The following is a 57,671-nucleotide window of genomic DNA, read 5'->3' on the forward strand; positions in this document are numbered from 1 at the left end:
ATCTGGACAACCGGGTGGACCTGGTGGTGGGCGACATCCAGACCCAGTATGCGGTGAGTGCGCCGACGGGTGAACCGCTGGCGCTGTTTGACCCGGCAGGCAAACGGGTGTGGCGGCAGCCGAGACAATCGCTGTACGGTCTGCCGCTGACAGAGCAGGGTGAGAACCCGCAACTGGATCCGGGCCTGCGATTTGCCGGGCAAATTTTTGATGAGGAAAGTGGTTTATTCTATAACCGGTTCAGGTATTATTTGCCGGAAGGGTGTTGTTATCTTAGTACTGACCCGATCGGGTTAGCTGGCGGACTAAATCCTTACAGTTACGTGCATAATCCGACTGGATGGGTTGACCCTTTAGGCTTAACTGGCTTTGATGCTACTGGTAGACCTTTATCCAGTCCAAATTATAGTGTGTGGTATCAAACAGATATTCCCACAGATTTACATTCAAGTAGCAGACCTAAGCATTTTAATAATGCAAATAAACAACTGTATGAAGCAATACAAAAAGATCCACGTTTAGCTAAATCGTTACCACCTGAAGTTGTAGCGCATGTGCAGCCAGGTCCAAAAGGTGGATTTGAACGTACTAGCCCGCCTAATCATTCATGGCACCATAATGCTCAAAATCCAACTAAGATAGAACTTATTCCAAGATCTCAACATCAAGCGCCAGGCGCTGTACAGAAAAGCCTTCATCCAAATCAGGAAGGAGGATTTAAAAAGTTAGGTAGTGGAAAATGTGGTGGACTATAAATAATGAGGTAGTTTATGAAGTTAGTTTCTATTGCTGATGTATTATCGACCCCAGAAAATAATTCCAGCGAGTGGTTTTGCTTACCTCCAGATCAAAATAGTTGGACGTTAGAAACAGAAGGAGTTTTTTCTCTGAGTAGTGCTGATTTTCCACCTGATTCTGATGATTATTTACCTAAACAGGTAAAAGAAAACGGGTGGATTGAAGTTTTAGATGGAGGAACAATTGAAGAAGTAGTAGCTAATACTAAGGCCCAGTTAGACAATCCATCTCTTAATGATCTATTGAAGGCATTTATTTTTTATTTTGAAAATGATGCTTTTATGGAGTTTTAATTATATGAGATATGAGCCGGAAAGATCCCCCGTGATCTTCCGGCTTTCTGATGATCTACCGTGGCGCATACCCACAGTAAGCCAACGCAGATTGGAGCTTAGAGATCGCATCTTTGATCTGATACGCTTCCTCGTCATTCACCGCGCACGCCCGTATCTCTGACCAGTTCAGCCGCTTCACCAGTTGGGCCAAGGCCAGCGCCTCAATGTGGGTTAACTGAATATCCTGCAAATGTTCAATGGCTATCGTCATCTTATGGGTGGTCGCGGTAGGAATAGCCGTTACCGGCTCCCCCCCGCACAGATCCGGACGTGCGCTACTAACGCATCCGGCTCCTACCTCGGGTGTTTGGCGTAAAAGCGCTGCAAAGGATAAGGATGCACAATTCGGGGGAACGGTATCCATTTATTCACCAGTGACGGGCCGGTGCTGACTCTGGGCTATAACCTGAGCGGACAGCTGACGGAAATTACCCGTACCGATTAAGATGTACGTAAAAGAATATTATCCACAGATGGGTATCAAACGTTTTATCGTTGGTTATTTAACAACGTCAGGAAAGATAAAAAGTGAATATAATCCACGTTCGTTAAACATAAAACACGATATCTGATGATGATTAAACTTAACAAAAATCAGGTGTATAAAAGGGGTAAAAACAACGGTTAAAACTTTATACCCATTAAATCCATCGAGTAAAAAAACGACTTCCGATAACAGGTTAACTGTCATCATCATTTAAAAGTGCGAATACCAAAGCATTAAACCTTTTATATCAAAAGCGGATTTAACGCAATAAATGCCACTTTTAAAAATAACCATTAATAGCATTTAATCGAAAATCATTAACCATTAATAAAAAGTTGAAAAGAAATCGCACGTAAAATAACATTACCCGAATAAACGGATATTAAAGCGCTTTCTCGCCAGTTATTTAACAGCATCAGAAAAGATAAAAAATGAATATAATCCACGTTCGTTAAACATAAAACACGATATCTGATGATGATTAAACTTAATAAAAAGTAAGTGTTAAAAGGAGTAAAAAAACGGTTAAAACTTTATACTCATTAAATCAAAAATTGAAAATAAATCGAACGTAAAATAACATCACCCGAATAAACGGATATTAAATCGCTTTTCCATTAGTTATTTAACAGCATCAGAAAAGATAAAAAGTGAATATACTCAAAACACTTCAAGGCGCATGTTTGAAAAACAATTATACTGTTGAATTTAAATGATTTTATGTCTGGAGGTTCAAGCATCTTGAAGTTCATTCTGTATATAATCCGCATTCGTTAAACATAAAACACGATATCCGATGATGATTAAACTTAACAAAAAGCAGGTGTTAAAAGGGATAAAAACAACGATTAAAGCTTTATGTTCATTAAATCCATCAAGTAAAAAAACGATTTCCGATAACAGGTTAACTGTTATAATCATTTAAAAACGCGAATGCCAAAGCATTAAACCTTTTATATCAAAAGCGGATTTAACGCAATAAATGTAACTTTTAAAAATAACCATTAATGGCATTTAATCTAAAATCATTAACCATTAATCCAAAGTTGAAAAGAAATCGCACGTAAAATAACATTACCCGAATAAATGGATATTAAAGTGCTTTCTCGCCAGTTATTTAACAGCATCAGAAAAGATAAAAAGTGAATATAATCCACGTTCGTTAAACATAAAACACGATATCCGATGATGATTAAACTTAACAAAAAGCAGGTGTTAAAAGGGATAAAAATAACGGTTAAAACTTTATACTCATTAAATCCATAGAGTAAAAAAACGACTTCCGATAACAGGTTAACTGTCATCATCATTTAAAAATGCGAATGCCGCCGTATTAAATCTTTTATATCAAAAACGGATTTAACGCAATAAATACCATTTTTAAAAATAACCATTAATAGCATTTAATCGAAAATCATTAACCATTAATCCAAAATTGAAAAGAAATCGCACGCAAAATAACATCACCCGAATAAACGGATATTAAAGCGCTTTCCCAGCAGTTATTTAACAGCATCAGAAAAGATAAAAAGTGAATATAATCCACGTTCGTTAAACATAAAACACGATATCTAATGATGATTAAACTTAAAAAAAAGCAGGTGTTAAAAGGGATAAAAAACGGTTAAAACTTTATGCTAATTAAATCCAAAATTGAAAAGAAATCACACGTAAAATAATATTACCAGAATAAATGGATATTAAAGCGCTTTCTCGCCAGTTATTTAACAGCATCAGAAAAGATAAAAAATGAATATGATCCGCATTCATTAAACATAAAACACGATATCCGATGATGATTAAATTTAACAAAAAGCAGGTGTTAAAAGGGGTAAAAACAACGGTTAAAACTTTATACTAATTAAATCCATCGAGTAAAAAAACGACTTTCGATAACAGGTTAACTGTCATCATCATTTAAAAACGCGAATACCAAAGCATTAAACCTTTTATATCAAAAGCGGATTTAACTTAATAAATGCCACCTTTAAAAACAACAATTAATAGCATTTAATCGAAAATCATTAACCGTTAATAGCGAGTTGAAAAGAAACCCGTACATAAAAGGATATTATCCGAATAAATGAGTATTAAAGCATTTTCTCGCCGGTTATTTAACAGCGCCAATAAAGATAAAAAGTGGATATGATTAACGTTCATTAAACGTAATCCGATGATGATTAAACCTGATAAAAATCAGGTGTTAAAAAGGATAAAAACAACGATTAAAACTTTATACCCATTAAATCCATCGAGTAAAAAAACAACTTCCGATAGCAGGTTAACGGTCATCATCATTTAAAAGCGCGAATACTAAAGCATTAAACTTTTTATATCAAAAACGGATTTAACTTAATAAATGCAACCTTTCAAAATAACCATTAATAGTATTTAATCGAAAATCATTAACCGTTAATCCAAAGTTGAAAAGAAATCGCATGTAAAATAACATTACCTGAATAAACGGATATTAAAGCGCTTTCTCTCCAGTTATTTAACAGCATCAAAAAAGATAAAAAGCGAATATAATCCGCGTTCGTTAAACATAAAGCACGATATCCGATTATGATTAAACTTAACAAAAAGCAGATGTTAAAATGGGTAAAAACGACGGTTAAAACTTTATACCCATTAAATCCATCGAATAAAAAAACGACTTCCGATAACAGGTTAACTGTCATAATCATTTAAAAACACGAATACAAAAGCATTAAAACTTTTATATCAAAAACGGATTTAACGCAATAAATGCCACCTTTCAAAATAACCATTAATAGCATTTAATCGAAAATCATTAACTATTAATCCAAAGTTGAAAAGAAATCGCACGTAAAATAACATTACCCGAATAAACGGATATTAAAGCGTTTTACCATCAGTTATTTAACCGCATCAGAAAAGATAAAAAATGAATATAATCCACGTTCGTTAAACATAAAACACGATATCCGATTATGATTAAACTTAACAAAAAGCAGATGTTAAAAGGGATAAAAACGACGGTTAAAACTTTATACTCATTAAATCCATCGAGTAAAAAAATGGCTTCCGATAACAGGTTAACTGTTATCATCATTTAAAAACGCGAATGCCAAAGCATTAAACCTTTTATATCAAAATCGGATTTAACGCAATAAATACCATTTTTAAAAATAACCATTAATAGCATTTAATCGAAAATCATTAACCATTAATCCAAAGTTGAAAAGAAATCGCACGTAAAATAATATTACCCGAATAAACGGATATTAAAGCTCTTTCCCAGCAGTTATTTAAATAAGATTTCAAAAGAGTAGATCACTGGAGGGAACTCAGTCCGATTTTGACGATCTGATCAATCGTCAAAAATCACAAATCACCAAACGGACTGAGTTATGCCTATCATAGCATCGATACCCCGAAATGAACGACACCAGATGAAAAAAATTATCCAGAAAACACAGGATAAAAATTATGCCCGCAGGTTAATGGCCATATTGATGCTGGATGAAGGCAAATCCGTCACCCAAACCGCTAAATGGCTTTGTGCCTCACGTTCCTCGGTTAATCGTTGGGTCAATTGGTTTACATTATATGGGCTGGAAGGGTTGAAAAGTTTACCGGCGGGAAGGCCTGCTATCTGGGATTTAACCCCGCTTCTCGCTGTCGTTTCTTTCTTATTACAGCACTCTCCCCAACATTTGGGGTATCTTCGCTCACGCTGGAGTCTTGAGATTATTACTTGTAATATCAATGAATTACTCAATTCATCTCTCTCTCGAAGTACACGCTATCGCTATTTTTGCCGAACAGGCATTGTCTGGCGCAGAGCCGCTCCCACCGTCAAGTTACCTGATCCGGAGCACAATGAAAAAATGGCAAAAATCGCTGAAGCCTTGTCCAATGCCTCAGAGCAACATCCTGTTTTTTATGAGGATGAAGTGGATATCAATCTTAACCCAAAAATCGGGGCAGACTGGTGTTTCAAGGGGCAGCAAAAGCGTGTTGTGACCCCCGGAAAAAATGAAAAACACTCCCTAGCGGGCTGCCTGAATGCGCAAACGAAAGAAATCACTTATGTCAGTGGCTTGAGAAAGAACTCTGACTTATTTATCAAAATGTTAGATGAACTTAATCGTCAACATCATCGTGCTAAGACAATCACTTTGATTTTAGATAACTATAGTATTCATAAAAGCGGGAAAGTCATGGCTTGGCTGGCGAAAAATCCTAAAGTTAACCTTTTGTTTTTACCCGTTTATTCCCCTGGTTGAATAAAATTGAACGCTTATGGCAATCATTGCATGAAACAGTGACACGGAACCACTGTTGTCGATTTATGTGGCAATGGCTCCAACATGTAAAGGTATTCATGGAAGCAGCATCATTACAACAGCAAAAATCGGGAAGGGTAAAAATGGGTGTATCACTATTATGAAAACCTATTTATATACTTACCACCTTCCTTTATTCCTACTGTGCAACGATACCTAATAACGCCATCGGCGCGAGGACGTTTCATTATGTTATAATAGGCCGTTCTTCACCTCTCATGCGTCAGTACACCATTGTATAGATGTACTGGATGGTGTACCGGTAAATCGAAAATAATCTAAAATGTCTTAAAATGTACGAAAATAAAGAAACTGAAAAACACATAGAAAACATAGTAATACAGGAATCTCCACATAGATTTTTCCAAGGCCGCTTCTCCATTGCCCCGATGCTCGACTGGACAGATCGTCATTGCCGTTATTTTCATCGTCTGTTGACTAAGCAAACGCTGTTGTATACAGAAATGGTGACAACCGGAGCAATTATTCATGGTAAAGGCGATTATCTGGCATACAACAAAGAAGAAAACCCAGTAGCATTACAACTGGGTGGAAGTGATCCACAAGCATTAGCACATTGTGCTCAAATCGCTCAGGAACGTGGCTATAATGAAATTAACCTGAATGTAGGTTGTCCTTCGGACCGGGTGCAAAATGGTCGTTTTGGCGCTTGCCTGATGAGAGATGCCGAACTGGTAGCAGATTGTGTTAAAGCAATGCAAGATGTGGTCAGTGTGCCGGTCACGGTTAAAACTCGTATTGGTATTGATGAGCAGGATAGTTACGAATTCCTGTGCGATTTTATTGATACTGTTGTGCAACGCAGTGGCTGCAATATATTTACCATTCATGCACGCAAAGCCTGGCTTTCTGGTTTAAGCCCAAAAGAAAACCGTGAGATCCCACCATTGGATTATCTGCGGGTTTATCAACTGAAAAAAGATTTTCCTCAACTGACAATTGCTATCAATGGCGGTATAAAATCACTGGAAGAAGCAAAACAGCATCTGCAACATGTGGATGGGGTTATGGTCGGGCGTGAAGCGTACCAGAATCCGTCTATTCTGGCACATGTCGATCATGAATTATTTGATTCTTCGCTTCCGGTAGTCAATTCCGTTGAAGTCGTCAGAGCGCTCTATCCTTATATAGAGCAAGAGCTTTCAAAAGGGACATATCTGGGGCACATCACCCGCCATATTTTAGGCATTTTTCAGGGGATTCCGGGCGCACGTCAGTGGCGTCGTCATCTGAGTGAAAATGCTCATAAACCGGGTGCAGATATTTCCGTTGTGGAACAGGCGTTGGCAATGGTCACTGAGCGGATGTAATATCCGCTCGTTTTACCGTTAAGGGATCAGTAAACTTGATCCTTGAGTAGCTCGACTTTCCAACGTTTGGTGCGCTCTTATCGCTTCACTTAGTGGGAATTTCTGGCTTTCTGGGACATCTACATTAATTTTGCCGCTGGTAATCAGATCGAATAGCTCTTTGCTGGCCTGATCTAACTCTTCGCGGGTCGAAATATAGCCGGCGATAGAAGGGCGGGTAACAAACAGTGAGCCTTTCTGATTTAAAATCCCCAAATCGACACCCGTAACTGGCCCAGATGCATTACCAAAACTAACCATCAAACCGTGGCGTTTCAGGCAATCCAGTGAGTTTATCCAGGTGGATTTACCTACGGAGTCATAAACTACCCCCACTTTTTCGCCGTTGGTTATTTCATAAACTCGCTCAACAATATTTTCACGATTATAGTTAATAACTTGCCATGCACCAGCATCTTTAGCGCGTTGTGCTTTCTCATCAGAGCCAACCGTTCCGATAAGTTTTGCACCCAAAGCTTTTGCCCATTGGCAAGCAATCAGTCCAACGCCACCAGCTGCGGCATGAAACAAAAAGGGTTCGCCTGGTTGAATCTTGTAGGTGCGGCGCAGAAGATAGTAAACCGTCAACCCTTTCAAAAAAGAAGCGGCAGCTTGCTCAAAAGAGATGGAATCCGGCAGAACAGCAATTTTACTTTCCGGGACATTATGCACTTCACTGTAAGCGCCCAAAGTTGATTGCGCATAAACCACACGGTCACCCACTTTTATGGAGGTTACAGCGGAACCCACTTTGCTAACTACGCCTGCGGCCTCCGTACCCAAGCCGCTTGGCAGGTGTGCCGGTGGATATAGCCCGCTACGGATATAAGTATCAATATAGTTGATCCCAATAGCTCTGTTTTCTACTTGTACTTCATCTTTAGCAAGTGCTGCGGGTATGAATTCACAATATTTCAGGACTTCAGGGCCGCCAGTTGCGGAGAATTCGATATGCGTTGCCATGACTCAACCTCGTAAATGTAGGAATGAATGTTTGCACGTAGTAGTTGAACTGATTGTAAACGGGCTTTAATGTGTCAGGAATAATTACAAACTATATGTAATTACTCAAGGCACTTCATAGCGTATACTCGTGCGTCGTTACAGGTTTATCAGTAGATTATTGCGGGATTCATGGCGGGAAAAAAATCAACTTACAACAAAATGGCTGAACCAAAAGATCGCCAAATGGAAGGCCTGAAGCTTCCGCCACACTCTTTAGAAGCGGAGCAATCCGTGTTAGGTGGTTTAATGCTGGATAACGAGCGTTGGGACAATGTTTCCGAACGAGTCACCAGCAATGATTTTTTCAGCCGTCCACACCGACGTATTTTTTCTGAAATGCAGCGATTGCTGGAGATGGGTAATCCCATCGACCTGATTACGTTATCTGAATCTCTTGAGCAGAGTGGTGATCTGAGCAATGTAGGCGGTTTCGCTTATCTGGCCGAATTATCCAAAAATACGCCAAGTGCGGCTAACATTAATGCTTATGCGGATATTGTCCGCGAACGTGCCGTTGTCCGCGATATGATCGCCGTAGCAAATGAAATTGCGGATGCGGGTTACGATCCTCAGGGAAGGAGCAGCGAAGAATTATTGGATCTTGCTGAATCGCGGGTATTCCAGATCGCAGAAAACCGTGCCAGCAAAGATGAAGGGCCGAAAGGAATAGAACGGATCCTTGAGGAAACCGTCGAGCGTATTGAGCAACTCTATCAGCGTCCTCATGATGGCGTAACCGGTGTTTCTACCGGTTATCAGGATCTGGATAAGAAAACCGCAGGGTTACAAAAATCAGATCTGATCATCGTAGCCGCTCGTCCTTCTATGGGTAAAACCACTTTCGCCATGAACCTGTGTGAAAACGCCGCCATGATGCAGGACAAACCTGTTCTGATCTTCAGTCTTGAGATGCCTGGCAACCAGATCATGATGCGTATGCTGGCATCTCTTTCACGGGTGGATCAAACCCGTATCCGTACAGGTCAACTTGATGATGAGGATTGGGCGCGGATCTCCAGTACGATGGGGATATTGCTGGAAAAACGCAATATGTATATTGATGACTCTTCCGGCCTGACGCCAACCGAAGTGCGTTCCCGTGCCCGGCGTGTTTTCCGTGAAAATGGCGGATTGAGCCTCATTATGATCGACTACTTGCAATTAATGCGGGTTCCGTCTTTATCTGATAACCGTACTTTGGAAATTGCAGAAATTTCCCGTTCACTCAAAGCGTTGGCTAAAGAACTTCAGGTGCCGGTAGTTGCACTTTCTCAGCTCAACCGTAGCCTTGAACAACGGGCAGATAAGCGCCCGGTTAACTCTGATTTACGTGAATCCGGCTCTATTGAGCAGGATGCCGACCTGATTATGTTTATCTATCGTGACGAGGTTTACCATGAGAGCAGCGACATGAAAGGTGTGGCTGAAATCATTCTTGGTAAGCAGCGTAACGGTCCAATCGGTACAGTTCGCTTGACGTTTAATGGTCAATGGTCGCGGTTCGATAACTATGCCGGGCCAAGTTATGACGACGAATAAGTATTAACTACCAAAGAATCAATAAATTTAAGGAATAGAATGAAAGCGGCAACCGCAGTTATTGACCGCCGCGCTCTGCGACATAACCTGCAACGGGTAAGGGCGCTCGCCCCTAAAAGCAATCTGATTGCAGTTGTGAAAGCAAACGCTTATGGCCACGGTTTACTGGAAACAGCACATACGCTGGACGCCGCCGATTGTTTCGGTGTAGCGCGAATTGGTGAAGCATTGACGTTGCGTCATGGTGGTATCGTCAAACCGATTCTGTTATTGGAAGGATGCTTTGGTGCGGCTGACCTACCAATACTGGTTGCTAACCATATTGAAACTGTGGTTCACAGCATTGAACAGTTGGAAGCACTGGAACAGGCTAAGTTATCTCATCCGGTAAAAGTATGGATGAAACTGGATAGCGGGATGCATCGTTTAGGTGTACGGCCGGAAGATGCCGAGGAATTTTATCAACGGTTAAGTTGTTGCCAAAACGTACAGCAGCCCGTCAATATTGTCAGCCATTTTGGCAGAGCTGATGAACCAACTGTAGACACAACTTGCCAGCAGATAGCCTGTTTTCAGGCTTTCTGTGCTGACAAACCGGGGGAAAAATCTATTGATGCATCGGGAGGCATCCTGTTGTGGCCGGAAGTCCATCAGGATTGGGTGCGTCCTGGGCTGATAATGTATGGTGTATCGCCATTGTCTGATAAAACGGCCGTGGATTTTAACCTGATCCCAGCGATGACCTTAAAGTCGAGCTTAATTGCCGTTCGTAAGCATAAAGCTGGCGAATCGGTTGGTTATGGTGGAACCTGGGTCAGTGAACGTGATACTTATCTTGGCGTTGTGGCTATCGGTTATGGTGATGGCTATCCGCGCAGCGCTCCCTCAGGAACGCCAATATTTGTTAATGGCCGTGAAGTGCCGATTGTTGGTCGTGTTTCGATGGATATGATATCTATTGATTTGGGGCCGGATGCGACAGATAAAGTGGGTGATGAAGTGGTGCTCTGGGGAGATGTGCTACCAGTGGAACGGATCGCTGAATGCACTGGTATCATTACTTATGAGCTGGTAACCAAACTCACTTCCAGAGTGGTAATGGAATACCTGGACGAATAATGTTGTAGGTTATATTGTTTATTAAATAACTAACTGATAAGGAGTAGAGCCTGATGTTCCAGAATGTTGATGCTTATGCTGGTGATCCTATTCTTTCGCTGGCTGAAGAATTTAAAAAAGATCCTCGTGCGGAAAAAATTAATCTGAGCATTGGGCTGTATTACGATGAACAGGGTGTGACTCCGCAATTGCAAGCAGTGTCTACCGCCGAAGAACAACTTAGAGCGTTGTCACAGACTGCTTCTCTTTACTTGCCAATGGAGGGATTGGAATCCTATCGTCTTGCGGTTCAGGAACTGTTATTTGGTAAAGATCATCCGGTGTTGAAACAGCGGATAGTGGCAACAATTCAATCATTAGGCGGTTCTGGTGCCCTTAAAATTGGTGCTGATTTTTTGCATCGCTATTTCCCTGATTCAGAAGTGTGGTGCAGTGATCCAACTTGGGAAAACCACGCAGCTATTTTTGCGGGGGCTGGTATTAAGGTGAACTATTACCCTTATTTTGATACACAGACTAAAGGGGTAAAATTCAATGAAATGCTGGAAACATTCAGGAAATTACCGGCAAAAAGCATTATTGTGATGCACCCTTGCTGCCATAACCCAACAGGATCAGATCTGACTTATGATCAATGGGATCAGGTTGTTCAGATTGTTAAAGAGAGGGAATTATTGCCATTCCTTGATCTTGCTTATCAGGGGCTTGCAGATGGTATAGAAAAAGATGCTTATGCCATTCGTGCTATGGCGACAGCCGGTTTGCCTTGTTTGGTGAGCAACTCTTTCTCCAAGATATTTTCTATGTATGGTGAGCGAGTGGGTGGCTTATCTGTCATTTGTGATGATGAACAGACCAAAGAGCGGGTCTTGGGGCAGCTAAAAGCGGGTGTGCGTCGCGTCTACTCTAGCCCACCGAATTTTGGTGCACAGGTTGTGGCGAAAGTACTGACTGATCCTGCTTTGAAGACACAATGGTTGACAGAAGTTGAACATATGCGCTTGCGTATTTTGGAAATGCGTACGGTGCTGGTGGATGCTCTGAAAACCGTATTACCAGAGAAAAACTTTGAATATTTTCTGAAACAGCGAGGGATGTTCAGCTATACCGGTTTTAGCCAGAAACAGGTGGATCGCTTGCGCCAAGAATTTGCTGTTTATTTGGTCGGTAATGGCCGAGTCTGTATGGCGGGTGTCAACCATCATAATGTTGAACGTATTGCGGAAACATTTGCGGCGGTAAATAAGTAATAAATTTTAATGTAAATGATCTGTTATTGATGATAATGATTGGCAGGTTCGTAAAATAGCAGTAGATCCCTCTTTAGAAGCGCACTATGTATGTTGCGCTTTTTCCTTTCTCTGACTTTAATTATTCTATTGATTTTTAATGTTTTTATCGTAGTATTTTTTCGGCCTGCAATTATTAGCCAAACTAGTAACCAGTATCACCAATCTTAAATGGTGTTTATTATTACATAAATAATGATAATCATTATTACTTGAGATAAATCTGTTTTTATTCTACTTTTCTGTCTGCATATACAGTAATTCTGTGTGCTTTTTATTTGATGAAAGAGGAGAAAGAGATGAATGAGGGAGATAGAAAGGGCCATGATCGTGATATGCAGACGATAGAGAGCGTAGGCAGTAAAGGAGGAGATGGAGAGGCTCTAGCCAATCATGACACAATGACTGTGACATCAGGTCGCAAGTCTGATCGAGGATGGGGAGGTGGCAGTGGAAACTCAGGAGATCATGAACGGATTGACCGCACGGGAAAAAAAGATGGGGGAGTAAATTTATCCTTGTTTCCAGAGGCGCAGGCATCAGCAGCTATTGGCGCTCAACCGATGAACATTTCTGTCATTGATGGACTGTGGGGATTTACATTATTTCGAAAACAAATAGCCAGTGCTGTGAGTTCGACATTAACCCGATTGGGCAGTGTTGCATTAGACGCCGCACCTTATGTGGGACGTTTTGCTGGTGTGGCAGTAGGAGCTATGTGGCCTGGTGACTTGAAAATACCTGAAGATGAAAAGTTTAAAGCAGAACGGCAGAGGATGATTATTCAGTCAATACAAGCCAGTCAGGTCACAAAAACGCCTGTATCCCAGTTAGCCACAATGTCTAGCGTGGTTACTGATATTCAAGTACAGGATGTTATTGAGAAAGATAAGCAGACATTGGCAATTGTTAGAACACCAGCTAAAACTGTGAGTGTTCCTGTGGTTAAAGCGGTAAAAACTAAACGGCAGAATGTCTTCACCGCAAAAGTGGTTCCGAGTATGCCTCCAGTGCATATCAGAATAAGTGATCCCCCAAGAAAAAATATTTTTAGCAAAAAAGAGGTGACACCAGTAGCTGATGTACCGGTTAAGCCATATACACCAGCACCGGTTAAAAATACAGTGGATGCTATCGTCTATTTTCCTGCTGGGTCAAATGCCGAGCCGGTGTATGTTTCGGTGACGACAGTATTGAGTACGGTGGAAGCTAAAAAACAGGCGGCAGAGGCGAAGCAACGACAAGAAAAGTGGGAGAAAGCGCATCCTATTGAAGCAGCGGAGCGGCGGCTTTATGAAGCAGAACAAGTATTCAAACCGCTTGATAAAATTTATCAGGAAAAGCTAAAGGTATTAAATCAAGTAAAAAATACGCCGGAAGGTAAAGCACTGGCAGATCCTGTAAAAAATCCACTTGTTTATACAAAGGATATTGAAATAGATGGGAAGAAACTTAAAGTAGAGATAAAAACGGATAACAAAAAAGGTTTGGATATTCTTTTAAAAGAAGGAATAAAAGCATACATATCTGCTATGACGCTTTCAGATTTTCAGAAATTGCAGGGTATTAAAGATCCTAAAGAAGCTCAAATACAAACGAGTGCAGCACTTTTAAAAGCGATATACTATGAACGTTTTGGTCGTCGGTTGTTAGACGCTTGGAAGAAAATAAATCCAGCGCAAAATGAATTTAACATTGCAATGGAAAATCGTAAAAAAGCGGAACAGGCAAAAGTTGAAGCAGAAAAGAATCGGGATAAGGTAAAAGAAGAAAACAGGAAAAAACGTAAAGGTGTTAAAGAGGCCGGTCATGATTATTATCCAGCTCCAAAGACTGAAGAAATTAAGGGGCTAGGTGAATTAAAAAGAGGTCCCCAAAAAACACCAAAACAGAATGGAGGTGGAAAACGTAAACGATGGATTGGTGAAAAAGGCCGTAAAATTTATGAGTGGGATTCTCGGCATGGTGAACTTGAGGGTTACAGGGCTAGTGATGGCCAACATATAGGTGTTTTTGATCATGAAACAGGTAAGCAATTAGCAGCGGCTGATCCAGAACGTAGTATTAAAAAATTTTTATGAGGTAAGTTATGGGATTAAAATTAAACATTGCATGGTTTGATAGAAAAACGGAAGAGTTTATTGGTGAGGAATATTCTGGAGATCTGGGCGATGATGGTTCAGTAATAGAAAAATTAGGGCTTCCTATTGAAGATAATATTAATAATGGTGGGTTCGATGTAAAAAAAGAGTGGGTACCAACACTTGAATCATATTTTAAAAATAAAATTGAAACAGATAAATATTGGTATCAGGTATCTTTTGACTACCGAGATAAATGGTAATGAGGCCGTAATTTAAATTTAGTTATTCACTTAAACCTCGCTGCGGCGAGGTTTAAGGTTATTCTATCGTGATGTTTAAATGGCAATAAGTTCCAGATGCTTGCCTAAGGCATTTAACGCATTCGCTATAGTGTCAATTTTAGTACTATGACCTAATGACACTATACGTTGGATTTCTTGCGGTCGGGTGCCTAGTAACCGTGCAAGCTCCGCATTGCTTGTTCTTGTTTGAAGCATCGTATTCAACAGCAAAACTTTAGCCACTATACTAGCCGGTACTTCGACAAAAGCTTCTCCTTCAAGCGACGGTGCTGGTATTTTGCGCCGGTCTTCAAAGTAGAAATCAAATGCAGTAACCAGAGCATCCCGCGCCATAGCTAACGCTTCTTCTCTGGTATCTCCACCTGTTAAGGCTTCAGGGATATCTGGGAACATCACAGCCCAACCTGTTTCGTCATGTTCGAATTTTACTGGGTATCGCATATTTTTACTCAGTGAAGTTATGCGAGTAACCAGCCCCTTAGGGCCGGTTTGTCATTTGATGCCTAGCTGTTTTAATATTGCTTTCCTTAGTGGTTCTGGAATTTCTTTACTAGGGTGCCTTGGCATCGTGGTTTGCTTACCATTCAAGAAAACTTTCAGATGATTAGTCCCATCTTTAAATTCTGCTCCTTGAGCTTTAAGCCACCGGCGAAACTCGCTTTGCTTCACTGCCTCCTCCGTTTGTTTAACTTGAAAACAAATATAAACATTTTTGTTTATAGACGCAAGGGTTTTATAAACATTTTTGTTTATAGGTGTAATAGAGTTATACGTATTTTTATTTTTTCTTTAATAGGATGAAGTTTAACGTGGGAATTGTTCTAGTCGCAGAGTGTATAGCTTGTTCGCGGATAATTCCGGCTATGGAATATGTTTTTTAATGTGAAACAAATCAAATTTTCATGAAATGTGTTTCAAATGGTAAAAAATTATCCTGACTATTTCAAGGTATACCCAAACATTTGTTGGGTTTAGATAAGATTTTGCTTATTATTTTGTTTTATTAAACTTATTTCCAGAATGAGAGTCTGATTCATTATCAATGTACTGGGATAAATTTTTTTCAGTGGGGTTTTATTTGATGGCGATCACATAAAACAGGGTTAAAACTCGGCAATCCATTCTTACGATCGCTATCCCAACTTCATCATAAAGATAAAAAATTCCTCTTTACTGTTTTACATTTCGCACATAAAAAACGTATGTTTAAAAACAAACAAGTGGTCAAAAATGACGAATCGGGAAAAACAAATATTGCACCTTCTGAGACGAGATCCATTGATCCCACAGCAGGAAATTGCCGATATTTTAGGTATAAGTCGCTCTGGTGTCGCTGGTCATATTATGAATTTAATGAATAAGGGATATATAAAGGGGAAAGGTTATATTTTATCTGATCACAATTATGTGGTGACTATTGGCTCCATTAATATGGACATTTGTGGTTATGCATCTGCTAAATTAATCTATGAAGATTCTAACCCAGGAAAAGTGAAATGCACACCTGGTGGTGTAGGCAGAAACATTGCCCAAAATATCGCGCTATTGGGTAAAGAATGTCATCTTATTTCTGTTGTTGGCGATGATTTCTATGGTGGTACTTTATTGGATCAGGCCAGATGCGCAGGTGTTAATGTCGACTATTGCTATAAGCTTTATGGTGAAAATACCTCGACATATATCTCTTTATTAGATGACGGTGGTGAGATGTTGGTTGCCATCAACGACATGCATATTTTGGAAAAACTGACGCCATTGTTGTTAGCAAGTCATTATGATCTTATTCAGCACGCCAGCGTACTGGTTATTGATTGCAATTTATCTGAAGAAGCTTTGGTTTGGTTGTTGACTAATGCCGGAACAGTACCGGTATTTGTGGATACAGTATCCGCATTTAAAGCACCTAAGATTAAAAACTGGCTTTCCTATATCCACACTTTAAAACCTAATTGTCTGGAGGCGGAAGCACTGAGTGGAATGAAAATCAACCAACCTACCGATGTTCCGGCAGTGGCGCGGTGGTTTCACGATCAAGGTGTACAGAGGTTAGTACTGAGCATGGGCGTAGAAGGGGTCTACTTTAGTGAAAGTAATGGTGTGGCGGGGTGGTCACTTCCCATCAGCATTAAGATTGTCAATGTAACAGGTGCCGGCGATGCCATGATGGCCGGACTGGTGAACTGCTGGCTGGAAGATATGACGCTGGCAGAAAGTGTTCGTTTTGCTCAAGGGTGTTCCGCTCTTACATTATCTTGTGAATTTACCAATAATCCAAACCTGTCAAATGGCAGCGTCCGAAAACTATTGGAATTACGATCATGAAAAATCACGCTATTGGAAATGAATATCTGGATGTTTCCCCGGAAGTTGCAGAAGCTTTAGCAGATAACCAACCCGTTGTAGCGTTGGAATCTACGATTATTGCTCAAGGGATGCCTTATCCGCAAAATGTAGAAATTGCGTTACAGGTTGAGCAAAAAATCAGGGAAAATGGCGCTATTCCTGCAACGATAGCTGTTATCAATGGGCACATGAAAGCCGGTTTGTCCCATGAAGAAATAGAACTTTTGGGCAGTGAAGGCTATAAGGTGACTAAAGTCAGCCGCCGTGATTTACCCTTTGTGGTCGCTGCCGGAAAAAATGGTGCGACCACCGTTGCCTCTACCATGATTATTGCAGAAATGGTGGGGATTAAAATTTTCGCTACCGGTGGCATTGGTGGTGTGCATCGTGGAGCAGAACATACTTTTGATATTTCAGCCGACTTGCAGGAGTTGGCGAAAACCAGTGTTGCGGTAGTCTGTGCGGGTGCTAAATCCATTCTGGACCTTGGTCTGACAACAGAATACCTTGAGACTCACGGTGTACCATTAATTGGCTATCAGACCCACTCTTTACCGGCATTTTTCTGCCGTACCAGTCCATTTTCTGTCAATATTCGCCTGGATTCTCCAGAACAGATAGCCCAGGCAATGGTGATAAAATGGGATACCGGATTACAGGGGGGATTAGTGATTGCTAACCCGATCCCTGAGCAATATGCCATGCCGGAAGCGGAGATCAATGCCGCAATTGAACAGGCGGTGCACGAATCCATTGAGCAAGGAATGAGTGGAAAGGAATGTACGCCGTTTTTGTTGGCTCGAGTGGTTGAGTTGACCGGAGGCGATAGTCTATCTGCCAATATTCAGTTGATACTCAATAACGCTGAACTGGCGGCGAAAATTGCTTGTTGTTATTGGGCAAATCGTACATGAAGTCAGTTTCGGAAATTTACTGGCAGAAAACAGCGGGGCTCAACTGAGCCCCTATTTGCAAATTAGGCTTTTTTCTTCAATATCGGTTTCAGGAAACGAGCAGTATGTGATTTCTCACATTCAGCGATTTCTTCTGGCGTACCAGAAATCAAAATTTCACCGCCACCGCTTCCTCCTTCAGGACCAAGATCCACGATCCAGTCAGCGGTTTTAATCACATCAAGATTATGCTCAATAACCACAATGGTATTTCCTTGATCGCGTAACTGATGCAAAACCGCCAATAATTGCTGAATATCAGCAAAATGCAGACCGGTTGTTGGTTCATCAAGAATATATAACGTCTGTCCAGTTCCACGTTTAGATAGCTCACGCGCCAATTTTACCCGTTGTGCTTCACCACCTGACAACGTCGTTGCTGATTGCCCCAGACGGATATAAGAAAGACCGACATCTATCAGTGTTTGCAGTTTGCGGGCCAGAGCAGGAACAGCATCAAAGAATTCACGGGCTTCTTCGATCGTCATATTCAGGACTTCATTGATATTCTTGCCTTTATATTTTACTTCCAGTGTTTCGCGGTTATAACGCTTACCTTTACACTGATCGCAAGGGACATAAATATCAGGCAAAAAGTGCATTTCTACCTTAATAACGCCATCACCCTGACAAGCTTCACAGCGTCCACCTTTAACGTTAAAACTGAATCGTCCGGGTGTATACCCACGGGTGCGGGATTCAGGTACGCCTGCAAACAACTCACGGACTGGCGTGAATACACCGGTGTAAGTTGCAGGGTTAGAGCGGGGAGTTCGGCCGATCGGACTCTGGTCAATATCAATCACTTTATCGAAATGCTCCAATCCTTGAATATCAATATAAGGAGCAGGATTAATATTGGTTGCGCCATTCAATTGGCGTTGTGCAATGGGGAACAGCGTGTCATTTATTAGCGTCGACTTACCGGAGCCGGAGACCCCGGTAATACAAGTGAATAATCCGACCGGTAGGCTGAACGTCACATTTTTCAGGTTATTACCTTTCGCGCCAATCAGCTTCAGTACCTTTTTGGGATCCGCCGCAATACGCTGCTCTGGGATTGAAATTTCCCGTTCACCACTCAGGAATTTACCTGTCAGTGAATCTTTGCTAATCATGATATCTTTAACTGTACCTTCCGCGACGATTTCGCCACCATGTACACCCGCTCCAGGGCCGATATCAATAATATGGTCGGCAGCACGGATTGCATCCTCATCATGCTCAACCACAATCACCGTATTCCCCAGATTACGCAAGTGAATCAGCGTTTCCAGCAGGCGTTCATTATCCCGCTGATGTAAGCCAATAGACGGTTCATCAAGTACATACATTACTCCCACCAAACCTGCACCAATCTGGCTGGCAAGACGGATACGTTGAGCTTCGCCACCAGAGAGTGTTTCGGCAGAACGGGAGAGCGTTAAATAATTCAGACCAACATTAACCAGAAATTTCAGGCGGTCACGGATCTCTTTCAGTACTTTTTCGGCAATTTGTGCACGCTGACCACTGAGCTTGATATTTTGGAAGAAATCCATTGCATGGCCGATACTGAAATCCGAGATTTCCGGTAAAGTTGTATTCTCAATAAATACATAACGGGCTTCTTTGCGTAAACGGGTTCCGCGACAGGAAATACATGAGCGGTTGCTGATATATTTCGCCAATTCCTCACGAACGGCTGTAGATTCTGTCTCTTTATAACGACGTTCCATATTATGCAGTACACCCTCAAATGGGTGGTTGCGTACTGTGATATCGCCACGGTCATTGGTATATTTAAATTCAATGGATTGTTTACCGGAACCGTATAACACCACGTTCTGGATACTGGCGCTCAGGGAATTGAAAGGTGCTTCAATATCAAATTTATAATGGTTTGCCAATGAACACAGCATCTGGAAATAGTAGAAATTACGGCGATCCCAGCCCCGAATTGCCCCTCCTGCCAGAGAGATATCACCATTCTGGATGACTCTGTCAGGATCAAAAAATTGCTGAATGCCTAAACCATCGCAAGTTGGGCAGGCACCGGCTGGGTTGTTAAAAGAAAACAGGCGAGGTTCCTGCTCACTCATACTATAGCCACATGCAGGACATGCGAAATTAGCGGAGAAAATCAGTTCTTCAACTTTATTGTCATCCATATCGGCGACAATGGCTGTGCCACCTGAAAGCTCCAGCGCTGTTTCAAAAGATTCAGCCAAGCGTTGAGCCAGATCGGGGCGAACTTTAAAGCGATCAATGACCACCTCAATGGTATGTTTCTTCTGTAATTCCAGTTTTGGGGGATCGGACAGATCACAGACTTCACCATCAATACGTGCGCGGATATACCCTTGTGTTGCCAGATTATCCAGCAGCTTAGAGTGTTCCCCTTTGCGTTCTTTGACGATCGGAGCCAGCAACATCAGGCGATGACCTTCTGGCAGTGCCAGAACATTATCTACCATCTGGCTGACAGTCTGTGCTGCGAGTGGAACATCGTGATCAGGACAACGAGGTTCACCTACACGGGCAAACAGCAAACGCAGATAATCATGAATTTCGGTAATTGTTCCCACAGTTGAACGTGGGTTATGGGAAGTGGATTTTTGTTCAATGGAAATCGCCGGGGATAGCCCTTCGATATGATCAACATCGGGTTTCTCCATCAGTGACAGAAACTGGCGCGCATAAGCTGAAAGCGATTCAACATAACGACGCTGCCCTTCTGCATAAAGCGTATCAAATGCCAGAGAAGACTTACCTGAGCCGGACAAACCCGTGATAACTATCAGTTTGTCTCGGGGAATTATCAGATTGATATTTTTGAGATTATGGGTGCGTGCGCCCCGAACTTCGATGTTATCCATGAACCATTTCCCAGATTATTCGTACGTGCATAACTAATAATAAGTGCGTTATTATTACACAGAGTTGACTGATTAGATATACAGTAGTCAAGTGAAATAATGCAATAAGTACATATAAAGTACGGTGAGCTTCGCAAAGTCCGTTCTAATGTGGCTCTGTTTCATTTTTAGCATCGCATGTTAAACTGCATTGCTTATAATTGTAGAAATTCATTTCATCAGGAGTATTCCCAATGGCCAGCAGAGGCGTAAACAAAGTTATTTTAATCGGCAACCTGGGGCAGGACCCAGAAGTCCGCTATATGCCAAACGGTGGCGCAGTTACTAATATTACTCTGGCGACTTCTGAAAGCTGGCGCGATAAACAGACCGGTGAGATGAAAGAGAAGACTGAATGGCATCGGGTTGTTTTATTCGGCAAACTGGCGGAAGTCGCGGGTGAATACCTGCGTAAAGGTTCACAAGTTTATATCGAAGGCGCACTGCAAACCCGTAAATGGCAGGATCAGAACGGCCAGGATCGTTACACCACTGAAGTGGTAGTAAACATAGGCGGTACCATGCAAATGCTGGGTGGGCGTGCGAGCGGCTTCCAGGATAACCAATCGCAAGGCGGTAGCTGGGGACAACCACAGCAGCCACAATCACAACAATCACAACAATCACAACAATCTCAGCAGTTCAGCGGCGGTAGTGCTCCTTCCCGTCCGGCTCAGTCCTTTGCTCCACAAAACAATGAGCCACCGATGGATTTTGATGATGACATTCCGTTTTAGGTGCGCCATTTTGCTTTGTAAATCAAGTGGTTAACTAATGATTTTGAGTTAATCATAGGCTGTTGGAGCGCCTATTGCAAGCCTGACTTATCCTTACCCAGTAATGGGTTTGAACCTTGAAAGAGGGAGGGGAGTGTAGCATGTCAGGAAAAGGCTGGTTGCGGGGAAATAACCTACTTTGCGCCAGCCATTGCAAGTCCCATAGGGTTAAGCCTGATTGGTTGAATCTGTAGTAGACCACTACAACCAGTGTATTGAGGCTGACCTCTTCTCTCAGCGCATACACACATAAGTAAGCCCGTTCCTGCTTGTCATCTAAGCTGTGGCGGACCAGCAAATAATGCCCGGCAATGAAGGCATATCCTTCATTGCCGGGCATAATAGAGAAAAACACCAATCTGGCTGTTTTCAACCCATCATTTTGCTAAGAAATCCGTGAAAATAACGCCGGAAGTAAAAGGTAAGAAACACAAATTTAATTTACTCACCCTTACTCGCCTTGGGAAAAAAGGATCAATGAGAATATCAATGGGTTAATCAGATAATACTTTCCAAGGGGAACTTGTACTTATTATGTGAATCTACCATATATTTTGTAATTGCTTTAATAAATAAAAAGAGAACTGTTTATTTTTTGGCGTTCTATAATTTTATTAAGCCTCAAAAAAATATTTTTCATCATAACGAATAACTGGAAAAATAATTAATATTTTTGACTATTAATTAAATTGATTAAAATTTTTATATAATGCATATATAACTTCATAAAAGTATTTAAGGAGCTAATAATGGCTAGCGTAATTTTATATGGTGATAAGATTCATATTAAAAACAACTATGCTAATGGAAATGGTGGCTATCTGGATGCTAATGGTTATGCAAACATACCAGGAGCAAAATACGATGTATACACGGCGGCTTCGCCAACTCGTGATCCAGGTACGGGTTCATGGCAAATTTTGTCTGCGAGTGGGAAAGGTATAGGGACAGAGGTTTACAGTAGCGATATCGTGTTTCTTGTTAATCTTTACCAGAATAATGGGGGATATCTTAGCACTAATGGTTATGCGCCGTTCCCTGAACTCTATAATGTTTATACGGCGGATAAATCAGCACATCCGGTTGAGACCCTGACATGGTATATTTTTTCAGATGCAACGAATGGATATGATGGTAAAGTTCGTGAAGGCGATATTATCCGTTTTCTGAATGGTTATAATAGCGTACGAGGGGGATTCCTCGATACGTGTTCCACTGCTAGTGTTCCTGGTGCCATATATAATGTATATACTTCAATTCTTTCTGATCGAGACAACGGAACAGGCACTTGGAATTTATCAAAAGCAACTTCATGAGAATAATGTTGATCTGTTAATTATCTATTAATCAATCTTTCTATGATGTAAAAATCCAGAGGCATTATTGCTTCTGGATTCTTTATATAATTCCCCATTGATATTGTTTATAAATTCGTTAAATTAATTCATTTTTATTAAGAGAGCATAATCGGAATGTAAATTAAAGCAATATATTTGGTGATTACTTTGAGGAATAAAAATAGAACTGTTTATTTTTTGGCATTCTATAATTTTGTGGAATTTCGAAAACATGTTTTTTGTCATGGCTAATGACTGGAAAAATAATGAATGTTTTTGACTCTTGATTAAATAAATTAAAATTTTCACATAACACATATATAACCTCATAAAAATATTTAAGGAACTAATAATGGCTAGTGTAATTTTATATGGCGATAGAATTCATATTAGAAATAACTATCTTGGAAATGGTGGCTATCTGGATACTAATGGTTATGCAAATGTACCGGGAGCAAAATATAACGTATTCACAGCTACTTCACCGGAACGTGCTCCGGGTTCTGGCACGGGTTCATGGCAAATTTTGTCTGCGGGCGGAAAGGGGATAGGAACCGAGGTTTACAGTGGTGATACGGTGTTTCTGGTGAATCTTTATCAGAATAATGGAGGATATCTTAATGCTAATGGTTATGCTCCGTCACCTGAGCTCTATAATGTTTATACGGCAGATAAAACAGCACGCCCAGTTGATACACTAACATGGTATATTTTTTCCGATACAACGAGTGGGTACGATAATAAAGTTCGTGAGGGTGATATCATCCGTTTCCTTAATGGTTATAATAATGTGCATGGAGGATTTCTCGATACTTGTTTCAATGCTAATGTTCCTGGTGAAGTATATAAAGTATATACTTCACTGCTTTCTAACCGAGGTAACGGAACAGGTACTTGGACTTTATCAAAGGCCACTGTATAAGAATAATGTTGGTCAGTTAATTGTCTATTAACGATTTTTTCTATTATGTAAGAATTCGGAGGCATTATTGTTTCTGAATTCTCAATATGTTTTCACGGTTATTCTTTTATTTACCGATAATATTTTTATGACTGTATGAATTGAATCAAACTTATTGGTCTGAAAAGATAGGGCACGATAGAATCAATGCCCGTGTGAAATATGTAATTATCAGGAAAAAGAATTAACGAACCCCGCCATATTCTTTACTGATCTCTTTTGCAGCACGGATCACCAAAGCACCAAGTTCAGTGACACGATCATCAGTGATCCGTGAGACTGGGCCAGAAATAGAAATAGCGGCAAAGGCTTGGTGATGCTCATCATAAATACAGGCAGCAATACAGCGCAGACCCAAAGCATGTTCTTCATCATCAAATGAATACCCTTGTTTGCGTGCTTGTTCCAGATTTTCTTTTAAACCTGTAGGGGTTGTCTTGGTATGTTGCGTGTAAGCATGAAGCCCTTTTTTATGCAGTAACTGAACCCGTTGGTTATCTGATAGCGTAGAAAGAAATGCTTTACCCGCACCGGAAGCGTGCATAGGTAACTTGCCACCGATAGGTGCGGACATTCTCATTAGGGCATTACACTGCACTTGATCGACAATAACCGCCTCATATTCACTGTGATCAAGAATGGCCAGATTGACGGTTTCACCGGAATCGTCCATCAAACGGCGAAGAATAGGGTGAATAAGTGCCAATAGATTGCGGCTCTGTAAGAAACTGCTGCCGACAATAAACGTGTGTGAACCGATAACCCACAACCCTAAATCACCAATCTGACGGACAAAACCATGTTGTTGTAAGGTGGTCAAAAGGCGGTGAGTGGTGGAGTTGGGTAATCCGGCTTGTTGTGCTAAATCAGTCAGCGCGATACCGCCAGGTGATTCGGAAATAGATTCCAAAAGATTAAGCCCACGACTTAATGACTGTACCTGCCCGTTAGTAGCAGCATTATTCGGCGTAATTTTAGTTCGTTTTGTTTTTTTACTGGTAACGGCAGTGCTCATTGAAATGCCCTCTGAATCATAAGATGGAATTCATTTTCATTTCTAATTATGAACGATAAACCTGAAAAACACTCATCCGATGTGTGGGGAATGTTATCCGTTACTCCTTACGTACTATGTGTAGATCTGATTTTTGTGCGCTGTCTGTGTTCACTCTTTATTTACAATAACAGCCTGCAACAATAACGCCGAATAAGATAGTTTTTAATCCCGTAAAATTGATGGTTGTCATTAAAACCAGTCAAAAAATAAGATATCAGAATGACTGATTAATTTAATGAATTAAATAGTAGATAAATAATAATTTTATTGCGTAAGTGTTATTAAGAGATAATGTAAGCAATTAATAGTTTGTTTTGGTGAAAATATTAAATTGATTTGGTAAAGATAATATAATGAAATAATTTACAAATATATTATTTAATTTTTATATGAATAAAGTTAATTTTCCTTTATGTATTTCTGCAATTAACGTTATCTATCTCCATTATTAATCGATTGTTTTTATATATAACCATATTGCTCTGTGAGAGTTATTTTATATATATTTAATATATTCAGGATTGATATTATTACTGTTTGGAAATTAATTTTGTTAATATATTTACGATATAATTCATTTTTGTAATTAAGTCATGTATGAAGTGTAAAATAATTCTTCCAGCAAATAATTTGGAAAATAATATATGTTTCTTGATTTATCGATAGCCTGTAACTAATAAAATATAAGGGGCTTTTTATTGGTTAATAATAAATTTAAAAACCACCAATAGCCCGAAAAGGTAAACATAGATAACTAATTGATATTTATAGCCTTTAAAACACGAACTTTTTTGGCTGCTTTATCGCCGATATCAGTCACCGGAGTGTGATGTAGTTAATGGGAGCACTGTAGATATGAAAAATAATAATTTTAAAGTGGCTGGCAACTTTCTCTGTAATTATAAGGTTTATCAGGGAGATAGTAATGGCAGGGTTATTGTATTGTTACCGGCTATTGGTGTGGAAATCAGGAAATATGAAACTCTGATACAACAACTGGTAAAAGAGGGGTTTCAGGTTGTAACTGCTGATATGCCAGGTTATGGAGACAACCACCCCAAACCCAGCCGGAAAAATGATTATAACTATTCCGATCTGCTGCGGGATTATCTTCCCACAATGTTGGATAAGGCTATTCAATTAAATAATAAGGAAATTCCTATTGTATTTGGTCACAGCCTTGGGGGGCATATTGCAACGCTTTTTGCCTGCTCAACTGACCGGCCTTTTTCTCTGTTTTGTGTGGCAACCGGGAGCGTGTGGTATAAGAATTGGCAGGGAATGAGGCGGATACAGATGATAAAGGCCGCTGTTATTTTTAACATTCTGACGGCGCTATATGGTTATCTCCCTGGGAAAAAGGTTGGTTTTGGTATAAGGGAAGCTAAGGGGTTGATGCGGGACTGGTCCAGAACTGTTTGGACAGGGAATTATAATCATATCAGTGCTTATAAAGGTAAAAGGAATAAAAATTTATCCAAAGCGGTTTATATTTGTTTTAAAGAAGATAATTGGGCACCATTAAAATCCGCCAAATCATTAGCAAGCCTTATATCTAACGCAAAAGTTAGTGAAATAACCTTGTCTCTTAAGGGGAATCCTCATAGTGTCTGGATTAAACAACCAAAAGAGATAATTGCGATCATGAAAAGAGAAATGATGGAGAATAGAAAATGATTAATACATTGAAAATTCTGCGTTGGGAATTTCTGGGGTTGTTTTTCATCAGTTTATTTCTGACCTGGCAGCTTGAGAGTTATATCAATTGGTGGCAATTTATTGTGTTATTCTTTATGATTGATATTATTGGCTATTACCCAGGACGGATCTGGAGTTTGCTGAATAAGAAAGAGGTTCCGCCCCCTATTTTTTATACTGTTTATAATATTTGCCACAATTTACTCACGCTTAGTCTGATTACTTTGCTCTGGCTCTGGTTATTTCAGGATAATTATAGTGTTATTGCGTTATTTGTCCATATTTGCCTGGATCGAGGTGTATTGGGAAATTTTCCTAAATTATTTATTAATGTATTTAAGCAGCCAACCGTTCATTAAAATGAAGCATTACAGAGAGATAACTCTATCTAAACAGGAATTTATATCATGGGCTTAATTAAACAGGCATCGGAAATAGAAATGCAGGCAAAGGATTGGGGATTGGATGAATGGTTTACTAAACAGGTAGAGGTTGAACAAAGAAAAAAATCCAATTATGAAAATGATCCTAAATTAACCTATTTTCCAGGTGATTTACGGGAGTCTCTGATTAGGGAGCTTTCTTTTAAATCGATTTCAGAATATGAAGCGACTAAAGCATTACTGCTACTTGCAGATAAAGCACCTGACAATATCAACTTTGATTATATGCTAACCCAGATATTTGACGAAGGCAGACATGCCAAATTATTTAGGGAACATCTGGTTAGAATAGGTTTCGCGAATATCGACAATGTGGCCGGAAAAATGGAAAACCTTTTACAGGGAAAAATGACCCATATGCTGGAAACATTGAGAACCTATTTTGACAAGTGGGTGGTATTGAAAAATGACTATATCGCAGGTGTGCTGATCATTACTGTTGTTCTGGAAGGGGTGCTGGCACCAACTTCAGAACTCAGTGAGATCAAATGGCGTCCTTTTGATATTGCAGCCGCCGAGACTCAGGCCAGAGCTAACGCTGATGAATTAAGGCATCTGACCGTGTGTGCAAACATTGTCAAAATGGCGCTCGAAAGTGACAGCTCTCTAAAGCAACCCGCTCTTGAGTGTATAGAAGAAGGATTGGCGTTATGGAATCAGGTCTCTGTTGATGACCTGTTTGTGGAGCGTGAAATGTTCTATCAACGGGGTATGCAGAATAATTTGCGCTTTATTGAAGGCTATGAGTTGGTGCCTGGGATGTTGTTGTCCGATTCTACCGTGGAATCTCGCCTTGAGCTGTCTCATTCTTTGGTTGAACAGATGCAACAGTCCCGCCTTGAGTACATGGGTTTAGTGTAGATATCAGGCTTATTCAATGGGCTGTTTGAATAAGCAAAGGAGAGTTGAAAATGACAGATATTGTTGAAGAGCTCAGGAAAAACAGCGGGAAATATCAGCATTTGACGCCTGATAGGTTGAAGCGATTGTTATTAGATTCTGAAGCCGCTTCACAATGCCTACGCTTGGTGGCTCAATCCAGCATCGAGGGGCTTAATCAGGTGGGTAAGACTGTTCGTGAAGTCTCTTCATGGCTTCCCGCTGTCGGTATTGCCTTAACCATGCATAATCATATTGTACTGGCTTGCAGTAAGTTTCCCGATTTATTCGAAGATAACAACACATTATTGAATGAAGTGATGGCTTCAAAAGCGTTGGTTGCTTCTGCTTTTGCTGAGGGGCTGCCTGGAGCGAATATTTTTATGCCGTCACTTAAAATGCATTCTAAAGGAGGAAAACTATTAGTTAATGGTTCGAAAAAACCCTGTTCTCTGTCTTCGATTGCGGATTATTACGTATTATCGGTCTGCGACACAGATAATGGCAATGAAATGAGAGTCGTGTTGGTTTCTAAATCGGCGCAGAGTATTAAGGTTATTCCTTTCTGGCGGCTGGGGATTTTTACTGAAAGTGATAATCAAGAAGTCAAATTTTCAGATACTGAAATTTCATCAAAACGTCTTTCTCATTATAAAGGATTTGAGCAGCAATCAATTCTTTCCTACGGCTTATCACTATTTAATTATTTTGCCGCTAATACTTACTCTGGTGTTTTGAGTGGGCTTGCCCGTTTTATTCCGGAGAAAGTGGCAGAACAGCAGTCCATTAAATATACCCTGACCCAAGCTGATTATAAGATTAATGTTATTCTCGATCAGATGCTGACGATAGCTTTCTATGCTAGTCAGGATGAAAACGCCGTCTATAAGATCCTCGCGTTACGTTATACCTTGGAAAAAATTCTTGAAGAAGCCGCCAATTTCATATTCCGATGTTGCGGTGGAATTAAGGTGATGACAACACCAGAAATTATGAGTTTCTATTCCGCTGTACAGTTATTCAAATTTCATCCTGTAGGAGAATTCCAGATGATTAACCAAATAATGCAGCCAGCTTAATGATTTTTTAGATCACCTATTTATAACTCAAGAATTTTCCTATGCTGTTTACAGCATGACTTTGTGCACCTAAAAAAAGAGAGAGAGAACTATGTTTGTTAATCAATATCGTGAGAGTTTATTAAACTCTGTGGGCCTTGAGCTGGATATTAAGTCTGCTGAAAATAACCGGCTTACATTATCGGATGGCCGGGTTGTTAAAGACTTTTTGGCTCAATATGGTGCATTGCCATTTGGGCATAATCCTGATTTCGCTATCGCCGAAGTCAGCAAGTTCATTGAAAATAAAGAACCTATCTTCTTTCAGCCCAATATTCACAAAAAGGTACGGTTATTGGCTGAAATGCTGGCAGAACAGATAGACAAGGAAAAATACACCCACTGTACTTTCACTAACAGTGGTGCCGAGACGGTAGAAGCGGCGATTAAGTTTGCACGCCTGGTGACCGGCAGAAAAAGTATTTTGAGTCTGCATCGTAGTTTCCACGGTAAAACCTACTCAGCATTATCGGCTACAGGCTCAAATCGGTTTAAAGCTGATTTCATTTACGATGATAAGCTGTATGAACATGTTGATAGCGAAAACCTGGATGAAATAAAAATAAAGCTGGCAAGCCGGGAATTTGCCGCATTTATCATTGAACCGGTACAGGGAGAAGGTGGAATGAAAGTGATTCCATCGGATACGCTCTCCAGTATTTTGCAACTGTGTAAGGCTAATGGCACGTTGTCAGTATTTGATGAAGTTCAGACTGGCATCGGCAGGTTGGGGGCATTCTGTGCGGCCACGCTCTACTCGCTGAAACCGGATGTGATCCTGTTTTCTAAAGCGTTGGGTGCGGGTATCTCGCCTATTGGTGCGATGTTGTATTCAGATGAACTTTATGTTTCCGAGTTCGATAAGAAACACAGCTCCACGTTTGCTAATAATGTTCTGGCGGCGACCATGGGGATTGCTGTTATCCAGCATCTGACGAAAGATAATGGTAAGGCGTTAACGCATGTTCAGGAAGTCAGCAATTATGTTGATGAATGTCTTGAACAATTGTCGGCTAAATACCCGGCGCTTTTTTACTGGCAAGGTGCTGGCTTGATGCGGGGTCTTGAAATACAGGACAGTAAAGCCGCTTCCAACATATTTATCAATTTTAGCCAACGAAGCGGTGGTCTGGCTTACATTATTTGTAGTTTCTTATTGAAACACTATGGCATTTTCACCATGCCATTGATGTCCCGCCCTTGTTCTGTACGTTTTGAACCGCCGCTTAACGTTGCCAAAGAGGATATTAAGGCGTTTTTCACGGCTTTTGATGAGGTCTGTAAACTGGTCCAGAATGGACGGTATGACATTCTGTTTTCACACTTGATAGACCTATCTGTTGCGGATCTCCCGCCACCGTCGGTCAGTTATCCAATTTCAAGAAACAGCAATGTTGCCCAGATTAAAGCGCCTGCGTCGCAATTGATTGAAGGTAAGAAATTCGCTTTCCTGATCCATACCACTTCGGTCGGTGAGCTTGCGCATTCCTATTGTCTGTCAATAAAGGAGAATTACACACCGGAGCAACAGAAACAGCTCGGTAACTGGATCACAGAAGTTTCTGCGATTGATTTCAATCCTGATATCGCGGTTGAGTTTGGTGTCGAAAGCTCAACGGCATACGCTAACGGCATGCTTCTTTTTTCACCTATCAGTCCCGAAGATATGATGGCATTGTCGGTGAAAGAACGGACAGTGTTGATGAAGGAGTATTTTGATATAGCAGAGAAAAATGGTGCTGAAATAGTCGGATTAGGCGCTTATACATCGGTGATTACTGATGGTGGTAACAGCTTAGTGAATAATCGGCAAGGCCGGATAGTGACTAACGGCAATTCTCTGACGGCGATGGCAGTGGTTGAGGGTATTCGTTCAATGTTGGCTGAAAATGCGTCCCGGCAAACATTGGCGGTCGTGGGAGCCAGAGGTTCTGTAGGTAGGCTTTCTGTTACCGGTTTAGCCCACAACTTTGGCCGGATTATCTTGGTTAGCCGACCCAATAAAGCACGCATTTTGCTTTCTGAACTGACCAAGGCGCTTCTCTCCTCGGTGTTAAAAACTCACGATATTATCCAGCCAGATTCTGTCATGGATAAGATGAGAAAATGGATTTTCAAACAAAATCCTGGTGTCACCGATGCCCGTCTGTTGCATCAGCAAGTTCTTGAAGTCATTGGCACCTTTGGTTTAGAAGCGATAGAGAGTTATGAACAATCGTTGAGTCAGGCTGACTTTATCGTCTCAGCAACCAGTGAAGGCAAGCCTTTCTTGAATACGCATTACTTGAAAGATTCCGCCATTGTTTTTGATGCAGCCAGACCATTCGATTTCATTCGTGACGATAACCATCACGTTTATGAAGGTGGTTTGGTCTATCAGCCTGAGAAAGTCACTTACAGCGATTGCAATCTGATCGATGTCCCGGCGGGGGTCAATCTGGCTTGCTTGTCGGAAACCATTGCAGTGGCGCTTGAGCAGGTGAGTGTTCATCAAAGCATCGGTAAATCTATTGATTACAATGACGCATTAGCCATCCGGGATATCGCCAGGAAGCATGGGTTCATCCCGGTCCAGTATGCCCCGAAGAATCAAGGTGAACGTTATGAGTATGTTGCCTGATGTTCCCCAGGTTATTACCACCGGGAACGCTCAGGATGTTCTTGGCAACAGTCATCTTAGAAAGGTGCTCTGCTATGCAAAGCATCCGTTGAGTAGCCTGTTGTTCAATAGTGAAACACTGTGGTTTACGAATCAGAAGGGAGCGATTGGTTTCTTCCAGGACAAAAACCTGCATATGTGTGTGGGTGGCATTTTGGCACCTGACGAAGAACGCGCTGCACTTTTGCAGTTATTTCTCAATTTCACCAGAGAAAAACGGGCTTTCCCAGTTTTTTTGCACGGTGATGAGAGTGACTTTGTGTTGTTGAAGAATAATGGCTTTTCTGTGAACCAGCTTGGGGCCAGTTATTCACTGAGCCTTAATGGATATAGCATGACAGGCAAGCGGTTTCAGCAACTTAGAAATAAAATCAGCAAATCCAGAAGGGCAGGAATTTCTGTTCGAGAGATAAGCTCGCAAGAGGAATATTATCGGCTTAAACCACAATTAGAACAGATTAATCAACTTTGGTTGAAAGAAAAACATGCGAAAGCCCTGAAAAAACTGGTGATTGATTTCAACACCGTGGAAGTGAATTCAGGTGAGCACAGAGTCTATATTGCAACTCGGGGAGAACAGATTCAGGCATATATCGTCTATAGTTACACTTGGGGGGAGACATCGGGGTGGTTTCATAGTCTATCCCGAAAGAAACCGGATATACCCGACGGCACTATGCAGTTTATTAATGAAACCGCGATTAATGACTTCCTGGAAGAGGGGACAGTTTCCTACCTTCATTTAGGTTTCACCCCATTGGTGGAGTTTGGTGAGGAGAAGAACTTCAATGATTCGGCAATCTTTAATAAAGTTGCCAAATGGTTGTCATCAAAAGGCGGCATTGTTTACCCTGCCGCTTCGCAACGTCAATATAAAATGAGCTGGCGCCCGTCGTTAATTGAACCGGAATATATCGCTTTCCCCAAGGGAAAGGCCATGAAAGCATTATGGTCAACATTGCGGACGACCAACAGCATTTGATGCTGTAAAAAAGTCTTCTTTCTAACGTTGATCAACAGGTGATCAGAACGGTGCTGCAAATGCCGGAATGATCACCTGTTTATTGATAGGCTTTATTCAAACAAACACTGATGAAGTGTTTGAACAATTTGCTCCGCGTCGTTGCCTTGGACAAGCAGGCACAGGTTATGGTTGCTGGCGCCATGACTGATCATACGGAGATTGAATCTTTCCAGCCCACTAAAAACTTGTTTTCCTAATCCATTGGTTTGAGAAAGCTGATTACCAATAATCGCCACCAGCGCCAGATCGTCTTCCACGTCAACCCGGCATAGCGTTGAAAGTTCAGTCAGCAGTGCATTGGTCAGCAAACTGCCATTCGTGCTGGTGGAGCCGGTAGTGTCAAGTGTTAATGCCACATTCACTTCAGACGTGGTAATCAAATCCACTGAGATGCTATGACGTGACAGGATGGTAAATATTTCAGCTAAAAATCCCTGTGCATGTAGCATTTTCAGGCTATGCAATGTCAGTAATGTTTGTTGCCGGCGCAGGGTGATAGCACGGAACCGGGGCGGCGCTTCCGTCGTATCGCAAACCAGCGTACCGCCGGACTGGGGATTTTTACTGGAGCCAACAAATACCGGAATACCACAGCGAATAGCCGGAAACAGTGTTGCCGGGTGCAGGATTTTAGCGCCAAATGTTGCCATCTCCGCCGCTTCATCAAAAGCAATTTTATCAATTCGTTGGGCAGCCGGAACTATTCGTGGGTCAGTGGTGTAAATCCCCGGAACATCTGTCCAGATATCAACACGCTCCAGGTTGAGGGCTTCTCCCAACAGTGCCGCCGTATAGTCACTGCCACCACGTCCAAGTGTGGTAGTACGGCCTTTCTCTTCACGGCCAATAAAACCTTGAGTGACAATCAGGGTATTTTTCAGATGAGGTAAAAGATGTTCAGTTGCCAGTATTCGCAGCTGTGTGTTGTTTGGTTCTGCACAACCAAAATGATCATCGGTACGCATAATTTTGCGAATATCAAACCATTCGGCATCCGTACCACGCTGGCGAAGCAACTCGGTAAACAACAACGTGGACATCAGCTCTCCGTGGCTGACTATTTCATCTGTCAGTACATCCGAAGTTGCCAGCGATGCTGTTTCAGCAAGCGTTTTAATATTTTCCAGCAAACAATTGATTTCCTGACGAATAACATCAGATATGTGCAAACGATCAGCAATCGCATATTGAATGGTTTGGATCTGTTTCAGATAGTCAGCCAGTTTATCTGCATCGCAACCTTCCGCCAGCGCGATTAATAGGTTAGTTATACCAGCAGAAGCAGACAGTACAACGACACGAACTTCTTTATTTGCCAGTACGATATCTGCACTGCTATTCATGGCATCGAAATTTGCCACGCTGGTACCACCAAATTTTGCGACGACATACCCGCCGGTTTCCGGGAAAAGGGATGAAACAGAACTCATTGCGATAACCTTATGTTGACTGGATGGAATTTTAGAAATATCGGGTTAACCGGTTTGAGTCAACATAGTGAAGAGCTATATCAATATCTTTCATGATGATATGAGGATCATAAAAGAAAGTGAGGATAGTAGAGAAGAATAACTATTTTTTATACACCTTAGCAAATAGAGCTAGAAAAACTTAATTGTTTTGACCAATATCAGCGATTAAAGGAAAGGGGGCTTTAATCACAGAATTACGGGTTACAATCTTTCTTTACCTCCAATTATTTACAGTCAGTTGATAGAGAGCATAGCTATGAAAAATATTAATCCTAGTCAAACCTCAGCCTGGAAGGCATTAGAACAGCATTTTGCGCAAATAAAAAGTATTCACATACGTGAGTTGTTTGAACAGGACAAAGATCGTTTTGCTAAGTTTTCTGCGACGTTTGATGACCAGATGCTGGTGGATTTTTCAAAAAACCGCATCACAACCGAGACATTAGAAAAGTTACAGGTGCTGGCGAAAGAGACGGATGTTGCCAGCGCTATTCGTAGCATGTTCTCCGGTGAGAAAATTAACCGTACTGAAGAGCGCGCCGTACTGCATATTGCTTTGCGTAACCGTAGCAATGCCCCAATTCTTGTTGATGGGGAAGATGTTATGCAACAGATTAATGCTGTGTTGGCAAAAATGAAAAACTTCAGTCAGCGTGTGGTTAACGGTGAGTGGAAAGGCTATACCGGTAAGGCGATGACTGATGTTGTGAATATCGGTATCGGTGGATCAGATCTCGGCCCTTATATGGTCACTGAGGCATTGAAGCCCTATAAAAATCATTTGAATATGCATTTCGTTTCTAATGTTGATGGAACCCATATTGCAGAGACCCTGAAAGCGCTTAACCCGGAAACGACACTCTTTCTGATTGCTTCCAAGACGTTCACTACTCAGGAAACAATGACCAATGCTCACTCTGCCCGTGACTGGTTTCTGAAAACTGCCGGTGATGAAGCACATGTTGCGAAGCATTTTGCCGCGCTCTCCACCAATGAGCAGGAAGTTAAGAAATTCGGTATTGATACCCAAAATATGTTTGAGTTCTGGGATTGGGTGGGGGGCCGTTATTCATTATGGTCAGCAATTGGTTTGTCTATTGCTCTCGCTATTGGGTTTGATAATTTTGAACAACTGCTCAGTGGTGCACACGCAATGGATCAGCATTTTTCCCATACCCCTCTTGAGCAAAATATCCCCGTATTACTGGCGCTGATTGGCATCTGGTACAACAATTTCTTTGGCGCGGAAACTGAAGCGATTCTGCCATATGATCAATACCTGCATCGTTTTGCCGCATACTTTCAGCAGGGCAATATGGAATCCAACGGTAAATATATTGATCGCAATGGTCATCCGGTGGATTACCAAACCGGTCCGATCATCTGGGGAGAGCCTGGAACCAATGGTCAGCACGCTTTCTATCAACTAATTCATCAGGGCACTAAACTGATCCCTTGCGATTTTATTGCTCCGGCGATCAGCCATAACCCATTGAGTGACCATCACAACAAATTGTTATCCAACTTCTTCGCTCAGACAGAAGCGTTGGCATTCGGTAAAACCCGTGGGCAAGTGGACGCTGAATTTGTCGCCAGTGGTAAAACTGCGGTTGAAGTCGGGCATGTTGCACCATTTAAAGTGTTTGAAGGAAACCGTCCGACGAATTCCATTTTGTTGCGTGAAATTACCCCATTCAGTTTGGGCGCGTTGATTGCCATGTATGAGCACAAAATATTTGTACAAGGGGCGATTCTCAACATTTTCACTTTTGACCAATGGGGAGTTGAGCTAGGTAAGCAACTGGCTAATCGTATTTTGCCCGAGCTTGAGGATGGTGAAGCGGTTGTCGATCACGATAGCTCGACAAATGGATTGATTAACCGCTTTAAAGCATGGCGTTAATCACTTATTCTAAATCAGGGACTTAATTTGTATGAGCGAATTATGGTGATCATAATTCGCTTATTTTTGGCAAGTATTATTTACAGAATTTGTCATAACTTTTTATTCTGTATACCTACAACGTGGTATTCTCAGTGCCCATCAATTGTACGACCGGATAAAAGAAATTTGTCCTAATGGAAAATCGCATGTTAACTGACTCGATCTTAACAACGGCGCCTATTCAGTGGGTCTCGGTGGATTCATCCGGCTTGCCTGATGAGATTTCAGACTGGCTGATGGAGTTGGGGTCAATGACCCGCCGTTTTGAACAATACTGTGACCATGTTCGTGTTGTACCATTCAGAGAGTCTTTTATCACAGTGGAAGAACTTTTCGATGAAAGTGAGCATTTGCTAACTTGCCAGAGGTACTGGCTGCGTGAGGTTGTGTTATACGGTGATAATATCCCCTGGTTATTGGGAAGAACGTTAATTCCTGAAGCAACATTAACCGGCCCTGATGAAAGTCTGGTTGATTTAGGAACAGTCCCACTTGGACGATATCTTTTTAGTAGCAATAAATTAACACGGGATTATATTCATGTAGGGCAACAGGGGAAACGTTGGGCAAGGCGATCATTGCTGAGGTTATCAAGCAAACCATTATTATTAACGGAAGTCTTCTTGCCTGAATCACCTGTATACAAAAAATAAAATTTAAACAAGGGGGAAACAGAAGTGGCGGGAAGTATGACGCAAAATAAATGGCAGGCCTATTGCCGTTTAGTGCGTATTGACAGACCCATAGGTTCGTTATTGTTGTTATGGCCAACATTTTGGGCTTTATGGATTGCCGGGAAAGGTATTCCGGATATGCACATATTGTTGGTCTTTACTGCCGGTGTGTTTCTGATGCGTGCAGCAGGATGTGTCATTAATGATTTTGCTGACAGAAAATTTGATGGTTATGTCGAACGTACAAAAGCACGTCCCCTGCCCAGTGGTGCTATCAGTGAGAAAGAGAGTAAGATCCTGTTTGTTGTACTGGTGCTGATTTCTTTCGGGTTGGTTCTGGCGCTGAATAAGATGGCTATCTGGTTGTCAGTCGCTGGGTTGGCTTTGGCCTGGTTTTATCCCTTTGTTAAACGGTTCAGCCATCTTCCTCAGTTTGTATTGGGAGCGGCTTATGGCTGGTCTATCCCAATGGGATTCGCTGCGGTTAGTGAGTCCTTACCACTAGAATGCTGGCTATTATTTCTGGTTAATATCTTGTGGTCAGTTATTTATGATACACAGTATGCCATGGTCGATCGTAACGATGATCTGAAAATTGGTGTTAAGTCTACTGCTATCCTGTTTGGTCGTTTCGATAAGCTGATTATTGGTTTACTACAACTTGCTATGTTACTGGTTTTGCTGTTGGTGGGTTATATGATGAATCTGGGCGGCATCTACTATTGGTCATTGTTGCTTGCCGGTGCCTTATTTATTTATCAGCAGAAACTGATTGCAGGTCGGGAAAGAGAGCTTTGTTTCCAGGCATTTCTCAATAATAACTATGTTGGTGTGGTGTTATTTTTGGGTATCTTCTTTAGTTACGTTTGATATATCGGGTGATAATGGGGAAAACCCATTATCACCCGGATGTTAAAAATTATGCTTCTTTCGCTGTCTCTTCTGCATCGTTGTGTTCAGCCGGTAAACTGACACTCTCAATAGTCAGACGGATTTCAGGTGACATCAGCTCACTCAATACCTGATACAGCTCCTGAGTATTTGCTGTAATCACATCACCACTATCACTGATATAACCTTCTTCACGCAGTGTATTTACTGATGTGGTGAATACCGCCTTATCGAAGAATTCAGGTGCGTTAATGCCATGCAATACCGACAGACGTTGTGCCAGCATTCGGCTCTCTTTTTCCAGCGCACCCCGGCTGATTTCCGGGTTGGCATTCAGTAAAGAGAGGGTGATGGCATAACGTTGCAATGTTTCGCGGACACCGGCTGCCAGCAATTGCAATGGGCGAATACGCGCTGGATTCAACACCAGCATACCTTGCTCTTTGTTGCAGATAAGGCTCTGGCGGGTAAGCTCATTAACCAGGATATTAACCACTTCCCGCAGATCTGCTTTGCTGTAACGTATAAACAGCTCTGCTTTGAGCAGGGGATAAATAATTTCTACCTGGCTTAGTAACGCTTCACGGCTGATACGGCGATGATCAATAACGATGCAGGCAATTAGTGATGGCAGTACCAATAAATGCTGGATATTGTTGCGGTAGTAGGTCATCAAAACCGCACGCTCACGCGGTAGGATAATGATGTCGCCCATACTGTCCTTGTCTACCTCGAACTTATCCATTTGCAGAGCGTGTTCCAACAACTCTTCTGCGGTTTTCTTGGGCACAGTCACATCGTCAGTATAAGGCGCGTTGCGCATAAGTTGTATATAACAATCCAACTGCTCAAGCAGTTGCTCACGAGTAAGTGCTCGCTGACGTGATGACAGCAGGGCGGTTGAACACAGGTTGATTGCGTTAGCTGCCGCAGCATTGTTGATATTCACCATGATGTTCCCGGCTAGCTTACTGACTGTCGGGTTAACCCATTCGGGACGGTGGAATTCTATTGGGTCAATAGAGTCCCGCCAGTCAGGAACATGGTGATTAAGATATTGGATCAACGGGATAGGTTCACCAAAGTTTACATAACCTTGACCTAGATTACGAAGTTTACGCAAACCGCGCAGCATCTGGAAAAGGCTCTCTTTCTCTTTGGTTGCCCCCCGCAGCTCTTTGGCATAGGTGGCAACTTCCATCACATGTTCGTAACCGATATAAATTGGCACGATAGTGATTGGGCGTGATTCGCCTCTCAACATTGCTTGTAACGTCATGGTCAGGGTGCCCGTTTTGGGATCGAGCAAACGACCTGTCCGGGAACGACCGCCTTCCATAAAGTATTCAACAGAATAACCGCGGGCAAATAACTCACCCAGATATTCACGGAATATCGTGGCGTAGAGTTTATTACCTTTAAACGTACGGCGAATGAAAAATGCACCAAGGCGGCGGAATATCGGGCCTGCCGGCCAGAAATTCAGGTTGATGCCCGCAGCGATATGGGGCGGCACCAAACCCTGATGATAAATCACATAGGAGAGCAGCAGATAATCCATATGACTACGGTGGCAGGGCGCATAAACCAGTTCGTGACCATCCTGTGCCAGACGACGGATGCGTTCAGCGTTGTGAACATTGATCCCCTGATACAGACGGTTCCAAGTCCAACCAAGCACACGATCTGACAGCCGTACTGTTTCATAAGAGAAATTCGCAGCAATCTCTTCCATCATGTTAACGGCATTCTGTTGCGCTTTCTCATGGGAGATTTTCTTGCTGCGGGCCTCATCAGTGACGGCCTTTTCTATCGCTTTTGAAGCCAGCAGCTTATTAAACAACTCTTGACGAACAGGCAGACGCGGACCCACCGCCGCCAGGCGTTGGCGTGCATAGTGCATTCGTGCCACACGAGCCAACTTATGAGCAATTGTCTTGTCTGTGCCATGCTCCGTTGCCATATAACGCAGAGACACTGTGTTTGAAAAACGCACAAAACTGTCCCGGCCCAGCCAGAGAATGGCGAAGAATTTTTGGATACCATTAAGTAGCCGCAGATGTGGGGTGCTGTGCCCTTCACGTCCGGGGGAACGACCAAACATGACAGAAACTGGCAGCAGTTGAATATCCAGGTTTGGATTATTACGGTGCAGATCCAGATAAGCATGGAAAATTTTTACCGATTCCTGCTTTGGTGCGCAATAGCGGAATACGCGTGGGCCATTATCGATAAATACATAGCCCGGAAGCTCAGTATCACCAAGCTCCAGTGAGTTTAAAGGGTCCGGCAGATCCTGCTCAAGACATTGCTGACGTAATGTCAGTAAGTCTGCTTTGGAGTGATACGGCAAGACGTACAAAATAGGACGTGTCGTATCGAGCCGTAATTCGGTAATGGGATCTGTAGGGATAAGTTTGCTCTTTACCAGTATTTTTAGTGGTAAATTCAATAATTTATAATATATTTTACGCCAACCTGACATAAATAACTTGAAGCCTCCTGTTAGCAATAATGTCGCAAGCATACCAGAAACAAGTGTTGAGATCTGTTATGTTAAGACGATAATAAAAGATAAAAGTGGCAAATAACCTCACATTTGGTGTGAATAACTTATGGCAAATCAATCCAAGGGACTGACCCGTATCATCAAAGCAACCGTATATTCGATGAAAGGTCTCAAGGCTGCGTGGCAAAATGAAGCGGCTTTCCAACAGGAAATAATCGTATCTATATTGGCGGTAATTGTTGCATTTTATCTGGATATCAGCGCAATTGAACGCATTTTACTGATTGGTTCAGTGATGCTGGTGGTGATTGTGGAGATCCTAAACAGTGCTATTGAAGCTGTTGTTGATCGTATTGGCAGCGAATTCCATGAATTGTCTGGCCGGGCAAAAGATATGGGATCAGCGGCGGTCTTTCTGACGATGATGCTGTCGTTAATTGTCTGGAGTACCATTCTCTGGCGCTATTTTGTGACCTGATTTAGTTTAATAATGAGTCATTATACTATATTGGGCTGATTTTCTGCCCTGGCAGGTTCCCAATCGCTATTTACCTGTATATACTCACAGTTTGACTGTATAAACACACAGGGGGCGAAATGAAAGCACTTACCGTAAGGCAGCAACAAGTTTATGACTTGGTGCGTGACCACATTTCGCAAACGGGTATGCCACCAACGCGTGCTGAAATTGCATCACGTCTTGGTTTCCGTTCACCTAATGCGGCTGAAGAGCATTTAAAAGCATTGGCTCGCAAAGGGGTGATAGAGATTGTTGCCGGGGCATCCAGGGGTATCCGTTTGCTGCTAGAAGAATCTGGTTTACCGTTGATTGGTCGTGTAGCCGCAGGTGAACCACTGTTGGCACAGGAGCACATTGAAAGTCATTATCGGATTGATCCGGCACTGTTTAAGCCAAGTGCGGATTTCCTGTTGAGAGTCAGCGGTATGTCCATGAAAAATATTGGGATTATGGATGGTGATCTGTTGGCTGTGCATAAAACACAGGATGTTCGTAATGGGCAGGTTATTGTTGCCCGTATTGAAGATGAAGTAACTGTAAAACGTTTTAAACAGACGGGAAATAAAGTTGAATTGTTGGCAGAAAACCCTGATTTTAAGCCAATCGTGGTGGATCTGCACGAACGGAGCCTGACAATTGAAGGATTAGCCGTCGGGGTGATTCGTAACGGTGATGGGTTTTGATAGTAAAATATCGAATCGTTGTTTTTTAGTGATTGTCAAAGAGTTGCAATATTCCGGCAGAATCATGTTATTGGTTTATCAATATGATTATCTTGAACGTGATTCTGCGGTTGCCTGCCGCTATTTACAGGTTCTCTATTTCTTTTTTACCTCAATACTGTGGTCGTGCTGGCATCCATCCCGCTCAGTACAGGATTCAATCTCTGCACAAGAGGAACATAAACCATGCGCTTCAATGACTGTATGGCGTAAACTGAATCCGGCAGTTTTTGCTAACTGTTGAATAGCAGATTCAACGACGCCACCATCCCGTTCTGTAACAGAACCACAGCGGTCACAAATAAACATTGCTGAGGTGTGGCTTGGTTGTTCGATATGGTGGCACAGCACATAACTGTTGGTGGATTCTATTTTATGAATAAATCCCTGTTCCAGCAGAAATTCCAGTGCCCGGTATATGGTTGGTGGTTTAGCCTGTGGTTCTGCTTCCCGCAATAAATCCAGTAAATCATAAGCACTGATTGCGCCAGGTTGCTCTGAAATCAGACGCAAAACTTCAAACCGCTGCGGAGTAAAGCGAACGCCCCGTGCCAGGCAAATAGCTTCGGCTTGTTCCAGTAACTTTTTTTGGTTAATCAGTTTCATTGCGCCCCTTACAGCCAGCATGATAACAATATTAGGATGTTATCATGTTTCTACGATAGAAAATATTCTCCGGAAAAGTTCACTATGCTTGTCCCCTGATGGGGTTAATTTGGTTAAATTGATACTTAGCAGCAAAAATAATGTTTTCCTGAGGTTTGTGATAATACAGATAAGAATTATCATATAGGGTAGATAATTTTCGAAAAGGAATCATTTGTGATGAAAGAACTTTTACAAAATCAGCCTCATTATAGGCAGTTTCCTGCTAAAGGCTATCAGGTAATAAAGAATATTATCTGCGAAAAAAGAAAGTTACCTTTTCTGAGTTCATTATACGCATTGATTAATATTTTATTTGTAATTGCAATCTGTACGGGAATTATATTATCTGTAGCAATTGTATTATTTATAATAGATAATGTATCCGTCCCTGTCACAGACTATTTACTTCTGGCACAAGTCGTCAGTATAGCATTATTTTCAGTAATGTTACTTTCAGTTATTATTTATCGTATTGTTAAACGTCCTGAATGGGAACAACGGCGTTATTATCAACAAGCAGGTTTATCTTTTTTACCGGAAGAAAAGCGCCAGGTATTGCGGTTAAATATTGTGAGTGACTATTGGCTGGGTTTTTGGAGTGAAACTCTGGAGCATTATCCTTTGCAGTCACGGGTTGCTCATGATAACTATCGTTACTGCCTGCTCCCATTATCACCTACTCAGGAACATCAATCCCAACTATACAGTGACTGGGGAATTATTGATGAAGAAGGTTATATGAAAATGCTAACCAGTTTGTGGGGTGGGGTACATTCAAAGCATTTTGCTGTTGATGCTGCGCTTAGTGATGGCAAAATGTTTAAAGTTCTTGCCAAATTAGTTGAAGTAACACCTGACTCTATTCGTAAATGTTCTCAAACTGCTAATGGGCGCCCACCTGCATTAGTGTGGGGATTTGATTTGTGGCTTGCAATTGTTTTAAGCCGTAATTGTTTTTGCGCTGGTTATATCAGTGAAGAAGTGGCATGGAAAAATATGCTGAAAACCGCTGATTATATTTATGAAATCTTTGGCCGCTTTGATGAATTCTATACAAACTTCCGGTTGGGTAATGCCTACTGGAGTAATGATTTTGACAAGAGTAAAGAGCGGCTGGATCAGTTTAATTATTATAAACTGTATTGTGACTGGCCAATTGCCAGCCTGCCGTGGCCTGAGCCAAAAGGCGTTATTATGGAACGACAAATGATGACAGGTTTTTCTGCATTAGTAGAAGATGTTTTACGCAATAGAATGGAAGAGCAACAAAGGTATGAAATTGATCTCACGGAGCTGTCAGCGTCTCGTATACTTCATTAATATTTATATTAAACATTTCCCCTTGAAGAATATTTCAGGGGGAAAGTGAGAATTCTATTTCTCCGGTTAAATGATAAAAATCAATGAGATTTAGTGTTCTAGTGTTACTGCATTTGTACTAAAATTTAATATATATCAAATGATTAGGTTAAGTTTAATACTGTGTATTGTTCCAGTATTTATTGACGTTTTTCCACTTTTGCACCGCACTGTGGGGTAATCGGTGGGGTAACAAATATCTTGAATTAGAGATCCAAATGACTACTGGAATAAATCGATTATCAGATAAGAAGCTAAAATCGCTAATGGGAACTCGCTCTGACAAGGTGCGAAAGATAGCTCCTAGTGTTGCAGGTGCGCTCTTACAAATATCTCAACAAGCGTTGAAATTTTGTCGAGTCCATAGATTCTATATCCCATGTTTTAGAAGGAATTTCAAAACAAGATATAGGTGTTAAGCAAAATAAAAGAAAAAGGCTTTTAACATAAAAAGAATTATCAGATTTTTTATCAGGAGGTAAGCCATGTTTAAGATCATCACCACCACAAATCAGCGTACAGGCAAGGTAAAAAAAGCAGTTTTATCCCCGTATCTGAGATTACCGGAATGCCGGACACTTTGGTCATCACCGAAGGTTACGCCACCGCGTTAACGGTTAGGCAGTTACATAAAAGCGTTGTGCTGGCGGCGATTGATGAAAGTAATTTACTGACTGTTGCCGAACAAGTCAGAGTGCAATGACCAAATGCGAAAATTATCCTCGCTCTTATCTTTCTTTTATGGAAGCGCATGGCTTTGAACGCCCGCTAACGCTGACCCAGTTTGGCGAATCCATTCCCAAGATTATGCAGGAGTACCGGAAAGTGCGAACCAAGAAAAGCTATTCCTATAATGTTGAGTTGTCGGAAGAAGCCGAAGAGTGGCTCCCCTCTGTGCCTGAATGCAGGAGCTTTAAATCCCCTGTATAAACTTCTTGGGTTTAAGTCTGCACTCCATGCACTATTTTAACTATCTGACTGTATTTAAAAGAAAATAATAGATGTATAGTCATTTTTTAACTATACATTAACTCTGCATTCTCTTCATGAGTATAAAAAAGGGGTGAACAGGGGACGCAGTCAGTGAATATCCTATTAATGACGACCAACCCAGCGGTAGCAAGGCGTTCAGGAAATTGTGCAGAGGGTGCATAGTGAAAGGAGCGAAAAAGATTTTCAGGGGTATCTTCTGGCAGGTAAATAAAAGCCAGACAAACCAGAAAAGGAAAACTATCACGTCAGCATGATTTTTATTTAGGGTATTACCTGAAATTTAAAATAGGTCATTATCTGATTTTGTTTAAGAAGAGACATTAATCACAAATTAACTGATGTTCTTTTATACATGCTAGAATCGATAAGCATAGCTGTTATATCCTGCCTCATGAAATGTATTATTGAGCATTGATTGGATATCATGTTACAGGAGAGACAAGCATGTCATACCTCATTTACCTGTCGTTAAAAGGCAAGAAGCAAGGTCTTATTTCTGCGGGCTGTTCAACGCCCGAATCTATTGGCAACCGGTATCAGGCGGGACGGGAAGATCAGATACAGGTATTAAGCCTCAGTCACGCGATGAGCCGCGACCAGAACGTCAATCATCACCCTGTCAGCTTTGTGAAACCCCTTGATAAATCCTCTCCCTTGTTGGCGATGGCGATAGATGGTAACGAGTTGTTGGATGCCAAATTTATGTGTTACCGGACAAATCCAATGGGGCAGTTAGAATTTTTTTATGAAATCAAACTGACCGGCGCGACGATGGTTGATGTTTCCTATCATTACCCACATTCCATCGACAACAACGGAGCTATACCGCATGAAGTGGTGATGCTGGATTACAAGTCTATCTCATGTAGCCATCTCGCCGCCGGAACGTCGGGTTACAGTATTTCGCAATTAGTTGGACGTGAAGAAGAAAGACCGCTTTTATCTGGGTTTAATCATATTCAGCCATTGATTGAAAAAGCTATTTCTGCTCTATTTAGCCATAAGTTCACTCTGAAACATCAAGGAAATATTTGCCAAGATATTGCGTATGGTGTGGAAACGGACAAAGGACTGATTGAGGGAGTATGTCAAACATCTGGAATGACAAAACAGTTTGATGCCAAAAAAGAAGAGAATATTGAAGTTAAATATTTATTTCAGACAAAAATAGGGATTTAATTATGTCGATTTTTAAAACAAAAACCGTTAAAGGCGGCAAAAATACAGAAATTGAAATGGATATTTTTTATTTAAACCAAATCCCAGATGCAATGGAAAAAATGGGCTGGGAAATGGCACCAAAATTGATGCGCCATTGGTTTAATACAAAACCTGCTTATTCTTTTACAGAAAAAACAAAAACAGAATATTTTCGAGGTTGCGCAATAGATATACCAAGTGAACTGGTTAATGATTCCATAATAAAAATGGAATGGGCAATGAAATATAAACAACCTCAAGACGTGATGTCTGTATTAATTAATGGATGGGCAAGTAATGCGGGTATCGTGCAATTAAAAGAACAGCTAGAAAAAGAAGGTGGAAAAAAAGAATTAGGATATGAAAAGGATATACGGGAAATAGACACGTTTTCAGTAGTCAATGTTAGGCAGTTTGGTTCTAAGTTGGATACGGTTGATGATTGGTATGGGGCTATGGGTAATTCCAATATGAAGGTGGCTGTTAAGGGACATGTGGATAAATTAAACAGTAAAGATGTTTTTGTCACTGAACAAATTGGCATGTATTTAAAAGACACCTATGATTTTGTTGGCGCTAATGAACCTTTAGGCATTTGGAGTAAAAACGGGATATTAGACAAAATGAGTTCCGTTGATTATGCCGCTCTTTATGCGACTGGAAGTTGGCTGGCCTTATGGATTAAATACAATGGATATGTTCCTGTAATTAATGATAGCTTTAGAAAATGGCAGAAAAAACATAATGAAGGTGGTGATTTTATTGTTTTTTCTGATATTTTATGGATGAACCCGTTACCACAACATAAAATTATTTACCTATGAAAAATAAATGTAAATTCCTTTTTAGAAAGCCATGGCTGGTTTTATTTTTTATCATTATTTTTATAATATGGATGTTATTTCCATCAACATTGTTCTTCGGTAATTGGAATAAATATTTTGAGGAAAGGGGTGAAGATGGTAAATATACCGCAGTGGTATATAAGAAGTTGCCAATATCTCCATATGCAATGTGGAAATATGTCATTTTTGGAGACAAATATTTTATTGTTTTATATGATAATAAAAACAGAGATATCTGGAAGAGTTCTCCTTTTACGTCAATATCATATGGGGCATTTTCTGCCTCATTTAGCCTTCCAACCGCTAATAAAGACGCTTTTATCTATCCAACAAATGACGGATATGAAGTCATCTATGTAAATAAATTAAAATAATATTTGTAAATATTATGTCTTCATGTTTTCTCTTGTTTAGCCTCTGAATTCCAGAGGCTTCTTTATTATTTTTCATCGTGTTAAATAGTATTTAAATAAACAAATAACGCAAAAACACCATGAAGAAATTACTCGAATTACGCCAGCAAAAAGCCGCTTTAACCCAGCAAATGCGCTCGCTGCTGACCAAAGCCGAAACTGAAAAGCGTTCACTCACCGAAGATGAAGCCAAACAATTCGACGAACTGCGCAACCAGTCCGATACGCTTAACGCCGAAATTGCCCGTTATGAGGCGCTGTCTGATGAAGAACGCAGTCCGGCGAAGACTCAGCCAACCAGTGAAACACTCAGTAATGACGAACTGCGCCATTATCTTCTGACCGGAGAAACCCGCGCCTTGTCTACAGGTGTCCCCTCAGAGGGTGGCTATACCGTTATCCCGGAACTGAACAAACAAATCATGCAGCAATTGGCTGATGAGTCGGTTATGCGCCGGATCTGCACCATCAAGATCACACGCAGCAACGAATATAAGCAATTGGTTTCAGTCGGTGGCACAGTGGTCGCCCACGGGGAAGAAGGCAAGGCACGCGGTGAGACGCCCACACCGAAGATGGAAGAAGTCAGCATTAAGCTGTTCCCGATTTACGCCTATCCCAAGACCACCCAAGAAATCATCGACTTTAGCGATGTGGATATCTTGGGCTGGTTGACGTCTGAGATTGCAGATACGTTTATCGATACCGAAGAAACGGATCTGGTGAGCGGTGATGGCAGCAAAAAAGCCAAGGGCTTCCTGTCTTATCCCCGTGATCCCCAAGCTGATAAGGTACGCGCTTTCGGCACGCTGCAAAAGCTGGAAGTCAGCACCCTTGAAGCCGATAGCCTGATTGACCTGAAATTCCTGCTCAGGAACAAATACCGCAAGAACGCCGTGTGGATGATGAACTCCACGACCGCCGCCAAAGTACAGAAGCTGAAAAATGGCAACGGGGATTATATCTGGCGCGAGCGTTTACAGGCGGGTGATCCTGACATGTTGCTGGGCTTGCCGGTTCATTACCTCGAATTTATGCCGGAAGGTGTGATCGGGCTGGGTGATTTCAAACGCGGCTACTTCATCGTTGACCATCAAACAGGCACCCGTACCCATCCCGACAATATCACCAAACCGGGATTTTATAAGGTACACACCGATAAATATTTGGGCGGCGGTCTGGTGGACTCCAACGCCATCAAGGTGCTGGAAGTGAAAACAACCAGTAAATAAGCAAGAGGGGCACAGTGCCCCTTTTCTGTCTTGGAGTCCATAGATGAATAAAGATTTTGAAATCCGCACTGCGTCCTTGTCAGCGTCAGATAGAAAACTGACCGGTTACGTGATTAAGTGGAACAGTCGATCCCAAATCCTGTGGGATGAGTTTGTGGAGCAGTTCGCCGCGAATGCCTTTAGCGCCAGCTTAACGGCGGGTACTGATGTCAGGGCACTTGATGAACATGATCATATGAACCTGTTAGGCCGCACCACGTCCGGTACGTTACAACTTGCCGAAGATGCCACCGGATTACGTTTCGAGTTAACCCCGCCTGATACGCAATTGGGGCGCGATGTGCTGACCCTCGTTGAGCGTGGCGATATACAAGGCATGTCCTTTGGCTTTCGTGCCATTAAAGATCAGTGGGATACGGGTCAATCACCCTACGTCAGAACCGTCTTAGAAGCCGAACTGCGGGAAATCACCATCACCAGCTTGCCCGCTTATCCTGAAAGTGGCGTAGAGATTGCCAGACGTTCGCTGAATGCGGTTAACCCCTGCGATGTGGATTTGCGCCATTACTGGCTGCAACTGTCCGAGGTGTGATTATGTGGCCTTTTAAGCGAAAACCGCCTGAGATTCGCAACATGACGATGGATGAGTTCCTTTCTCTAGCGGGCATGGCTAACACCCAATCGGGTGAACATGTCTCACCCTCCACGGCGGAGGGCTTGCCTGCGGTGATGAATGCCGTCACGGTCATTAGTGAGGCTATCGCCAGTATGCCTTGTTACCTCTATCGGGTGCAGCACCAGAACAGTAAAGAATCCCGCGAATGGCTCAGTGATCACCCCGTTGATTATTTGCTGAATGAAGGCCCGAATGACTGCCAGACCCCGTTTCAGTTCAAGCGTACCCTGTGATGCGTCATTGCCTGTTAAATGGTAATGCCTATGCCGTGATTGTCTGGGGAAAAAATGGACAGCCACAATCCTTACACCCTTATCCGCCGTCAGCCGTTATCCCACAACGGTTATCCGATCACCGGTTTGCTTACACCATCACCGAGCCTTATAGCGGCAAGGTAAAAACCTACCTGCAAAAAGAAGTGTTGCATTTGCATTACCACCGTCTGGACGAAAGTAAGATTTATCAGTGGCCGGGAATTGGTGGCTTCCGGTGCGGTACTTTCCGAAGCCACGGTACGTATCTGGCTGCGTTACCGTGATGACATCACCGTAGTTAACAGAATTTACCCCGCTTCCTTAAATCACCTATTTTAAATGAAACGGGGCTGATATTTACGTTATCAGTTAATGAGTTAAATTAAACTGATAAACTTTCTCTCAATGTCTTTAATAGCTGCGCATCCCGCCAGCTTCATGCTAAGTTTCAGCTCATACTTAAGCAGGTTTAAAACGGAAGTCACGCCTGGTGCTCCGCCCAATGCCAGTCCATATAAAATTGGTCTGCCGATAGCGACAGCTTTAGCACCTAATGCGAGAGCTTTAAACACATGAATACCGCGACGGATACCGCCATCTAAATAGACCGGAATGTGACGCCCAACGGCCTCAACAATGCCAGGTAATGACTTGATTGCTGCCGGGACAGTGTCTAATTGCCGGCCACCGTGGTTAGAGACTTGAATGGCTGTGGCTCCGTGGTCAACACATTCTTTAGCATTTTCGGCAGATTGAATACCTTTGACAATGATTGGAAGACCTGATTCTTTGGCAAGAAATTCCAGATCCTTAAAATCAAGATCACGTTTAAATAGCGCTGTAATCTCTGATAATGTTGCACCAACGGGAGCGCCAGGAATATTAGGAAATAGAAGTGAACTTGGGTAGGTAAATTTATTACGTCTATCAGCTTCCCTATTACCGCTCCACTCTAAATCAACCGTAAATACGATGGCGGTTGCGCCCATAGCTTTAGCCCGGCGTATTAGTTCACGGTTAATACCCATATCTTTGGTAAAATAAATTTGGAACCATTTGGGGCCGTTACTCACTTTTGCTATATCTTCGAGAGATGAATTAGACAGAGTTTGTGCAGTAAACAGGGTACCGGCAGCAGCAGCGCCTCTTGCTGTTCCCACTTCAGCGGAGATATGAGCCAGTCCGTGTGCCGCCATCGGTGGAATGAAAATAGGTATATCCACTTTACTGCCAAGTAATTCGGTTGTTGTGTCAGGTTCTTTTATCCCCGCGAGATAGCGGGGAATAATTTGGTAATCGTCAAAGGCTCTAGTATTTTCTCGTAGCGTCCATTCATCACCTGAACCACTGCTAATATAGCCAAATTGAGGGGCAGGAATCAGTTCACGTGCTTCGTCTTCCAAATCATAAAGACTAATAATATCAAGGGCTTTTTCTACACTACCTGTTTTATAAGCTCCTTGCAGTTTTATGTTAGCAGTTGCAGCATTAGCTGAAGATACCGTAGATAGAATACCGGCAGCAGCAAGACTTAATCCTCCAACCATGACGTCTCTTCTTGATGGCATACAATTCCCCCTTACTTAAAGTAGGCTTATAAATATTGACAATAGAATTTGTCCACATATATAAGAATAGACAAATTCTGGATAATTCAAGCTAATAAATACTTAAGCATGTTTTTATGAGCTTACAAAGCTTATTGGACCCGGTGATTTTTTGTTGTGAGAGGCTCATCTAAAAATTCAAAAATTAGTTTCAGGTGTTGATCTATTACCTAAATTAACTATAAGAAAATAGTTAATTGCTACAAGTTATAAAAAATTTTCATCGTTCTTTATCAGAAAGAAACTATTATTGAAATGCAATATCAAAATGATATTCGATGATAGGACAGATGTTTTTATTCTAATATCTATTAATGGTAGATTCACATAATCATATCAACTACTGATGAAAATGGCAGTTGCCAACGGCAACGGCCAATTCCCCGTCAACATCAAGCTGAAACGTTAGAAATAGAATAGGCTCCTATCTCAGTGCGTTGGCTAAACCGCTGTTTGCGGCGATATGCAAACACATCTTCCACATGACCACCTTTAATCCGTTCCTGTAGCGCTCGCCAATAATCTGCTTTGAACAAATCACTATGCATCTCTTCAAAATAGCGGCGAATGCGACTGTCAGTGCAAAGAAAGTGCCGGAATTCCTCAGGAAAAACATCATTTGGTGCCACGCTGTACCAAGGTTCACTGGCCAATTCATCTTCTGGATAACGTGGCGGTGGTATATCGCGGAAGTTAACTTCCGTCATATAACAGATTTCATCATAGTCGTAGAACACCACACGCCCATGCCGTGTCACACCAAAGTTTTTGAACAACATATCTCCGGGGAAAATATTCGCCGCAGCAAGTTGTTTAATCGCATTGCCGTATTCTTCAATCGCATCTTTCAGTTTCTGTTCATCCACCTGTTCCATATAGATATTCAACGGTGTCATCCGGCGTTCCATATACAAATGCTTGATAAGGATCTTATCCCCCAAATCTTCTAACTTTTCCGGTATTTCTTTCTGCAACTCTTCCATTAGCTCAGGACTGATACGAACCTTATCAACAACGAAATTTTCGAATTCCTGTGTGTCAGCCATTCTCCCCACACGGTCATGTTCTTTGACCAACCGGTAACACTCTTGTACCCGCTCCTGAGTTACCTCTTTCTGTGGCGCAAATTTATCTTTAATAACCTTGAATACTCTATCAAGTAAAGGGGAAGTAAACACTAACATCACCATCCCCTTAACACCGGGAGCGATCATAAATTGTTCTTTGGAAAAGGTAATGAATGCCAGATATTCCCGGTAATATTCTGTCTTACCATGCTTCTGACAGCCAATTGCCATATAAAGCTCAGAGGTCGATTTAGCCGGCAGAATTTCTCTCAACCACTCAACCAAAGCCGCAGGTAAAGGCGCATAAACCATAAAATAGGAACGAGCAAAACCGAATACAATGCTGGCATCAGCCTGATCGGTCAGACAGGTATCAATAAAAATCCCACCAGATTCGTTATGATGGATCGGCAATAAGAAAGGGTAAACCTGATTTTCAATGCGGATTTTACCCACTAGCCAGGCGGCTTTATTACGATAAAACAGTTCATTCACTATCTGAAAAGTCGCCTGTAATAATTCCTCAACTGGAAATGTTCGTTGCAGATAATCCGTGATGTAACGAATATCCCTCTCCAGATCTTCCCAGTACAAACGCAGCGGCAGGTCATTAAGCATTGTCCGTAGCATTGAGGCAAGATTGCCATCAGGGAAAAAGTCACGGGATAAAGGACGGGGAATATCCCGAAATCTTCGAGCAGGCTGGGAGGTAAAAATAAATAACTTATCCGGCGTCAGGTTACGATGCTCAAACAGACGGCAATAAACAGAATTAAAAAAACTCTCGGCAATTTCAAATCGGGGATAATCCGGTAATAAACTGGTATAAACTACCTTCACTTCGGCAATGTACTCTTCATCATACCCGAAAGCACCATGTATGCATTTAAGCTGCTCAACGACCAGCCCAACGTGATGATCATAAAGATTGATACGCTTTTTCATGGCTTGCTGAACGGCGCGCCAATCAGCCTGTTCAAAGCGCTGCTGTGCACCTGAAGTCACCTCCAAAAAGCGACCATACTGTGCATCGAATCCTTGTAAAATAGTTTGTGCTATCAGATGTGCTGAATTTATCCCCATCGCAACTCCTCAATATATTCAGCCTGCAATAAGCAGGCTGAATAGAATAAGAAACACAACAATTAGAACTGCTGCTCTTCCGTAGAACCCGTCAATGCAGTGACAGATGATGTCCCACCCTGAATAATCGTGGTCACTTTATCGAAATAGCCTGTACCCACTTCCTGCTGATGGGAAGAGAAGGTATAACCACGTTCAATGGATTCGAATTCTTTTTCCTGAACTTTCTCCACATAATGTTTCATGCCTTCTCCCTGCGCGTAAGCGTGTGCCAGGTCAAACATGTTGAACCACATACTGTGGATACCCGCCAGAGTAATAAATTGGAATTTATAACCCATTGCTGACAGTTCAGCCTGGAAACGCGCAATGGTCTTATCATCCAAATTCTTTTTCCAATTGAACGATGGCGAACAGTTGTAAGCCAGTAATTTACCGGGATATTTAGCGTGAATCGCCTCAGCAAAACTGCGAGCCATTTCGATATCAGGCGTTGACGTCTCACACCACACCAAGTCAGCATACGGCGCATAAGCCAAACCACGACTAATCGCCTGATCGATACCTGCTCTGGTACGGAAAAATCCTTCATAAGTCCGCTCGCCAGTAATAAATTCACCGTCATAAGCGTCACAATCAGAAGTCAACAAATCAGCTGCATCGGCATCTGTACGGGCAATCAGCAATGTCGGCACGCCAGAAACATCTGCGGCCAAACGCGCAGCAACCAATTTTTGAATGGCCTCTTGTGTCGGAACCAGAACTTTACCGCCCATATGACCACATTTTTTCACCGCAGCAAGTTGATCTTCAAAGTGAACAGCCGCAGCGCCAGCCTCAATCATGGCTTTCATCAATTCAAAAGCATTCAGAACACCACCAAATCCTGCTTCCGCATCTGCCACAATTGGCAGAAAATAATCGGTATATTCTTGGCTATCAGTACCAATGCCATTTGCCCACTGAATCTGATCTGCACGGCGAAAACTGTTGTTAATACGTTTGACTACTGCCGGAACCGAATCCACCGGATAGAGGGATTGATCAGGATACATACTGGATGCGGTGTTAGCATCAGCCGCAACCTGCCAGCCAGAAAGATAAATCGCTTCAATACCCGCTTTCGCCTGCTGTAATGCCTGTCCGCCAGTCAATGCACCCAATGAGTTCACATAACCTTTCTTTGCCTTGCCATTCAGTAATTCCCACAGCTTTTTAGCACCAAGCTGCGCCAATGTATGTTCAGGATTTACCGAACCGCGCAATTTAACCACTTCTTCCGCACTGTACGGACGGATAATTCCATTCCAGCGGGCGCTTTTCCATTCTTGTTCCAATTGAGCGATTTGTTGAGTTCTGGAGATTGTCATGACTTCTACTTCCTAATCTTTTATTAAATTAATCGGATAATAGTGGTTTATTGTTATTCGTTGCTTAGTCGAGCAATTGATATCCCGGCAGTGTCAGGAAATCTATCAGTTCGTCCTGAGTCGTAATATGCTCCATCAACTTGGCCGCATCGCTAAATCGCCCTTGGCTGAAACGTGTTTCTCCAACTTCTTGCTTAATGACCTCCATTTCCTCTTCCAGCATTTTTTTGAATAAGCTTTTTGTTACTTTTTTACCGTTGGATAATGATTTTTCATGATGAATCCATTGCCAAATGGATGTCCGGGAAATTTCTGCTGTCGCAGCATCTTCCATCAAGCCATAAATAGGCACGCACCCATTTCCTGAAATCCAGGCTTCAATGTATTGAACTGCTACGCGGATATTGGCGCGCATCCCTTCTTCAGTGCGCTCTCCTGGACAAGGCTCCAGTAATTGCACTGCCGTAATAGGTGCATCTTCCCTGCGGGAAATAGCTAACTGGTTTTGCAGTTCTCCCAATGCCTTATCGAAAACCTCCATTACCGTATCGGCAAGACCAGGATGGGCAACCCATGTACCATCATGACCATTACGCGCTTCCAACTCTTTATCCGCCCGGACTTTATCTAACACCCATTTGTTGTGTTCAGTATCTTTGCTTGGAATAAAGGCGGCCATTCCCCCCATCGCAAATGCTCCGCGTTTATGGCAGGTTCTGATCAGTAAACGGGAATAAGCACTCAGGAACGGCTGATCCATCGTGACAGATTGACGATCAGGTAAAACCCGGTCACTATGATTTTTCAATGTCTTGATATAACTGAAAATATAATCCCAGCGACCACAGTTAAGGCCAACAATATGGTGACGAAGATGGTAAAGAATCTCATCCATCTGAAATACAGCAGGCAGAGTTTCAATCAATACTGTTGCTTTGATTGTACCTCTCGGCAAATCAAAGCGATCTTCTGCAAAACTGAACACATCACTCCACCAAAGCGCTTCGTGGTAAGACTGAATTTTGGGTAAATAGAAATAAGGGCCACTCCCTTTTGCCAGCAATTGCTGATAGTTGTGGTAAAAATAGAGCGCGAAATCAAACAATCCGCCGGCAATGGGTTCATCCTGATAGAGAACATGTTTTTCCGGTAAATGAAGCCCTCTTACCCGTGCGACCAAAACAGCAGGATCTGATTGTAACTGGTACTGTTTACCCTGCTCATTAACGTAAGAAATTGTGCCATTCACAGCATCACGTAAATTAATTTGTCCCTCAATAACCTTATCCCAAGCCGGCGCTAAGGAATCTTCGAAATCAGCCATAAAAACTTTTACATTGGCATTCAACGCGTTGATAACCATTTTCCGTTCAACTGGTCCAGTGATTTCTACTCTGCGGTCACGGAGATCAATTGGAATATTTTGAATTTTCCATTCACTTTCTCGAATGGAACTGGTTTCCGAAATAAAATCAGGCAATTCACCGCCATCAATTTTCTTCTGCCAAATATTCCGATCCGCTAATAGTTTTTTCCGTGTATCAGTAAACTGGATAACCAGATTTTCCAGAAGATCTACCGCTTCAGGCGTCAAAACCTCCCGCTCTGCCGCGCCAAATTGCTTAATAAACGATAATTCAGTCGCTAAAGTTTGCTGCGTCATTTACCCATCCTCATTTTAAAGCACACCTGAATAAGAGTAATCTATATTTAAAATAAATCAAAAACGATTTCCATTTTTAAAAAAAATTAATTTTATTAAAGTAAAAACAATGAGTTAAATGACAAATTACCTACACATAATTAGAGAAATAGATTCCATAAATTATACGATAATTTTGTTAAGTTTTTGTTATATAAGATAAACTACAAAAAGTGCGATGTTTTGACAGAAGATCAGAAAAAAATCTGGGGAATGGAATGGCTGAAATTCAGCCATTTATGAAGATATTAATCCAGTGTTGGATTCATGTAGGTAAGATCATATGGCGTAATCTGGTACACATAGTAATTTAGCCAGTTGGAAAATAGTAAATGCCCATGGCTACGCCATGAGGCCAATGGTTTTCTTTCTGGATTATTATCTGGAAAATAATTTATTGGGATCTTTGGATCTAGACCTGCCGCTAAATCACGTAAATATTCACCAGCCAGTGTTCCGGCATCATATTCAGGATGACCCGTTACAAACACCATGCGTTTATCTTTGCTCGCCAGTAAATACACACCTGCATCTTCAGAGCAGGAAAGAATATCCAGATCCGTATGTTCACGAATAACCTGCTCAGGAAAGTCCGCATAGCGGGAATGAGGAGCAAAAAAAGATTCATCAAACCCCCGAGTCAAAAGTGCCAGAGGGTCAAAAGTAGTATGATAATAAACACCTGATAATTTTACTTCTCTGGTAAACTTCGGCAAACCATACAAAATATTCAAAGCCGCTTGTACTGCCCAACAGATAAATAGAGTAGAAGTTACATGCTCCTTTGCCCAACTAATTATTCTTTCGATCTGCCCCCAATACGCCACATCGCCAAATTCAACTAACCCCAATGGGGCACCAGTGACAATTAGACCATCAAAATTTTGGTGTTTTATCTGCTCGAAATCACAATAAAAGTTATTCAAATGCTCAATAGGCGTATTTTTACACTTCCGGTTATCTACTCTGAGTAACTGAATATCTACCTGTAAAGGTGTGTTGGATAGCAATCGTAAAAATTGATTTTCTGTCTCAATCTTCTTTGGCATCAGGTTAAGCAGCAATACCTTTAACGGACGTATATTTTGAATATTTGCACGGGTAGATGTCATCACGAACACATTTTCGTCTCGTAAGAGATTCACAGCAGGTAATTCATCCGGTATACAAATTGGCATGCTATAACCTCGATTTTTTTGTCCGTTTACATGTTTAGACTTCTAGATAGCCAAATCTAACTAAATATTAGCCGAATGTCGAGACTTTACAAGTAAGCTGAAATTATTTCATTTTGCTCATACTACGATATCCAATATGATAATAGTTAATAAATTTTTAATACTTTAAACAGAAAATAATTTAAATTTCATTTTTTATCTAAAAAGATAATAAGGTTAATTTGCTTAAAAACGGATTGGAATACATGTAGCTTCCTCTGAGACAGATATTAAAATTAATCTACCATAAACATTTAAAAGTGCGCATCCAGCGGCATTAAAATTTTATATTCAGGGCGGATTTAACGCAATAAATGCAGTTTTTCCGAAGGAGAGCTAATTGCATTTAATCGAGAATCATTAACCATTAATAGAAAGTTAAAAAGAAATCCACACGCAAAAGAATATCGTCCAAACAGATGTGTGTTCAAACGCTTTTTCACTGGCTATTTTATGAAGAAAACTATAAAAATAACGCAATAAAAA

General features: G+C 41.7%; 46 protein-coding genes and 3 pseudogenes. 35 read left to right on the plus strand and 14 right to left on the minus strand.

Features of this window, described 5'->3' with window-relative positions; translation table 11 throughout:
- Both C5471_RS24005 and C5471_RS14590 read left to right on the plus strand, forming a co-directional pair.
- On the plus strand, positions 1 to 755 hold a 755-nt coding region (locus tag C5471_RS24005; protein ID WP_207627353.1), incomplete at its 5' end, for an RHS repeat domain-containing protein.
- Between the two features lie 15 nt (positions 756 to 770).
- Entirely contained in the window at positions 771 to 1,091 is a 321-nt protein-coding gene (locus tag C5471_RS14590) for a DUF7716 domain-containing protein (RefSeq protein ID WP_133816365.1), read from the plus strand.
- A 55-nt stretch (positions 1,092 to 1,146) separates the two neighbouring features.
- Here the strand turns inward: C5471_RS14590 and C5471_RS14595 are convergent, their stop codons facing one another.
- A complete protein-coding gene (locus C5471_RS14595) occupies positions 1,147 to 1,344 on the minus strand; it encodes a DUF7706 family protein (protein ID WP_133816460.1) in 198 nt (65 codons plus the stop codon).
- Between the two features lie 3,650 nt (positions 1,345 to 4,994).
- Here C5471_RS14595 and C5471_RS14600 point away from each other — a divergent pair.
- Positions 4,995 to 6,037 (plus strand): annotated as a pseudogene (locus C5471_RS14600) (IS630 family transposase).
- A gap of 189 nt (positions 6,038 to 6,226) precedes the next feature.
- Positions 6,227 to 7,264 (plus strand): tRNA dihydrouridine(20/20a) synthase DusA, encoded by a 1,038-nt coding sequence (dusA, locus tag C5471_RS14605; RefSeq protein ID WP_133816366.1) that lies wholly within the window; start codon positions 6,227 to 6,229, stop codon positions 7,262 to 7,264.
- 18 nt (positions 7,265 to 7,282) lie between these two features.
- Here the strand turns inward: dusA and C5471_RS14610 are convergent, their stop codons facing one another.
- Positions 7,283 to 8,266: a quinone oxidoreductase gene (locus C5471_RS14610; protein WP_133816367.1), complete on the minus strand. Its 984-nt coding sequence runs from the start codon at positions 8,264 to 8,266 to the stop codon at positions 7,283 to 7,285.
- A 171-nt stretch (positions 8,267 to 8,437) separates the two neighbouring features.
- Between C5471_RS14610 and dnaB the strand changes: the two genes are divergently transcribed.
- The 5 genes from dnaB (at position 8,438) to C5471_RS14635 (ending at position 14,599) form a co-directional block, all read left to right on the plus strand.
- A complete protein-coding gene (gene dnaB, locus C5471_RS14615; RefSeq protein ID WP_133816368.1) occupies positions 8,438 to 9,847 on the plus strand; it encodes a replicative DNA helicase in 1,410 nt (469 codons plus the stop codon).
- Between the two features lie 39 nt (positions 9,848 to 9,886).
- Positions 9,887 to 10,966, plus strand: a complete 1,080-nt coding sequence (gene alr, locus C5471_RS14620; protein ID WP_133816369.1) for an alanine racemase — start codon at positions 9,887 to 9,889, stop codon at positions 10,964 to 10,966.
- A gap of 53 nt (positions 10,967 to 11,019) precedes the next feature.
- Complete coding sequence (locus tag C5471_RS14625; protein WP_133816370.1) at positions 11,020 to 12,216, plus strand: amino acid aminotransferase; 1,197 nt, start codon at positions 11,020 to 11,022, stop codon at positions 12,214 to 12,216.
- Positions 12,217 to 12,554: 338 nt separating this feature from the next.
- Positions 12,555 to 14,336, plus strand: a complete 1,782-nt coding sequence (locus tag C5471_RS14630; RefSeq protein WP_166296046.1) for a colicin-like bacteriocin tRNase domain-containing protein — start codon at positions 12,555 to 12,557, stop codon at positions 14,334 to 14,336.
- A gap of 8 nt (positions 14,337 to 14,344) precedes the next feature.
- The gene (locus tag C5471_RS14635; protein WP_133816372.1) at positions 14,345 to 14,599 is read left to right on the plus strand and encodes a cloacin immunity family protein; all 255 of its coding nucleotides are present in this window, start codon (positions 14,345 to 14,347) and stop codon (positions 14,597 to 14,599) included.
- 75 nt (positions 14,600 to 14,674) lie between these two features.
- On the opposite strand, the gene C5471_RS14640 is transcribed toward C5471_RS14635, so the two are convergent.
- Both C5471_RS14640 and C5471_RS14645 read right to left on the minus strand, forming a co-directional pair.
- Positions 14,675 to 15,082, minus strand: coding sequence for a type II toxin-antitoxin system HicB family antitoxin (locus C5471_RS14640; protein WP_133816373.1), 408 nt, complete (start codon positions 15,080 to 15,082; stop codon positions 14,675 to 14,677).
- Positions 15,083 to 15,133: 51 nt separating this feature from the next.
- Entirely contained in the window at positions 15,134 to 15,310 is a 177-nt protein-coding gene (locus C5471_RS14645) for a type II toxin-antitoxin system HicA family toxin (RefSeq protein WP_023044500.1), read from the minus strand.
- 561 nt (positions 15,311 to 15,871) lie between these two features.
- On the opposite strand from C5471_RS14645, the gene C5471_RS14650 reads away from it, so the two are divergent.
- Together C5471_RS14650 and C5471_RS14655 are read left to right on the plus strand one after the other, a co-directional pair.
- Positions 15,872 to 16,963 (plus strand): PfkB family carbohydrate kinase, encoded by a 1,092-nt coding sequence (locus C5471_RS14650; protein WP_133816374.1) that lies wholly within the window; start codon positions 15,872 to 15,874, stop codon positions 16,961 to 16,963.
- Entirely contained in the window at positions 16,960 to 17,898 is a 939-nt protein-coding gene (locus C5471_RS14655) for a pseudouridine-5'-phosphate glycosidase (RefSeq protein ID WP_133816375.1), read from the plus strand. Before C5471_RS14650 ends, C5471_RS14655 begins: the two co-directional genes overlap by 4 nt.
- Before the next feature lie 62 nt (positions 17,899 to 17,960).
- Here the strand turns inward: C5471_RS14655 and uvrA are convergent, their stop codons facing one another.
- Positions 17,961 to 20,795, minus strand: a complete 2,835-nt coding sequence (gene uvrA / locus C5471_RS14660) for an excinuclease ABC subunit UvrA (RefSeq protein WP_133816376.1) — start codon at positions 20,793 to 20,795, stop codon at positions 17,961 to 17,963.
- Between the two features lie 233 nt (positions 20,796 to 21,028).
- On the opposite strand from uvrA, the gene C5471_RS14665 reads away from it, so the two are divergent.
- The 3 genes from C5471_RS14665 (at position 21,029) to C5471_RS14675 (ending at position 23,869) form a co-directional block, all read left to right on the plus strand.
- Positions 21,029 to 21,571: a single-stranded DNA-binding protein gene (locus C5471_RS14665; RefSeq protein ID WP_133816377.1), complete on the plus strand. Its 543-nt coding sequence runs from the start codon at positions 21,029 to 21,031 to the stop codon at positions 21,569 to 21,571.
- A 788-nt stretch (positions 21,572 to 22,359) separates the two neighbouring features.
- Positions 22,360 to 22,926 carry a hypothetical protein gene (locus C5471_RS14670; RefSeq protein ID WP_133816379.1) on the plus strand — a complete coding sequence of 189 codons (567 nt, stop codon included), beginning with the start codon at positions 22,360 to 22,362 and terminating at the stop codon, positions 22,924 to 22,926.
- A gap of 373 nt (positions 22,927 to 23,299) precedes the next feature.
- Positions 23,300 to 23,869 carry a hypothetical protein gene (locus C5471_RS14675; protein WP_133816380.1) on the plus strand — a complete coding sequence of 190 codons (570 nt, stop codon included), beginning with the start codon at positions 23,300 to 23,302 and terminating at the stop codon, positions 23,867 to 23,869.
- Positions 23,870 to 24,092: 223 nt separating this feature from the next.
- On the opposite strand, the gene iclR is transcribed toward C5471_RS14675, so the two are convergent.
- Entirely contained in the window at positions 24,093 to 24,923 is an 831-nt protein-coding gene (gene iclR / locus C5471_RS14680) for a glyoxylate bypass operon transcriptional repressor IclR (RefSeq protein WP_133816381.1), read from the minus strand.
- A gap of 897 nt (positions 24,924 to 25,820) precedes the next feature.
- Between iclR and C5471_RS14685 the strand changes: the two genes are divergently transcribed.
- From C5471_RS14685 to C5471_RS14710, 6 genes are all read left to right on the plus strand, one after another.
- A complete protein-coding gene (locus C5471_RS14685) occupies positions 25,821 to 26,642 on the plus strand; it encodes an alpha/beta fold hydrolase (protein ID WP_133816382.1) in 822 nt (273 codons plus the stop codon).
- Positions 26,639 to 27,022 (plus strand): hypothetical protein, encoded by a 384-nt coding sequence (locus C5471_RS14690; RefSeq protein WP_133816383.1) that lies wholly within the window; start codon positions 26,639 to 26,641, stop codon positions 27,020 to 27,022. The genes C5471_RS14685 and C5471_RS14690 overlap by 4 nt, the downstream gene beginning before the upstream one ends.
- 48 nt (positions 27,023 to 27,070) lie before the next feature.
- On the plus strand, positions 27,071 to 27,967 hold the full coding sequence (locus C5471_RS14695; protein ID WP_133816384.1) for a hypothetical protein: 897 nt from the start codon (positions 27,071 to 27,073) through the stop codon (positions 27,965 to 27,967).
- Positions 27,968 to 28,017: 50 nt separating this feature from the next.
- Positions 28,018 to 29,064 carry an acyl-CoA dehydrogenase gene (locus C5471_RS14700; protein WP_133816385.1) on the plus strand — a complete coding sequence of 349 codons (1,047 nt, stop codon included), beginning with the start codon at positions 28,018 to 28,020 and terminating at the stop codon, positions 29,062 to 29,064.
- Positions 29,065 to 29,155: 91 nt separating this feature from the next.
- Positions 29,156 to 31,723: an aminotransferase class III-fold pyridoxal phosphate-dependent enzyme gene (locus C5471_RS14705; RefSeq protein ID WP_133816386.1), complete on the plus strand. Its 2,568-nt coding sequence runs from the start codon at positions 29,156 to 29,158 to the stop codon at positions 31,721 to 31,723.
- Positions 31,707 to 32,744 (plus strand): DUF2156 domain-containing protein, encoded by a 1,038-nt coding sequence (locus tag C5471_RS14710; RefSeq protein WP_133816387.1) that lies wholly within the window; start codon positions 31,707 to 31,709, stop codon positions 32,742 to 32,744. The genes C5471_RS14705 and C5471_RS14710 overlap by 17 nt, the downstream gene beginning before the upstream one ends.
- A gap of 92 nt (positions 32,745 to 32,836) precedes the next feature.
- Here the strand turns inward: C5471_RS14710 and lysC are convergent, their stop codons facing one another.
- Positions 32,837 to 34,216, minus strand: coding sequence for a lysine-sensitive aspartokinase 3 (lysC, locus tag C5471_RS14715; protein ID WP_133816388.1), 1,380 nt, complete (start codon positions 34,214 to 34,216; stop codon positions 32,837 to 32,839).
- 298 nt (positions 34,217 to 34,514) lie between these two features.
- Between lysC and pgi the strand changes: the two genes are divergently transcribed.
- The 3 genes from pgi to ubiA all read left to right on the plus strand — a co-directional run bounded on the left by pgi (position 34,515) and on the right by ubiA (position 37,747).
- A complete protein-coding gene (pgi, locus tag C5471_RS14720) occupies positions 34,515 to 36,161 on the plus strand; it encodes a glucose-6-phosphate isomerase (protein WP_166296049.1) in 1,647 nt (548 codons plus the stop codon).
- A 188-nt stretch (positions 36,162 to 36,349) separates the two neighbouring features.
- Complete coding sequence (ubiC, locus tag C5471_RS14725) at positions 36,350 to 36,856, plus strand: chorismate lyase (RefSeq protein ID WP_133816389.1); 507 nt, start codon at positions 36,350 to 36,352, stop codon at positions 36,854 to 36,856.
- A gap of 36 nt (positions 36,857 to 36,892) precedes the next feature.
- The gene (gene ubiA / locus C5471_RS14730; protein WP_166296052.1) at positions 36,893 to 37,747 is read left to right on the plus strand and encodes a 4-hydroxybenzoate octaprenyltransferase; all 855 of its coding nucleotides are present in this window, start codon (positions 36,893 to 36,895) and stop codon (positions 37,745 to 37,747) included.
- A 49-nt stretch (positions 37,748 to 37,796) separates the two neighbouring features.
- On the opposite strand, the gene plsB is transcribed toward ubiA, so the two are convergent.
- Positions 37,797 to 40,253 (minus strand): glycerol-3-phosphate 1-O-acyltransferase PlsB, encoded by a 2,457-nt coding sequence (gene plsB, locus C5471_RS14735; protein ID WP_133816391.1) that lies wholly within the window; start codon positions 40,251 to 40,253, stop codon positions 37,797 to 37,799.
- A 130-nt stretch (positions 40,254 to 40,383) separates the two neighbouring features.
- Between plsB and C5471_RS14740 the strand changes: the two genes are divergently transcribed.
- The gene (locus C5471_RS14740) at positions 40,384 to 40,755 is read left to right on the plus strand and encodes a diacylglycerol kinase (RefSeq protein ID WP_133816392.1); all 372 of its coding nucleotides are present in this window, start codon (positions 40,384 to 40,386) and stop codon (positions 40,753 to 40,755) included.
- A gap of 119 nt (positions 40,756 to 40,874) precedes the next feature.
- A complete protein-coding gene (gene lexA / locus C5471_RS14745; protein WP_133816393.1) occupies positions 40,875 to 41,480 on the plus strand; it encodes a transcriptional repressor LexA in 606 nt (201 codons plus the stop codon).
- Between the two features lie 135 nt (positions 41,481 to 41,615).
- Here the strand turns inward: lexA and zur are convergent, their stop codons facing one another.
- Positions 41,616 to 42,125 carry a zinc uptake transcriptional repressor Zur gene (zur, locus tag C5471_RS14750; RefSeq protein ID WP_133816394.1) on the minus strand — a complete coding sequence of 170 codons (510 nt, stop codon included), beginning with the start codon at positions 42,123 to 42,125 and terminating at the stop codon, positions 41,616 to 41,618.
- Between the two features lie 219 nt (positions 42,126 to 42,344).
- Here zur and C5471_RS14755 point away from each other — a divergent pair, with 219 nt between their 5' ends.
- From C5471_RS14755 to C5471_RS14795, 10 genes and pseudogenes are all read left to right on the plus strand, one after another.
- Positions 42,345 to 43,487 (plus strand): DUF1266 domain-containing protein, encoded by a 1,143-nt coding sequence (locus C5471_RS14755; RefSeq protein ID WP_133816462.1) that lies wholly within the window; start codon positions 42,345 to 42,347, stop codon positions 43,485 to 43,487.
- 607 nt (positions 43,488 to 44,094) lie between these two features.
- The gene (locus C5471_RS24865; RefSeq protein ID WP_278250163.1) at positions 44,095 to 44,229 is read left to right on the plus strand and encodes a hypothetical protein; all 135 of its coding nucleotides are present in this window, start codon (positions 44,095 to 44,097) and stop codon (positions 44,227 to 44,229) included.
- Positions 44,226 to 44,456: a primase-like DNA-binding domain-containing protein gene (locus tag C5471_RS14760; RefSeq protein WP_133816395.1), complete on the plus strand. Its 231-nt coding sequence runs from the start codon at positions 44,226 to 44,228 to the stop codon at positions 44,454 to 44,456. The genes C5471_RS24865 and C5471_RS14760 overlap by 4 nt, the downstream gene beginning before the upstream one ends.
- A gap of 507 nt (positions 44,457 to 44,963) precedes the next feature.
- Positions 44,964 to 45,698: an Hcp family type VI secretion system effector gene (locus tag C5471_RS14765; protein ID WP_133816396.1), complete on the plus strand. Its 735-nt coding sequence runs from the start codon at positions 44,964 to 44,966 to the stop codon at positions 45,696 to 45,698.
- Between the two features lie 2 nt (positions 45,699 to 45,700).
- The gene (locus tag C5471_RS14770) at positions 45,701 to 46,543 is read left to right on the plus strand and encodes a DUF6402 family protein (protein WP_133816397.1); all 843 of its coding nucleotides are present in this window, start codon (positions 45,701 to 45,703) and stop codon (positions 46,541 to 46,543) included.
- Positions 46,540 to 46,938, plus strand: a complete 399-nt coding sequence (locus tag C5471_RS24015; protein WP_242688716.1) for a DUF6201 family protein — start codon at positions 46,540 to 46,542, stop codon at positions 46,936 to 46,938. The genes C5471_RS14770 and C5471_RS24015 overlap by 4 nt, the downstream gene beginning before the upstream one ends.
- Positions 46,939 to 47,057: 119 nt before the next feature.
- Entirely contained in the window at positions 47,058 to 48,209 is a 1,152-nt protein-coding gene (locus tag C5471_RS14780) for a phage major capsid protein (protein WP_133816398.1), read from the plus strand.
- A 43-nt stretch (positions 48,210 to 48,252) separates the two neighbouring features.
- On the plus strand, positions 48,253 to 48,801 hold the full coding sequence (locus tag C5471_RS14785; protein WP_133816399.1) for an HK97 family phage prohead protease: 549 nt from the start codon (positions 48,253 to 48,255) through the stop codon (positions 48,799 to 48,801).
- Positions 48,802 to 48,803: 2 nt separating this feature from the next.
- Positions 48,804 to 49,321, plus strand: a pseudogene (locus C5471_RS14790) (phage portal protein); the annotation flags it as partial.
- Positions 49,317 to 49,451: pseudogene (locus C5471_RS14795) on the plus strand (phage head closure protein); the annotation flags it as partial. The pseudogenes C5471_RS14790 and C5471_RS14795, both read left to right, overlap by 5 nt.
- A gap of 65 nt (positions 49,452 to 49,516) precedes the next feature.
- Here C5471_RS14795 and C5471_RS14800 read toward each other — a convergent pair.
- The 5 genes from C5471_RS14800 to metA form a co-directional block, all read right to left on the minus strand.
- Positions 49,517 to 50,707: a lactate oxidase gene (locus C5471_RS14800; RefSeq protein WP_133816400.1), complete on the minus strand. Its 1,191-nt coding sequence runs from the start codon at positions 50,705 to 50,707 to the stop codon at positions 49,517 to 49,519.
- Between the two features lie 431 nt (positions 50,708 to 51,138).
- A complete protein-coding gene (gene aceK / locus C5471_RS14805) occupies positions 51,139 to 52,896 on the minus strand; it encodes a bifunctional isocitrate dehydrogenase kinase/phosphatase (RefSeq protein WP_133816401.1) in 1,758 nt (585 codons plus the stop codon).
- Positions 52,897 to 52,958: 62 nt separating this feature from the next.
- Positions 52,959 to 54,266 carry an isocitrate lyase gene (gene aceA, locus C5471_RS14810; protein WP_133816402.1) on the minus strand — a complete coding sequence of 436 codons (1,308 nt, stop codon included), beginning with the start codon at positions 54,264 to 54,266 and terminating at the stop codon, positions 52,959 to 52,961.
- A gap of 64 nt (positions 54,267 to 54,330) precedes the next feature.
- The gene (gene aceB / locus C5471_RS14815; protein WP_133816403.1) at positions 54,331 to 55,929 is read right to left on the minus strand and encodes a malate synthase A; all 1,599 of its coding nucleotides are present in this window, start codon (positions 55,927 to 55,929) and stop codon (positions 54,331 to 54,333) included.
- A gap of 287 nt (positions 55,930 to 56,216) precedes the next feature.
- Positions 56,217 to 57,146, minus strand: coding sequence for a homoserine O-acetyltransferase MetA (gene metA, locus C5471_RS14820; RefSeq protein WP_133816404.1), 930 nt, complete (start codon positions 57,144 to 57,146; stop codon positions 56,217 to 56,219).
- Positions 57,147 to 57,671 lie beyond the last annotated feature (525 nt).

This window comes from Photorhabdus tasmaniensis (assembly GCF_011189505.1).
GTDB classification, from domain to species: Bacteria; Pseudomonadota; Gammaproteobacteria; order Enterobacterales; family Enterobacteriaceae; genus Photorhabdus; species Photorhabdus tasmaniensis.

Bases quoted from the DNA above. Each gene is read 5' to 3' on its own strand.
- C5471_RS24865 (WP_278250163.1), top strand. From the start codon at position 44,095: ATGCCGGACACTTTGGTCATCACCGAAGGTTACGCCACCGCGTTAACG.
- aceA (WP_133816402.1), bottom strand. From the start codon at position 54,266: ATGACAATCTCCAGAACTCAACAAATCGCTCAATTGGAACAAGAATGG.
- dnaB (WP_133816368.1), top strand. From the start codon at position 8,438: ATGGCGGGAAAAAAATCAACTTACAACAAAATGGCTGAACCAAAAGAT.
- C5471_RS14700 (WP_133816385.1), top strand. From the start codon at position 28,018: ATGACAGATATTGTTGAAGAGCTCAGGAAAAACAGCGGGAAATATCAG.
- C5471_RS14665 (WP_133816377.1), top strand. From the start codon at position 21,029: ATGGCCAGCAGAGGCGTAAACAAAGTTATTTTAATCGGCAACCTGGGG.
- C5471_RS14710 (WP_133816387.1), top strand. From the start codon at position 31,707: ATGAGTATGTTGCCTGATGTTCCCCAGGTTATTACCACCGGGAACGCT.
- C5471_RS14670 (WP_133816379.1), top strand. From the start codon at position 22,360: ATGGCTAGCGTAATTTTATATGGTGATAAGATTCATATTAAAAACAAC.
- C5471_RS14740 (WP_133816392.1), top strand. From the start codon at position 40,384: ATGGCAAATCAATCCAAGGGACTGACCCGTATCATCAAAGCAACCGTA.
- dusA (WP_133816366.1), top strand. From the start codon at position 6,227: ATGTACGAAAATAAAGAAACTGAAAAACACATAGAAAACATAGTAATA.
- C5471_RS24015 (WP_242688716.1), top strand. From the start codon at position 46,540: ATGAAAAATAAATGTAAATTCCTTTTTAGAAAGCCATGGCTGGTTTTA.
- C5471_RS14610 (WP_133816367.1), bottom strand. From the start codon at position 8,266: ATGGCAACGCATATCGAATTCTCCGCAACTGGCGGCCCTGAAGTCCTG.
- ubiA (WP_166296052.1), top strand. From the start codon at position 36,893: ATGACGCAAAATAAATGGCAGGCCTATTGCCGTTTAGTGCGTATTGAC.
- C5471_RS14685 (WP_133816382.1), top strand. From the start codon at position 25,821: ATGAAAAATAATAATTTTAAAGTGGCTGGCAACTTTCTCTGTAATTAT.
- C5471_RS14640 (WP_133816373.1), bottom strand. From the start codon at position 15,082: ATGCGATACCCAGTAAAATTCGAACATGACGAAACAGGTTGGGCTGTG.
- C5471_RS14595 (WP_133816460.1), bottom strand. From the start codon at position 1,344: ATGACGATAGCCATTGAACATTTGCAGGATATTCAGTTAACCCACATT.
- C5471_RS14690 (WP_133816383.1), top strand. From the start codon at position 26,639: ATGATTAATACATTGAAAATTCTGCGTTGGGAATTTCTGGGGTTGTTT.
- C5471_RS14800 (WP_133816400.1), bottom strand. From the start codon at position 50,707: ATGCCATCAAGAAGAGACGTCATGGTTGGAGGATTAAGTCTTGCTGCT.
- C5471_RS14785 (WP_133816399.1), top strand. From the start codon at position 48,253: ATGAATAAAGATTTTGAAATCCGCACTGCGTCCTTGTCAGCGTCAGAT.
- C5471_RS14755 (WP_133816462.1), top strand. From the start codon at position 42,345: ATGAAAGAACTTTTACAAAATCAGCCTCATTATAGGCAGTTTCCTGCT.
- C5471_RS14655 (WP_133816375.1), top strand. From the start codon at position 16,960: ATGAAAAATCACGCTATTGGAAATGAATATCTGGATGTTTCCCCGGAA.
- aceK (WP_133816401.1), bottom strand. From the start codon at position 52,896: ATGGGGATAAATTCAGCACATCTGATAGCACAAACTATTTTACAAGGA.
- plsB (WP_133816391.1), bottom strand. From the start codon at position 40,253: ATGTCAGGTTGGCGTAAAATATATTATAAATTATTGAATTTACCACTA.
- pgi (WP_166296049.1), top strand. From the start codon at position 34,515: ATGAAAAATATTAATCCTAGTCAAACCTCAGCCTGGAAGGCATTAGAA.
- metA (WP_133816404.1), bottom strand. From the start codon at position 57,146: ATGCCAATTTGTATACCGGATGAATTACCTGCTGTGAATCTCTTACGA.
- C5471_RS14765 (WP_133816396.1), top strand. From the start codon at position 44,964: ATGTCATACCTCATTTACCTGTCGTTAAAAGGCAAGAAGCAAGGTCTT.
- C5471_RS14705 (WP_133816386.1), top strand. From the start codon at position 29,156: ATGTTTGTTAATCAATATCGTGAGAGTTTATTAAACTCTGTGGGCCTT.
- ubiC (WP_133816389.1), top strand. From the start codon at position 36,350: ATGTTAACTGACTCGATCTTAACAACGGCGCCTATTCAGTGGGTCTCG.
- C5471_RS14675 (WP_133816380.1), top strand. From the start codon at position 23,300: ATGGCTAGTGTAATTTTATATGGCGATAGAATTCATATTAGAAATAAC.
- C5471_RS14635 (WP_133816372.1), top strand. From the start codon at position 14,345: ATGGGATTAAAATTAAACATTGCATGGTTTGATAGAAAAACGGAAGAG.
- C5471_RS14780 (WP_133816398.1), top strand. From the start codon at position 47,058: ATGAAGAAATTACTCGAATTACGCCAGCAAAAAGCCGCTTTAACCCAG.
- C5471_RS14650 (WP_133816374.1), top strand. From the start codon at position 15,872: ATGACGAATCGGGAAAAACAAATATTGCACCTTCTGAGACGAGATCCA.
- C5471_RS14695 (WP_133816384.1), top strand. From the start codon at position 27,071: ATGGGCTTAATTAAACAGGCATCGGAAATAGAAATGCAGGCAAAGGAT.
- lexA (WP_133816393.1), top strand. From the start codon at position 40,875: ATGAAAGCACTTACCGTAAGGCAGCAACAAGTTTATGACTTGGTGCGT.
- C5471_RS14760 (WP_133816395.1), top strand. From the start codon at position 44,226: ATGACCAAATGCGAAAATTATCCTCGCTCTTATCTTTCTTTTATGGAA.
- C5471_RS14625 (WP_133816370.1), top strand. From the start codon at position 11,020: ATGTTCCAGAATGTTGATGCTTATGCTGGTGATCCTATTCTTTCGCTG.
- iclR (WP_133816381.1), bottom strand. From the start codon at position 24,923: ATGAGCACTGCCGTTACCAGTAAAAAAACAAAACGAACTAAAATTACG.
- C5471_RS14590 (WP_133816365.1), top strand. From the start codon at position 771: ATGAAGTTAGTTTCTATTGCTGATGTATTATCGACCCCAGAAAATAAT.
- C5471_RS14770 (WP_133816397.1), top strand. From the start codon at position 45,701: ATGTCGATTTTTAAAACAAAAACCGTTAAAGGCGGCAAAAATACAGAA.
- C5471_RS14630 (WP_166296046.1), top strand. From the start codon at position 12,555: ATGAATGAGGGAGATAGAAAGGGCCATGATCGTGATATGCAGACGATA.
- uvrA (WP_133816376.1), bottom strand. From the start codon at position 20,795: ATGGATAACATCGAAGTTCGGGGCGCACGCACCCATAATCTCAAAAAT.
- aceB (WP_133816403.1), bottom strand. From the start codon at position 55,929: ATGACGCAGCAAACTTTAGCGACTGAATTATCGTTTATTAAGCAATTT.
- alr (WP_133816369.1), top strand. From the start codon at position 9,887: ATGAAAGCGGCAACCGCAGTTATTGACCGCCGCGCTCTGCGACATAAC.
- lysC (WP_133816388.1), bottom strand. From the start codon at position 34,216: ATGAGTTCTGTTTCATCCCTTTTCCCGGAAACCGGCGGGTATGTCGTC.
- zur (WP_133816394.1), bottom strand. From the start codon at position 42,125: ATGAAACTGATTAACCAAAAAAAGTTACTGGAACAAGCCGAAGCTATT.